We start from the raw sequence: 55,998 nt of genomic DNA, 5'->3' as shown, positions 1-55,998 counted from the left end.
GTGCTCGGGGTGGACTGCGGGGTGCTCTGCTTGCTCTGCGAGGGGGACGGGGAGTTTCCGCCTCCGCCGCCGCCGTTCCCGCCGTTGCCGGCCACGTTGTTGACGGCGTAGGCCACTCCGGCCGCGATCGCGACGACCGCGAGCACCGCGAACAGCCACATCTTCCAGCGGCTGCCGCCGCGGTCGTCGTAACCTTCGTAGCCGCCGCCGTGACCACCCTGACCGCCTCCGTGGCCACCGCCACCGGGGAAGGCCGAGCCGTCGTCCGGGTTCAGCGGGGGCACTATCGGCTGCTGGAACTGATTGGTCGTGGAGTGCGAGGGGTACTGCTGCTGACCGCCGGTCCCGCCCATCGGCATCGCGTGGGTCTGGGCGGCGCCACCGCGGCCGTGCGGAAGGGCCATGGTGACCGGGCCGGTGTTCCAGGTACCGGTGTTCGGCCCCTGGTCCTGGAGCATCTGGATCGCGTACTGGACCAGCCCGCGCATCTCCTCGGCGCTCTGGAACCGGTCGTCCGGGTCCTTGGCCAGCGACCGCATGACCAGGCCGTCGAGCTCCTGCGGGATGTGGTGGCCCTCCGGCAGCTGCGAGGGCGGCACCGGGATGTCCTGCACGTGCTGGTAGACCACCGACAGCGGGGTCTCGCCGGTGAACGGGGGCCGCAGCGCGAGGAGTTCGTAGAGCAGGCAGCCGGTCGCGTACAGGTCGCTGCGGTGGTCCACGGCCTTGCCGAGGGCCTGCTCGGGCGACAGGTACTGCGGAGTGCCCATGACCATGCCGGTCTGAGTCATCGTCGACTGCGCGCCGTGCAGGGCGCGGGCGATGCCGAAGTCCATCACCTTCACCGCGCCGGTGTCGGTGATGATGACGTTGGCGGGCTTGATGTCGCGGTGCACGATGCCGTGCTGGTGCGAGTACGCGAGGGCTTCCAGCACACCCGAGACGATGATGAGCGCCTGGTCCGGGCCCGGGGCCTCGGCGCTGAGCAGCAGTTCGCGGATGGTGCGGCCCTCGACCAGCTCCATCACGATGTACGGGACGACGGTCGGGCCGACGCGGTCCTCGCCCGAGTCGTACACGGCGACGACGGCGTGGTGGTTGAGCCCGGCGACCGACTGTGCCTCACGGGTGAAGCGGGCCTTGGACACCGGGTCCTCGGCGAGGTCGGCGCGCAGCAGCTTCACCGCGACGGTGCGGCCCAGCCGTACGTCCTCGGCTGCGAACACCTCGGCCATGCCGCCGCGGCCCAGGCGGTGGGTCAGCCGGTAACGGCCGTCTCCCACGAGGCCGCCCGCGCCCCAGTGCTCAGGACCGTCGGCCATCCCGGCGCCGTTTCCCTCGGGTTCGGGTGCCATCAGTCCTCGCCGTCGTCTCTCTCGTCCCGCACTAGCGGTGGGTCCTCTTCAAGGGCCTCTTCCAGGGTCCTCTTCGGAGGCCTCTTCAGGGTCCTGTTCCGGTTCTCCGGTGAACGCTACAGCCTCGCAACCGCTCACCGTTCGGACAATGGCGCGCGGTGGCCTTGTGGTCACGGAACGGGCACCTGGCTTGACGTGTGCTTGCCCTCCGGCAGACTGGGCGCGACATGCGCTCAGCCAGACGCGTAGGGACACAGCCCGAGGGGAAGCAACAGTCATGAGCCAGGACGGCACACAGGGCCGATACGCAGGCGGCTCCCTGGCCGGTGGCCGTTACCAGCTAAGGGACTTGCTGGGTGAGGGCGGCATGGCGTCCGTCTATCTCGCCTACGACTCCGCCCTCGACCGGCAGGTCGCCATCAAGACCCTGCACAGCGAACTCGGACGCGAGGCATCCTTCCGCGAACGCTTCCGCCGCGAGGCGCAGGCTGTAGCGAAACTGTCGCACACGAACATCGTCTCGGTATTCGATACGGGTGAAGGCGACCTCGACGGTGCGCTGATGCCGTACATCGTCATGGAGTACGTCGAGGGGCAGCCGCTCGGCTCCGCACTCCAGGCGGACATCAACCAGTACGGGGCGATGCCGGCCGACAAGGCCCTGAAGGTGACGGCCGATGTGCTGGCCGCGCTGGAGACCAGCCACGAGATGGGCCTGGTCCACCGCGACATCAAGCCCGGCAACGTGATGATGACCAAGCGCGGCGTGGTCAAGGTGATGGACTTCGGCATCGCCCGGGCGATGCAGTCCGGGGTCACCTCGATGACGCAGACCGGCATGGTCGTCGGCACCCCACAGTACCTGTCGCCCGAGCAGGCGCTGGGGCGCGCCGTGGACGCGCGCTCCGACCTGTACTCGGTCGGCATCATGCTCTTCCAGCTGCTGACCGGGCGGCTGCCCTTCGAGGCGGACTCGCCGCTGGCCATCGCCTACGCGCACGTGCAGGAGGAGCCGGTCACGCCGTCCTCCATCAACCGGTCGGTGACGCCGGCGATGGACGCGCTCGTGGCGCGGGCCCTGAAGAAGAACCCGAACGAGCGCTTCCCCACGGCAGCGGCCATGCGGGACGAGGTCGCGCGGGTCATGTCGGCCGGTCAGACCGGTGCGCCGATGATCATCCAGGGCCAGGGTCCGGTGAGCAGCGGGGCGGGCGTGGGCTCGGCGGTGTTCCCGCCGGTGGACTCCGGGTTCCAGTCGCAGCAGCAGCCGCACCAGCCGTACCAGGTGCCGCACACCCCGGCGCCGGGCCCGTACGCGCCGACGCCGCCTCCGCAGACGCACGCGCAGGGCGGGTACGCGTACCCGCCGCAGCAGCAGCACACGCCGCCGCCGGTGCCGCAGCAGCACCAGCCGCAGCAGTTCGGCGCGCGGACGCCGCCGCCGTACACGATCTCGCCGAGCACCCCGGCCTCGTCCGGCTCCTCCGGCGCGGCGGGCGGCGACAAGCGGAACATGCCGGTGATCGTGGGCGCGATCGCGGTGGCGCTGCTGGCCATCGGCGGCCTGATCTGGGCGGTCGGGAACAGCGGCGAGGACAAGGACAAGAACAACCAGGCCGACCCGGGCGCGTCCACGTCCAGTTCGGCCAAGGCCGGGCACAAGGGGCCGGACCGGTCGCGCACGATCGAACCGGAGAAGTGCAAGAACGCGTCGAAGCACTACAGCGACTCGACCAAGTACTCGGCGCCGGACTTCCGCTACAAGGACATCCGGTCGGTCAAGGAGTGCCTCCAGGCGGCGGGCTGGATCTACGAGATCGTGGAGCAGGACGAGGCGGTCTACGGCGAGGACATCGTCCTCGTGCAGAACCCGGAGTCCGGCGCCAAGATCGAAAAGGAAGGCACCCGGTTCACGCTGACCGTCTCCACCGGCAACCCCCAGTAGGAGCCGACAGGAGTCGGTAGGAGTCGGTAAGAGCCGTGAGGAGTCGCCGGAAGGAGCCGTTCGCGCGGTAATTCGACATTCCTTGCATCCCGGGCGGCCCTGGCAGACCGCCCGGGATGCCGGTTTTGCCCCACCATGTGAACCTGAGCGAAACATCGGTCGCTCGGGACGGGAGGGGCAGCCCGTGACTCAACGTCTCCGTGCGCGGCGCAGGCTCGCCGTCACGATGACCGCCGTCGCGCTGACCGCCGTGGCGCTGGGCGCTGCGGTGGGCGGGAGCGCCGTCGCGCTGGGCCCCGCGGTGAGCGGGAGCGCCGTCGCGCTGGGCCCCGCGGTGAGCGGGAGCGCCGTCGCGCTGGGCCCCGCGGTGAGCGGGAGCGCCGTCGCGCTGGGCCCCGCGGTGAGCGGGAGCGCCGTCGCGGCTGCCGCCGCGGGGCCGGCCGCGACCGCCTCCGCGTCCGCCGGGGTCGTGGGCGACGTACCCGAAGAGGCCTACGAGGAGCTCGCCGGCAGTGTCGCCGGGGTCGGCCGGGACCGCCCGGGGCGGCCGGCGGCCGAGCCCGCCAACCCCGAGACCATGCTGGCCTCCCGGCCGCTGCGGCTGCGCCCGCGCCCCGAGCCCCCCGAGCCCCCCGAGCCCCCCGAGCCCGTCGCACCGCCCCCGCCGGTCGCCCCGAAGCCGTCGGGCACACCCCGCGTGACCACCGCCCTCGGCACCGGGCCGAATGACCGCGCCGCCGATCTGGCCGCCCACATACTGCCGCTCGGCACCGGATTCGCCCTGATGGGGATCGGCTTCGGCTGCATCGGGATGAGGCTGCGCAAGGGCCTGTAGGCGCGAGGCCCCGGCACATACGGCCGAACCCCTCCAGGCGGACGGAATCCGCGCGTCCCCCTCCCGATGTACGCCCCAGGACGGTTGTGAGCCGTCGGCATACTCGGTATACATACTCGGTATGTCGATCCGCCACGGCCTTCTCGCCCTGCTGGAACGGGGTCCTCGGTACGGCTCCCAGCTGCGCACCGAGTTCGAATCCCGCACCGGCTCCACCTGGCCGCTCAACGTCGGGCAGGTGTACACCACCCTCGCCCGCCTGGAACGCGACGGGCTCGTCGCCCCCGGCGGCGAGGACTCCGCCGGGCACACCCTCTACGCCATCACCGACACCGGACGCGCCGAACTGCGCGCCTGGTACGAGCGTCCCGTCGACCGCACCAACCCGCCCCGCGACGAGCTGTCCATCAAGCTCGCCATGGCCGTGGGCGCCCCTGGCGTGGACATCCGCGCCGTCATCCAGTCCCAGCGGCACTCCACGATCAGGGCGATGCAGGACTACACCCGGCTCAAGGGGCAGGCCCTCGCCGCGATCGAGCGCGGGCAGTCCCGCGAACGCGACGACCTGGCCTGGCTGCTCGTCGTCGAGCAGCTGATCTTCCAGACGGAGGCCGAGGCCCGCTGGCTCGACCACTGCGAATCCCGGCTCGTACGGCTCTCCCTGCTGGCCGACCGGAGAGCCGAGCCCAAACCACCCCAGGCCGCCGCCCACCCGGCTGCCGTCGACCCGGCCGCCACCGACCCGGCCGCCACCAACCCGGCCGCCACCAACCCGGCCGCCACCAACCCCGTAGCAGCCGCCACCGCCACCGACCGGCCCCGCACCGCCCGCACGCGGCGGGGCTGAGGACCATCCCAGGGGGACCCCTCATGCCCGACCAGCAACCCGTACTCCAGCTGGACAGACTCACCCGCGTACACGGCAGCGGCGCCACCGAGGTGCACGCCCTGCGCGGTATCGACCTCACCGTCCACCCCGGTGAACTCGTCGCCGTCATGGGCCCCTCCGGCTCCGGCAAGTCCACCCTGCTCACCCTCGCCGGCGGCCTCGACACCCCCAGCAGCGGCCGGGTCGTCGTCGAAGGCACCGACATCACCGCCGCGAGCCGCAAGGAACTGGCCGCGCTGCGCCGCCGCAGCATCGGGTACGTCTTCCAGGACTACAACCTGATCCCGGCCCTCACCGCCGCCGAGAACGTGGCCCTGCCCCGCGAACTCGACGGGATATCCGCCCGCAAGGCCCGGGGCTCGGCCCTGGCGGCCCTGGAGGAGATGGGCCTCGCCCAGCTCGCCGACCGCTTCCCCGACGAGATGTCCGGCGGCCAGCAGCAGCGCGTGGCGATCGCCCGCGCCCTGGTCGGCGACCGCCGCCTGGTCCTCGCCGACGAACCCACCGGCGCCCTCGACTCCGAGACCGGCGATTCCGTCCTCGCCCTGCTGCGCGCCCGCTGCGACGCGGGCGCCGCCGGCATCCTCGTCACGCACGAGCCGCGCTTCGCCGCCTGGGCCGACCGCGTGGTCTTCCTGCGCGACGGCACCGTGGTCGACGAGACCCTGCGCAGCCATGCCGATTCGCTGCTCTCGGGGCAGGCGGCCGGCCAGTGACCTCCTCGCTCCAAGGCTGGTACCACTCCTGGATCGCGGCCATCCGGATCGCCCGCCGCGACGCCTGGCGCGCCAAGGGCCGCAGCGCCCTCGTCCTCGCGATGATCGCCCTGCCGATCGTCGGCGTCAGCGCCGCCGACCTCACCCTGCGCAGCGCGGAGCTCTCCACCGAACAGCGGACGGACCGGGTCCTCGGTGCGGCCGACGCCCGGCTGGCGGACTCCGGGATGGGCACGGCGATCCACCAGCGCCCCGACGGCCACGGTTACGCCCCGGCGCGCGGGTTCGATTCCTACGAGCCCTCCGAGGAGGAGGATCCGAACCTGCTCCCATCCGCGCTGCCGGCCGGGGCCAAGACCTTGAAGGACAGCGTCGGCCACGCCAAGGTGCGCACCACGCACGGGCTGCTCGACACCGAGCTGCGCGAACTCGACACGCACAGCCCGCTGGTCAAGGGCCTGTTCACGCTGGACCGCGGCAGGCTCCCCGAGGCCGCGGGCGAGGCCATCGCCACCAACGCCTTCCTGGAGGACTCCGGGTTCTTCGTCGGCTCCACCGTGACCCCGCGCGGCTCGCAGACCTCGTACAGGATCGTGGGTGCGTACGAACTGCCCGACGAGCTCAAGCAGAAGCAGCTCATCGCCCCGCCCGGGAGCCTGCTCACGCCGCTCGACCGTGCGTTGGAGGCCGCCGGGAACCCCGGGGTGCACGCCGAGGACAGCTACTTCGTCAGCGTCGGCGGCGATGGTTTCACGTGGAACATGGTCAAGGAGGCCAACACCAAGGGCGTGGTCGTCACCTCCCGCGCCGTGGCGCTCGACCCGCCCTCGGACTCGGAAGTTCCGCTGTACCAGCAGCACGGGCACATGGACACCTGGGGCAGCGGCCCGGTCCTGCAGGCCACCGAACTGGCCATCCTGGCCACGGTCGTCGGCCTCGCCATGCTGGAGATCTGCCTGCTGGCCGGACCGGCCTTCGCGGTCGGTGCCCGGCGCTCGCGCCGCCAACTCGGCCTGGTCGGCGCCAACGGCGGCGACCGGCGGCACATCCGGGCCATCGTCCTCTCCGGCGGCCTGGTCATCGGCGCCGCGTCCGCGGTCATCGGCACCGTCATCGGCGTGGCGCTCACCGTCGCGCTCCGGCCGGTGCTGGAGGAGCAGATCGGCAGCCGCTTCGGCGACTTCGACGTCCGCCCGCTGGAACTCCTCGGGATCGGGCTGCTCGCCGTGGTGACCGGCCTGCTGGCCGCCGTCGTCCCGGCGGTCACCGCCTCGCGGCAGACCGTGCTGGCCTCACTCACCGGCCGCCGCGGGGTCCGCCGGGCCAACCGGATCCTGCCCGTCGTCGGCCTCGCCGCCATCGGCGCGGGGGCCGCCATCGCCCTCTACGGCACGGTCTCCGAGCTGGGCTCCGTGGTCGTCGCGGCCGGCAGCTCCCTCGCCGAGCTGGGCATCGTCGCCCTAACCCCGGTGCTGGTCGGCCTGTTCGGCCGGGCCGGGCGGTGGCTGCCGCTGTCCCCGCGGCTCGCGCTGCGCGACGCCGTGCGCAACCGGGGGCGTACGGCCCCCGCCGTGGCCGCCGTACTGGCCGCCGTCGCCGGCACCGTCGCGGTGGCCACGTACCAGCACAGCAAGGACCTCCAGGACCGGCACGAGTACGTCTTCTCCCTGCCGCGCGGCAGCGGGCTGGCGGAGGTCACCGAGAACTCCGGCTACCGGGACGTCCCCGCCGTGCGCGAGGCCCTGGCCAAGGAGTTCCCGCTGGCCGTACGGGCCGACGTGGAGCGGCTCGTCGTGGGCAAGCCGGGCTGCGACACGTACTCCGACGAGCCGGGCTGCGGGCGGGCCGAGATCCTCGTCCCGAAGGACCAGCGCTGCCCGCTCTTCGAGGCGGCGGACGGCCCCAACTCCTTTCCGCTCGCCGAGCAGAAGGCGCTGCGCGACGACTGGCGGTGCAAGGAGGACCAGCGCGGCATCGGCAAACAGTTCGAGACGGTGGTCGCCGACGAGAAGCTGCTCACCGTGCTGGCCGTCACCGATCCGGGCGCGGTGTCCGCGCTGAAGGCGGGCAAGGCCGTCTCCCTCGACAGGCGGAACTGGAAGGACGGCAAGGTCACCGTCCGGGTGATCGCCGACGCGAAGGCCGCCAACGCCGTGTCGGCGCCGGGGCAGGACCCGCCCGGCGAGGACAAGGTCTTCGCCGCCTACCGGGCACCCGAGGGAACCGAGGCCTACGGCCTGAAGCTGGTGCTGCCAGCCGGGGCCGCCAAGTCGGCGGGGCTGGTCACCGCGCCGTTCGGCTCGTACTTCACCCTCGACGGGACGGCGAGCTCGCAGCAGCGGCAGAAGCTGGACGGGGCGCTCGACGGGATGGGCGTGGACGCCAACGTCCGCATCGAGGAGGGCTACCAGGGCGCCGGCGGCCTGGCCGTGCTCGCCCTGACCGTCTTCGCGGGCCTGGTCACCATCGGTGCGGCCGGCATCGCCACCGGGCTGGCCCAGGCCGATGCCGAGGCCGACCTGAAGACCCTCGCGGCGGTCGGGGCGGCCCCGCGGGTGCGGCGGACGCTGAGCGGCTTCCAGTGCGGGGTGGTGGCCCTGATGGGCGTCGTCCTGGGCTCTGCGGCCGGGGTGCTGCCCGCGGTGGGGCTGCGGCTCACGGAGCGGCGGGAGGTGACCTCGCTCTACCGGTCGGCCATCGGCTCCGGCTTCGGGGCGGAATCGGGCACCGCCCCCTACGTGCCGATCGCGGTGCCGTGGGAAACGCTGGGCGGACTGCTGATCGTGGTCCCGCTGGGCGCGGCCCTGCTGGCGGCCCTGGTGACGAGGTCGAGCGGCGCCCTGGCCCGCCGGGCGGCGGGGTAATCCCCGGGCCCCCGTACAGGGTGGATCACGCCTGTACGGGGGCACACCGTGTGAGGACGGAGGTGTGCGAGAGAATGGCGGCATGGAGATGCCGAGGAGTGAACGGTCGCAGGACAGTCCCCCGCACGTCCTGATCGTCGGACAGGACGGGTTGACGGTCGGCGGCGCCGATGACGAGTCGCGCGAGGTCCCGGTGACGGAGATGGTCGAACAGCCTGCCAAGGTCATGCGGATCGGCAGCATGATCAAGCAACTCCTGGAAGAGGTACGTGCCGCTCCTCTCGACGAGGCGAGCCGGGTCCGGCTCAAGGACATCCACGCCGCGTCGGTGAAGGAGCTGGAGGACGGCCTCGCCCCGGAGTTGGTCGAAGAACTGGAACGCCTTTCCCTGCCCTTCACCGAGGAGGCCATTCCCTCGGAGGCCGAACTGCGCATCGCGCAGGCCCAGTTGGTGGGCTGGCTGGAGGGACTCTTCCACGGCATCCAGACGGCCCTGTTCGCGCAGCAGATGGCGGCGCGGGCCCAACTGGAACAGATGCGCCGCGCCCTCCCCCCGGGCGCGCCCTCCGACGACGAAGACGGCGGCCACGGCGCGATCCGCTCCGGCCCGTACCTCTAACCCCGCCCCATCCCAGGGCCCGGACCGCACCCCGCGCTCCGGGCCCGCCGCGCACCCAGGTCCGCCCAAATCCAGCCTCGCCGGCGTTTGAGGCGCGGGTCCGGGCGGAGCCCGGGGAACGGTGGAAGGGCGGGGCGGGGAGCAAATCCGCCCGTCGCGGACAGCCGGAAACCACGTGCAGCACCCGGCACGGGATGCGGCAGCTAAGTGCAGCGTCCCGCACGGGACATGGCCCCCCATACTCGAAGGTATGAGCTACGACGCGATCGTCCTCGCCGGCGGCGCCGCGCGACGACTCGGCGGGGCCGACAAACCCGCCCTCCCCGTCGGCGGACGCCCCCTCCTCGACCGCGTCCTGGACGCCTGCGCCGACGCCCGCACGACCGTCGTGGTCGGCGGCCGCCGCCCCACCGCCCGCCCCGTCCGCTGGACCCGCGAGGACCCACCCGGCGGCGGCCCCGTGGCCGCGGTCGACGCCGGGCTGCGTCAGAGCACCGCCCCGCTGGTCCTCGTACTCTCCGCCGACCTGCCGTTCCTCGACCGCGACACCGTCCAGGCCCTGCTGACCGCCCCCGGCCCCGCCGACGACGGCGCCATGCTCCAGGACGCCGACGGCCGGGACCAGCCCCTCGTCGCCGCCTACCGCGCGGAGCCCCTCCGCAGGGAGATCGCCCTCCTCGCCACCGAGCACGGCACCCTCGGCGGCCTCCCGCTGCGCGCTCTCACCGCCGAGCTCGGCCTGGCCAGAGTCACCGGTGCTGCGGCACTCGCCTCCTTCGACTGCGACACCTGGGAGGACCTCGCAGCCGCCCGTGCCCGCATCAGGGAGCATGGGAGCGTGCTGGACGAATGGATCACCGCAGTCAAGAGCGAGCTCGGCATCGACCTCGCCGTCGACACCAAGGCCCTGCTCGACCTGGCCCGTGACGCCGCCCACGGTGTCGCCCGGCCCGCAGCCCCGCTGACCACCTTCCTCGTCGGCTACGCTGCCGCCCACGCCGAAGCCACCGGCGCCGACCCCGCCCAGGCCGTCGCCGAAGCCTCCCGCAAGGCCGCCGACCTGGCCCTGCGCTGGGCGGCCGAGGCCGAGGCCGCCGAGACCCAGGCCGCCGAGACCCGAGAGAACGGCTCCGGATGACCCCCACCGACGCCGACCACGCCCAGGCCCCGGCCTCCACACCGGAGGCCAAGGCCACCGCCGAGCAGGCCCTCGACGAGGCCCTCGCCCTGGTCAGCCGCGCCCCCCGAGCGGGCGCGCCCGGCGCCCACCGCGCCGCCCCCTGGCCCCGCGCCCGGGAGATCGCCGCCGGCGCGGGCTCCGGTGTCCGGGGCCGCACCCACCGGGTGCCCCTCTCCGAGGCCCTCGGCGAAGTACTGTCCGCGCCGCTCGACGCCCTCACCGATCTGCCGTCCTTCGACACCTCCGCCATGGACGGCTGGGCCGTCGCCGGCCCCGGCCCCTGGGCCGTCCGCCCCGGCGGCGGGGTACTCGCCGGCTCCGGCCGGCCCGAGCCGCTCGCGGACGGCGAGGCCGTACGGATCGCCACCGGCGCCCGGATCCCCGCCGACACCACCGCCGTGATCCGCAGTGAGCACTGCCACGAGACCGGTACCCAGCTGTTCGCCGACCGGCCCGTCACCACCGGCCAGGACATCCGCCCGCGCGGCCAGGAATGCCGCTCCGGCGACCTGCTGCTGCCCGCCGGCTCCCTCGTGACCCCGGCCGTACTCGGCCTGGCCGCGGCCGCCGGGTACGACGAGCTGACCACCCGGCCCCGCCCCCGCGTGGAGATCCTGGTGCTCGGCGACGAGCTGCTCACCGAAGGCCGCCCCCACGACGGCCTGATCCGGGACGCCCTCAGTCCCATGCTCGGCCCCTGGCTCACCCGCCTCGGCGCCGACGTCATCAGTACCCGGCGGCTCGGCGACGACCCCGCCGGGGCCGAGGCCCTGCTGGCCGCCGTCACGGGATCCACCGCCGACGTCGTCATCACCACCGGCGGCACCGCCTCCGGCCCCGTCGACCATGTCCACCCCGTACTGCGCCGGGCCGGCGCGGAGCTGCTCGTCGACGGGGTCGCCGTGCGCCCCGGGCACCCGATGCTGCTCGCCCGGATCGGCGACCGCGCCGACGGCCGCCACCTCGTGGGCCTGCCCGGCAACCCGCTCGCCGCCGTCTCCGGGCTGCTCACCCTCGCCGAACCGCTGCTGCGCGCCCTCGCCGGCCGGCGCCAGCGCCCCCGGTACACGGCGCCGGTGCAGGGCGACGTACCGGGCCACCCGTACGACACCCGGCTCGTCCCGGTCCTGCTGACCGACGAGCACGCCGTACCACTGCGCTTCCACGGCCCGGCGATGCTGCGCGGCGTGGCGGCCGCCGATGCGCTGGCCGTCGTACCGCCGAACGGCGCGCGGTCCGGGCAGGACCTGGAGATCCTCGATCTGCCTTGGGCCGCGGGGGGATGTTTCACGTGAAACTTCCCGGCTCGGACGCCATGGCGCGGGGGGCCGACGAGAAACTCGTGTCCCGGCGCATCAAGCTCCCCACTCGTGTCATCGAGCGGCCGCTGCGCCAGGTCACCCGGCGTCTGCTGATGGCCCTGTTCGTGCTGTTCCTGACGGTCCTGATCGTGTGGGCCGACCGCGAGGGCTACCACGACAACGCCAACGCCAACGGCACGGTCGACTTCCTCGACTGCGTCTACTACGCGACCGTCACGCTCTCCACGACCGGCTACGGCGACATCGTCCCGTACAGCGACAGCGCGCGGCTGATGAACGTCCTGCTGATCACGCCACTGCGCGTTTTGTTCCTCATCATCCTGGTCGGAACCATTTTGGAGGTTTTGACCGAGCGCACGCGTGAAGAGTGGCGGCTGAACCGCTGGAGGAAGAACTTGCGTGACCACACGGTCGTCATCGGCTTCGGCACCAAGGGCCGCTCGGCCCTGCAGACGCTCCTGGCCACCGGCCTCCACAAGGAGCAGGTCGTCATCGTGGACCCGAGCGCCGAGGTGATCGACACGGCCAACGCGGATGGCTTCACGGGTGTGGTCGGCGACGCCACCCGCTCCGAAGTGCTGCTCCGCGCCGAAGTGCAGAGGGCACGTCAGATCGTCATCGCCACGCAGCGGGACGACACGGCGGTGCTGGTCACGCTGACGGCGCGGCAGCTCAACCGGAACGCGAAGATCGTCGCGGCGGTCCGCGAGGAGGAGAACGCGCCGCTGCTGAAACAGTCCGGCGCGGACGCGGTCATCACGAGCGCGAGCGCGGCCGGCCGGCTGCTGGGCCTGTCGGTCCTCAGCCCCAGCGCGAGCACGGTGATGGAGGACCTGATTCATCAGGGCACCGGCCTCGACCTGATCGAACGCCCCATCAGCAAGGCCGAGGCCGGCAGGCCCGTCCGGGAAACCGCCGACCTGGTCGTCAGCGTTCTGCGCGGTCATCGGCTGCTCGCCTACGACGACCCGCAGGCGAGCCCGCTCCAGCTGACGGACCGCCTGATCGCCATCGTCCGCGCGGCCCCGCCGACGTCACCTCAGGTGAGACTGGGCCCGGCGGATTAGCGCCGGCCGCCGGATTTGCGCCCGGCGCCGGCCGCCAACACGGGCTCCTGCACGGCGGGTCCGGGTTCGCGTAGCCTCCGGGCCATGCATGCGATCACCATCGAGCAGCCCGGCGGCCCTGAGGCCCTCGTCTGGTCCGACGTACCCGATCCGGTGGCCGGCGAGGGCGAGGTGCTCGTCGAGGTCGCGGCGAGCGCCGTGAACCGCGCCGACATCCTTCAGCGCCAGGGCTTCTACGACCCGCCGCCCGGCGCCTCCCGCTACCCCGGCCTGGAGTGTTCCGGCCGAATCGCCGCGATCGGGCCCGGGGTGTCCGGCTGGGCGGTCGGCGACGAGGTGTGCGCGCTGCTGGCCGGCGGCGGGTACGCGGAACGGGTCACCGTCCCGGCGGGCCAGCTGCTGCCGGTCCCGGCGGGCGTGGACCTGGCGACGGCCGCCGCGCTGCCGGAGGTGGTGTGCACGGTGTGGTCGAACGTGTTCATGGTCGCCCATCTGCACCCGGGCGAGACGTTGTTGGTGCACGGCGGCTCCAGCGGCATCGGCACGATGGCGATCCAGCTGGCCAAGGCCGTCGGTGCGCGGGTGGCGGTGACGGCGGGCAGCCAGGAGAAGCTGGCGCGCTGCAAGGAGCTGGGCGCGGACATCCTCATCGACTACCGCGAGCAGGACTTCGTGGCGGAGCTGAAGGCCGCGACGGGCGGGGCGGGCGCGGACGTGATCCTGGACATCATGGGCGCGAAGTACCTCGCGCGGAACCTGGACGCCCTGGCCGTGAACGGCCGGCTCGCGGTGATCGGCCTCCAGGGCGGGGTCAAGGCCGAGCTGAACCTTGGCGCGCTGCTGGCCAAGCGGGCGGCGATCACGGCCACTTCGCTGCGGGCGCGGCCGTTGGAGGAGAAGGCGGCGATCGTGGCGAGTGTACGGGAGCACGTGTGGCCGCTGGTGGAAGCGGGGCTGATCCGGCCGGTGGTCCACGCCGCCTTCCCCCTGCGGGGCGCGGCGGAAGCCCACCGGGTGATGGAGTCGGGGACGCACGTGGGCAAGCTGCTGCTCACGTCGTCGTAGTGCCCCGGACTCCACCTGGACCTGCGCCTCAAACGCCGGCGGGGCTGAAAACCCAGCCCCGCCGGCGTTTGAGGCGCGGGGGTCCGGGGGCTGGCCCCCGGCGGCGGTGCCGCAGATGTACAGGGGTCCGGGGCGGAGCCCCGGTTTCGGGAAGGGGCGGGGCGGGGACGGCTCCGCGCAGCGGCGGACCCGCACCCGCACCCGCACCCGCACCCGCACCCGCACCCGCTACAGCGAACGCAACAGCACCGCCGGGGACTCGACGCAGTCGGCCACGTACCGCAGGAAGCCCCCGGCCGTGCCACCGTCACACACCCGGTGGTCGAAGGTCAGCGACAGCTGGACGACCTGGCGGACGGCCAGCTCCCCCTGGTGGACCCACGGCTTGGCGACGATCCGGCCCACGCCGAGCATGGCCGCCTCGGGGTGGTTGATGATCGGCGTGGAGCCGTCGACACCGAACACCCCGTAGTTGTTCAGGGTGAACGTCCCACCGGTCAGGTCCGCCGGCGCCAGCTTGCCGGTCCGGGCCAGCTCGGTGAGACGGGCGAACTCCGCCGACAGGGACTCCGGGTTGCGTGCCTGCGCGTCCCGGACCACCGGGACCATCAGGCCCCGCTCGGTCTGCGCGGCGAAGCCAAGGTGCACGGCCGGGAGCCGGACGATCTCGTTGGCCACCAGGTCCACCGTGGAGTTGAGCTCCGGGAACCGGGCGAGCGCGGCCGTGCAGATACGGGCCAGCAGCGCGAGCACCGAGATCTTGGGCCCGCCCACGGCGTTCATCGCGGCCCGCGCCGCCATCAGCTCGGTGGCGTCCGCGTCCACCCAGCAGGTGGCGTCCGGAATCTCCCGCCGGCTGCGCGACAGCTTCTCGGCCACGACTCCGCGCAGCCCCTTGAGCGGGACCCGCGTCGCGCCTTCCGGCGCCGCCACGGCAGGAGCACCCACGACCGGAGCACCCACGGCCGGAGCGGCCGCAGCCGGCTCCCGCAGCGCCGCCTCGACGTCCGCCCGCAGGATCAGGCCCTCCGGGCCGGACCCGCGCAGCGCGCGCAGGTCCACCCCGTGGTCCCGGGCCAGCTTCCGCACCAGAGGCGAGATCACCGGCACCGGCCCGGCCGCCGTAACGGTGACAGGGGCGGAGGTGGCTGCCGCGACGACCGCCGCCGCCCCCGGCCGGACCCGCTTGCGGCGGGCCGGCCGGGAGTGGTCGGTGCCGTAGCCGACCAGCACATTGCCCGACCCGGAAACCTCCGTATCCGGCTCCGGCGCCGTGTTCGACCCCACCGCCACGGTGATCAGCGGTGCGCCGACCGGGAGTTCCGTGCCCTCCTCCCCGAAACGGGCGGTGACCACACCGCCGTAGGGGCACGGGACCTCCACCATCGCCTTGGCCGTCTCGACCTCGACGACCGGCTGGTCGACCTCGACGACATCGCCCACCGCGACCAGCCAGCGGACGATCTCCGCCTCGGTCAGGCCCTCCCCGAGGTCGGGGAGCTTGAATTCCAGTACCTGCGGCATCAGTTCTCCCACTGCAGGCGGGCCACGGTGTCCAGGATCCGGTCGACGCCGGGCAGGTGGTGCTTCTCCAGCATCGGCGGCGGGTACGGGATGTCGAACCCGGTCACCCGCAGCACCGGCGCCTCCAGGTGGTGGAAGCACCGCTCCGTCACGCGAGCGGCGATCTCCGCGCCCGGCCCGCCGAACCCGCCGGCCTCGTGGACCACCACCGCGCGCCCGGTCCGGCGTACGGAGGCGACAACCGTCTCCTCGTCGAACGGGACCAGCGAGCGCAGGTCCACGACCTCCAGGTCCCAGCCCTCCTCGCGCGCCGCCTCGGCCGCCTCCAGGCACACCGGCAGCGAGGGCCCGTACGTGATCAGCGTCGCGCTCGTACCCGTCCGGCGGATCAGGGCCTTGCCGATGCCCGGGACCGCCGCCGGGGCCTCCGGCGACCAGTCCGCCTTCGACCAGTACAGCCGCTTCGGCTCCAGGAAGACCACCGGGTCGTCGCTCGCGATCGACGCGCGCAGCAGCCCGTACGCGTCCTCCACCGTCGCCGGGGTGACCACGGTCAGCCCGGGCGTGGCCACGTAGTACGCCTCGGAGGAGTCGCTGTGGTGCTCCACGCCGCCGATCCCGCCGCCGTACGGCACCCGGATGGTGATCGGCAGCGGCATCGCGCCTCGCGTCCGGTTCCGCATCTTCGCGACGTGCGAGATCAGCTGCTCGAACGCCGGGTAGGCGAACGCGTCGAACTGCATCTCCACCACCGGCCGCAGCCCGTACATGGCCATGCCCACCGCGGCGCCCAGGATTCCGGCCTCCGCGAGCGGGGTGTCCGTGCACCGGTCCTCGCCGAACTCCTTCGCCAGGCCGTCCGTGATCCGGAAGACCCCGCCGAGCGTGCCGACGTCCTCGCCCATGACGTGGACCGTGGGGTCCTCCGCCATGGCGTCGCGCATGGCCCGGCCCAGGGCCTGGGCCATGGTCGCCGGCTTCGCCGCCACCCTCGTCCCCTTCGTCGCCGTCGTCACGCCTGCTCCTCCGCATCCAGCTCGGCGCGCAGCATGGCCGCCTGCTCCCGCAACTGCCCGGTCTGCTGCTCGTAGACGTGCGCGAACAGGTCCATCGGATCCAGCACCGGATCGGCGTTCATCCGCTCGCGCAGCGCCGCCGCCATCACCTCGGCCGCGTCCTTGGCGGACTGGATGCCCGCCTCGTCCAGCAGGCCGCGCGCGGTGAGCTCGCGCTCCAGCAGATCCACCGGGTCGTGCGCCTTCCACGCCTCGACCTCGGCGTCACCGCGGTAGCGGGTCGCGTCGTCGGCGTTGGTGTGGGCCTCGATGCGGTACGTGATCGCCTCGATCAGGGTCGGGCCGCCGCCCGCGCGGGCCCGCTGGACCGCCTCGGTCAGCACCTCGTGCATGGCGGCCACGTCGTTGCCGTCGACCAGCCGGCCCGGCATCCCGTACCCCACGGCCTTGTGGGCCAGCGTCGGGGCGGCGGTCTGCTTGGCGAGCGGGACGGATATCGCGAAGCCGTTGTTCTGGACCAGGAAGACCACGGGGGCCTGCCAGACGGCGGCGAAGTTGAGCGCCTCGTGGAAGTCGCCCTCGCTGGTGCCGCCGTCGCCGACCATGGCCAGTGCGACCACGTCGTCGCCGCGCAGCCGGGCCGCGTGCGCCAGGCCCACCGCGTGCGGCAGCTGGGTGGCGAGCGGGGTGCACAGCGGGGCTATCCGGTGCTCCCGGGGGTCGTACCCGGTGTGCCAGTCGCCGCGCAGCAGGGTCAGGGCCTGTACGGGGTCCAGCCCGCGCGCCACGGCCGCCAGGGTGTCCCGGTAGGACGGGAAGAGCCAGTCCTGGTCCTCCAGGACCAGCGCGGCCGCGATCTCGCAGGCCTCCTGGCCGACCGTCGACGGGTAGACGGCGAGCCGCCCCTGCCGGGTCAGCGCGGTGGCCTGTGCGTTGTAGCGGCGGCCTCGGACGAGCTCCGCGTAGCACCGGCGCATCAGCTCGGGGTCGAGCTTCTCGGCCGCCGGAGTGCCCAGCACCCGGTACGGCTCGGGGTCCGGGAGCAGCGGCGCGGCGTCCATACGGGGCCTCCAGGCGGGCGGCGGGGTGGAGCGGTGGGACGCACCGGCACCGGGCAGCTCTTGGACCGTCATGGCGGCGTACACCTCCTCGTGGGAAGCGGGCAGGGCGGACCCCGGATGTGAGGCCCCTCACCAACCGATTGTTCGGTTGTCTGCGCAATTTGGCTACAGGCGGCTCCAGGCTGTGGACAAACTGGCGCCGGGGCCCTGGGATGGGTGCAGGACGTCCAGCAGAGGGAGGCAGTGGGCAATGCCGGATGAACAAATGGCCGGAGCGGGTTCCGCACCGGTCCCGCCGGGGGGTGCTCCCGGAGTGCCGCCTGGGTCGCCTGTGCCGCCCCGCCCGCTGGATCCGATCGACCGTTCCATCATGCGGCTGCTCCAGGCGGACGGCCGCGCGTCGATACGGTCGGTGGCCGAGCAGGTCCACGTGTCGCGGGCGAACGCGTACGCCCGCATCAACCGGCTGATCGACGACGGGGTGATCCGCGGGTTCACCGCCCGCGTCAACCACGAACGGGCGGGGCAGGGCGCCTCCGCCTACATCACCCTGAAGATCGTCCAGAACTCCTGGCGCACGGTCCGCGAAAAGCTCCGCGAGCTGCCGGGGGCCGCGCACATCGCGCTGGTCAGCGGGGACTTCGACGTACTGCTGCTGGTGCACACGCCGGACAACCGGACGCTGCGCGAGCTGGTGCTGACCCGGCTCCAGTCGATCCCCGAGGTGCTGTCCACGCGCACGCTGCTGGTCTTCGAGGAAACGGACCTCCTGGCCCCGGGACCGGGCAGCGGCCCGGCGATCACGGAGGACTAGGGCAGGGGGGTGACGGGCCGGGGGAGGACGGTCCTCGTGCACCCCCTCCCTCAGGCGCCTACGGCGAGGTCCGCAGCCCGTCGAACGCCATGTGGACGACCGCGTCCGCCAGCTGGGCATGGTCGGCCGCCGGGTACGGGCGGTACCACTCGACGAGGGAGTTCACCATGCCGAACAGCAAGCGGGTGGCCAGCCGTATGTCCACGTCCCCGCGCAGGTCCCCGTCGGCCGCGGCGGCCTTGAGGAGGTCCGCCACCTGGTGGTCGAACTCGCGGCGGCGTTCCAGCGCCCAGCGCTCGGTGCTGGTGTTGCCGCGTACGCGCAGCAGCAGCGTCACGTACGGCAGTTCGGCGAGCAGTACCTCGACGGTGCGGCGCGTGACGTACTCGACCCGCTCGACCGCCCGGCCGCGTACGGCGCCCGGTTCCTCCAGGACGGCGAAGAGGCCGTCGAGGGCGCGGCTGACGGCCCGCTGGAGCAGCTCCTCCTTGCCGGCCACGTGGTGGTAGATCGAGGACTTGGAGATGCCCGCGGCCTTGGAGAGGTGTTCCATCGAGGTGCCGTCGTAGCCACGCTCGTTGAAGACCTGGACCGCGACGTTGAGCAGCGTCTCCGGGGTGTACGTGTCGCGCCTCGCGGTCGTCATTCCGTTTCCTCCCCCTCGTCCCCGGCTCCCTCGGGCCCCTCCGCGTAGCCCAGCCGGAACAGCGCGAGCGAGGGCGCGTAACGGCCGCCGGGACAGCGTTCGTCCAGGTGGTGCAGCAGGTCGTACGCCCAGTCGCGGCCGAGCCGGTCGTGCCATTCGGCCGGCCCCAGCGGGTAGTTGACGCCGAGCCGCATCGCCGTGTCGATGTCCTCGGCGGCGGCCACGCCCCGCGCGACGGCGTCGGCGGTGAGGTCGATCAGCATCGCGACGGTCCGGGCGACGATCATGCCGGGGACGTCGCCGATGACGGAGACCTTCTTGCCGAGCTTCTGGAAGAGCCCGATGGCCTCGGCGAGGGTCCGCTCGCTGGTGTCCTCACCGGCGGAGAGCGCGATGCGGGTGGCGCCGCGGTAGTCGAGCGCGAGGTCGAAGTAGACGACGTCGGCGAACTCGATCGAGGTCTTGCCGTCGGCGAGCACCAGCTGGCCCTCGCCGGGCAGCTGGATGTACGGGCCCCCGTGCTCGGTGGCCGTCACGGCGATCCCGGCCTCCTCCAGCAGCTCGGCCAGGCCGGCGGCGGGACCGAGGTCGCCGACGACGGTGACCTTGGCCGGGGCCTCCTCGGGGCCGGCGGTGTGCGGGGCGGGCGCCTGCGCGTCCGGGCCGTAGGGGAACCAGCCGTGCCCCGACTTGCGGCCGAGACGGCCCGACTGGACCAGCCGGCGCTGCGCGAGGGAGGGGGTGAACTTGGGGCTCCGGAAGAAGGACTCCCAGACGGAGCGGGTGACGGCCTCGTTGACGTCCTGGCCGATCAGGTCGGTCAGCGCGAACGGCCCCATCTTGAAGCCGCCGCACTCGCGCAGCACGGCGTCGATGGTGGCCGGGTCGGCGCCCCGCTCCTCGTACACCGCGAAGGCCTCGGCGTAGAAGGGGCGGGCGATCCGGTTGACGATGAAGCCGGGGGTGTCGGCGCAGCGGACCGGCGTCTTCCCCCAGCCCAGGACGGTGCGGTACGCGAGCTCGGCGGCGGCCGGGTCGGTCGCGGAACCGCTGACCACCTCGACGAGGGGGAGCAGCGGGGCCGGGTTGAAGAAGTGCAGGCCGAGGAAGCGGCCGGGGTGCGTCAGGCCGGCGGCGAGCTCGGTGACGGAGAGGGAGGAGGTGTTGGTCGCCAGGAGCGCGTCCGGCGAAACCACCTCTTCGAGTGCCGCGAAGAGCGCCTGCTTGACGGTGACGTCCTCGACGACGGCCTCGATGACCAGGGCGGCTCCGGCAAGGTCGGCGAGAGCGCCCGTCGAATCGATCCGGCCGATCGCGTCCTCGGCCTCGGTGCGATCGATGCGGCCCTTCGCGGCCATCCGCTCGACGCGGTCCTGCACGAAGGAAACGCCGTCGGCGGCGAGGGCGTGGTTGATGTCGTAGATCAGCACGCGGTGACCTGCGAGAAGGGCTACCTGGGCGATGCCCTGCCCCATGGTGCCGGCGCCGACGACCGCCACAGTGCGGGACCGCTCGATTGCTGTCATGTCCTGATCCTCCCGCACCGAGTTATCCACAGGTCTGCCGGGCCCTCTTGTCCCGACCGATCGTTCGGTTACTCTAACTCCAGTCTGCTCTTCTTCACCCGCCCCTGCCTGATCTCAGCCTGACAATCCAGCTGATCTTGCCCGGCTCAACGAGGAGTTGGTCCCTGATGGCCGCCGCGCTCACCGTCCCCCAGCTGTCCGCCAAGCACCGGCTGACCCTCGACCAGGCACTGGCCGCCATCCGCAGCCGCGCCTACTGGTCCCCGCACCCCGAGCACCCCAAGGCCTACGGGGAGACCGCCCCGGCCGACGGCCTCGCCGCCTTCGAGGCCGTCCGCGGCACCCGGCTCGACCTCGGGCAGCCCGGCACCGACGGCTGGGCGGGCGGCGAGACGTCCCCGTTCGGCCTGGAGCTGGGCGTGGAGTACCCGCATGTCGACCCGGATGTGCTGCTGCCCGCGATGCGGGCCGGCATGGGCGCCTGGCGGGACGCCGGGCCCGAGGCGCGCGCCCTGGTCTGTATCGAGATCCTGGCCCGGATCGGCGCGCGGACCCACGAGTTCGCGCACGCCGTCATGCACACCAGCGGCCAGGCCTTCATGATGGCGTTCCAGGCGGGCGGCCCGCACGCGCAGGACCGCGGCCTGGAGGCGGTGGCCTACGCGTACGAGGAGCAGACCCGGGTCCCGGGGCAGGCCGACTGGTCCAAGCCGCAGGGCAAGAAGGACCCGCTGGATCTCGGCAAGACCTTCACGGCGGTCCCGCGCGGCATCTCCCTGATGATCGGCTGCAACACCTTCCCGACCTGGAACGGCTACCCCGGCCTGTTCGCGTCCCTCGCCACGGGCAACGCGGTGCTGGTCAAGCCCCACCCGCGCGCGATCCTCCCGCTCGCCCTGACCGTCCAGGTGGCCCGCGAGGTCCTCACCGAGGCCGGCTTCGACCCGAACCTGATGGCGCTGGCCGTCGAGCGCCCGGGCGAGGGCATCGCGAAGACCCTCGCGGTCCGCCCCGAGATCAAGCTGATCGACTACACCGGGTCCACGGAGTTCGGCGACTGGCTGGAGGCCAACGCGCGCCAGGCCCAGGTCTACACGGAGAAGGCGGGCGTCAACACCGTCGTCGTCGACTCCACCGACAACTACAAGGGCATGCTGTCCAACCTGGCCTTCTCGCTCTCCCTGTACAGCGGCCAGATGTGCACCACCCCGCAGAACCTGCTGATCCCGCGTGACGGGATCGAGACGGACGCCGGCCACAAGACGTACGACGAGGTGGTTGCCGACCTCGCGGCCTCGGTCGGCGGCCTGCTGGGCGACGACGCCCGGGCCAACGCCCTGCTGGGCGCGCTCGTCAACCCGGACGTCAAGGCCCGCCTGGAGGCGGCGGCCGGCCTCGGCGAGGTCGCCCTGCCCTCCCGCGAGGTGACGAACCCGGAGTTCCCGGGCGCCGTGGTCCGCACCCCGGTGATGGTGAAGCTGGACGCCTCCAAGCCCGATCCGGAAGCCCCCTACCTCTCGGAGTGCTTCGGCCCGGTGTCGTTCGCGGTGGCGGTCGACTCCACGGCGGACGCACTGGAGCTGCTGCGGCGCACGGTGCGGGACAAGGGCGCGATGACGGTGGGCGCGTACACCACCTCGGCGGACACCGAGCGTGCGATCGAGGAGGTCTGCTTGGAGGAGTCGGCCCAGCTGTCGTTGAACCTGACGGGCGGCGTCTACGTCAACCAGACCGCGGCCTTCTCCGACTTCCACGGCTCGGGCGGCAACCCGGCGGCCAATGCGGCCCTGTGTGACGGGGCGTTCGTCGCGAACCGCTTCCGCGTGGTGGAGGTCCGCCGCCAGGCCTGAGCCCGGCCCGACCGCTGTGTCACTGCTCCGAAGCGCCGCCGGGGGCCCCACGGGCCAGCCCCCGGCGGCGCTTCGCCGCGTGATCAGCAGGCGTGATCAGCAGGCCTTCGGCCCGCCCCAGTGGAAGAGGGTCATGGCCACGCTGGTGGCCAGGTTGTAGCTGGACACCTGTGGACGCATCGGCAGGGACACCAGGTGATCGGCGCGGGCGCGCAGCTCGGGCGAGATGCCGTGGCGTTCCGAGCCGAAGGCGAGCAGGGCGTCGTCCGGGAGGGTGAGGGCGCGGATGTCATCGCCCTCCGGGTCGAGCGCGTACAAGGGTCCGGCGGGCAGGGTCTCCAGGGTGATGTGCTCCACGGTGGTGGCGTAGTGCAGCCCGGCCCCGGCCCGGACCACGTTGGGGTGCCAGGGGTCGAGGTCGCCGCGGGTCACCACGCCGGTGGCGCCGAAGCCGGCGGCGAGGCGGACGACCGCGCCGACGTTGCCGAGGTTGCGGGGATTGTCGAGCGCGACGATCGGTGCGGTGCGCGGCATCCGCTCCAGCCTGGCCCGCCCTTCGGCCGGGTCGGGCCGGACGGCGAGGGCGGCGACCCCGGTGGGATGGACGCGGGTCAGCAGCGTACGGAGCTCCGCCTTGCGGACCAGCCGGCCGACGTCCCCCTCCACATCCGGAGCCAGCTCGGCGGCGAGCGCCCGTACGGAGGCGGGGTCGTCCGCGACGACGGCCTGGATGTCGGCGCCGAACCGCAGGGCGTGCTTCAGGGCGTGGAACCCGTCGAGGAGTACGAGATCCTCCCGCCCGGCGGCCTCCCGCCACTGGCGCGCGATGTCGTCGGGGCTCCCGTGCTCACTCATACCGCCGAGCCTACGGGCCGTGGCCTGGGGGTTCTCCCCCCTCCCCGCCGGGCGAGCCAGAGGAGGAAGCCCGTCGGGAGGAACACCGCGTCGGCGGCGATCATCGCCAGCGAGAAGAACGGCAACCCCAGCAGCACCGCGATCCCCGCGTGCTCCAGCATCATCACCGCCAGCAGCACGTTCTTGATCCGCCGGTTGAACAGCGTGAACGGGAACGCCACCTGGACGGCGACCGTGCCGTACGACAGCAGCATCACCACCGTGCCGCTGCTCGCCAGCAACGCCGACAGCCCGGGCCACGGGCTGAAGTAGTCCAGGCCCAGCGGGTAGTACAGCGCCGAGCCGTCCTGCCAGCGCGATCCCTGGATCTTGTACCACCCCGCCGTCGCGTAGATCAGGCAGACCTCCGCCATGATCACCAGCATCCCCGCGTTGTGCAGCAGGTTCGCGAGGACGTCCAGGACCACCCGTCCTTCCCCCTCCGGCTCGTACCGGTCGGCCATCCACCACAGCCCCAGCACCACCCACACCGCTGCGAAGGCCAGCAGCCAGCCCATGGTGAACCGCCCGGCGACCGCCCCGTACGCGAGCACCGCGCCCAGGACGGCCCAGAGCACGGGCCCCGACCTCCCGCCGGACGGGCCGGAGGGCCGCCTGGCGTCCAGGGACCACACCTGCGCGCACCGCGTCAGCACCAGGTACATCGCCATCAGGTGGATGACGTTGTCCCCGCCGTCCCCCATGAACACGCTGCGGTTCTGCAGCGACAGCACCCCGGCCATGAACACCACGGACATCGCCCGCGTCCGCCACCCGAGCATCAGCAGCGCGCTCGACAGCACCGCCACCGCGTAGACGATCTCGAACCACACCGCGGAGTCCGACCACATCAGCACGGTGAACGCGTCGTTCGAGGCGATCAGCCGCTCCGCCAGCTCCCAGCTCCACGGCCCGTCGGGCCCGTACAGCTCGTGTCTGTGGGGGAACTCCCACAGCAGGAAGAAGAGCCAGGTCGCGGAGAAGCCGATGCGGACGACCGCGCTCTGGTACGGGCCCAGCGCCTGCCCGGTGACCTTCGCCAGCGCCCCTCCGGCGACGCCACGCGCCCGTCCGGCGGCGCCACGCGCCCGTCCGGCGACGCCACGCGCCCGCCTCATACCGTCCACCACGGCAGCTCCCGGTAGTACGTCTCGGTGTCGGTCCGCTCCGTCGACCACTTCGGCGCGGGCACCGCCCTCGTCACCGAGCGCAGCTGAATGCGTACGATGCGGCCTTCCCCGCGGTGGAGGGGGGTCAGCCGGTTCACCGCGATCCGCCGCAGGTACCGCTCCGACAGCTCACCGCGCTCCCCGTTCGACTTGTTGTCCTCGTCGTGGGAGCCGGTGAAGAAGTCCCAGGCCCGCCGGAGCTCGTTCTGCTGCGTGTGACTCGGCAGCGGGTTGTGCCGGATGGCGGCCCCGTCGTCGGCGGACAGGTCACGCCAGTCGCCGGTGACCAGCTCGCCGGCGTCGGTGCGCAACTGCGCCCGCGCCTCGACCGCGATGTTCTGCTGGAGGGGGTTGGGGGCGAAGAGCTTCCAGTTCTGTTCGAACTCGGGGTAGATCCACTCGTCCACCGTCCGCGCGTGCTGCCTGCTCACCGTGTTGGTGGGGGCGACGTGCAGGAAGACGAGGGCCAGGTGCCAGCAGGCCGCGACGGCCACGCCCCCCAGCGCCAGGGCCGCGACGACCCGGTACGGGGCGGACAGGCCGGCGATCCCGGGCGCCCTGGGCGGCGGGGCGAGCGGCGGGCCGGTCAGCGGGGCGAGCGGCGGCGAAATCGGCAGGGGAACCGGCGGCGGAACGGCCCCGTCAGCCGGCTCGCGCTCGTTCGAATCCATCCCGCCCCGATCATCCGGCGTCCACAGGGTTGACCACAGAGGTTGACACCCTACGGGCCGTCGTCTCACCATTGAAGAGTACGAACCGAACGATCGGTCGGTCGGGTGGACGGACGGTCGACAAACTCTGACAAGGGGCCGGGATGGTGGCAGTGACCCCGGAGACGGGGCAGGACATGGCCCTCGGGACAGGCACGGGCACGACAGCGGAGCCCGGTGCGGCAGACGGCGCGGCCGACCTCGGCGCGGCCGACCTCGGCGCGGCTGACCTCGGCGCGCAGCTCGCGGCGGCGTTCGACGCGGCCGTGGCGGCCGACGAGCGCGTGGAGCCGCGCGACTGGATGCCCGACGAATACCGCGCCTCTCTGGTCCGCCAGATGGCCCAGCACGCCCATTCCGAGATCATCGGCATGCAGCCCGAAGCCAACTGGATCACCCGGGCGCCCTCGCTGCGCCGCAAGGCGATCCTGATGGCCAAGGTCCAGGATGAGGCCGGCCACGGCCTCTACCTGTACAGCGCCGCCGAAACCCTCGGCACCAGCCGCGACGAGCTGCTCGACAAGCTCCACTCCGGCAAGCAGAAGTACTCCTCGATCTTCAACTACCCCACCCTGACCTGGGCCGATGTCGGTGCGATCGGCTGGCTCGTGGACGGCGCGGCGATCACCAACCAGGTCCCGATCTGCCGCTGCTCGTACGGTCCGTACGCGCGCGCCATGGTCCGGATCTGCAAGGAGGAGTCCTTCCACCAGCGCCAGGGGTTCGAGCTGCTCATGGCCCTCTCGAAGGGCACCGAGGCGCAGCACGCGATGGCGCAGGACGCGGTCGACCGCTGGTGGTGGCCCTCGCTGATGATGTTCGGCCCGCCGGACGACGAGTCGGCGCACTCGGCGCAGTCCATGGCCTGGCGGATCAAGCGGCATTCGAACGACGAGCTGCGCCAGCGGTTCGTGGACATCGCCGTGCCGCAGGCCGAGTCGCTGGGTCTGACCCTGCCCGACCCGGACCTGAAGTGGAACGAGGAGCGCGGGCACCACGACTTCGGCGCCATCGACTGGGCGGAGTTCTGGGACGTGCTCAAGGGCAACGGCCCGTGCAACGAACAGCGCATCGGCCAGCGGCGCAGAGCCCATGAGGAAGGCGCCTGGGTCCGCGACGCGGCCGCGGCGTACGCCGACAAGCACGCAGGCAAGGCAAGCACGGAAAGCGAGGCACGGGTATGACGCAGAACTGGCCCCTGTGGGAGGTGTTCGTGCGTTCGCGGCGCGGCCTCTCGCACACGCACGCGGGAAGCCTGCACGCCCCGGATGCGGAGATGGCCCTGCGCAACGCCCGCGACCTCTACACCCGGCGCGGCGAGGGCATCTCCATCTGGGTGGTGCCCTCCACCGAGATCACCGCCTCCTCGCCGGACGAGCGGGATCCGTTCTTCGCCGCGTCCGCCGACAAGCCCTACCGGCACCCCACCTTCTACGAGATCCCCGAGGGGGTGCGCCACCTGTGACCAGCACCGACGCGAACAGCACCGAGGCCACCAGCACCGAGGCCACCAGCACCGACGTCGTCAACGCGGCCGCCCTCACCCTCGGGGACGATGCGCTGATCCTCTCCCACCGCCTCGGCGAGTGGGCCGGGCACGCGCCCGTCCTGGAGGAGGAGGTCGCCCTCGCCAACATCGCGCTGGACCTGCTCGGCCAGGCCCGCGTCCTGCTCTCCATGGCGGGCGACGAGGACGAGCTGGCGTTCCTGCGCGAGGAGCGCTCCTTCCACAACCTCCAGCTGGTCGAGCAGCCGAACGGCGACTTCGCCCACACCATCGCCCGGCAGCTCTACTTCTCCGTCTACCAGCACGAGCTCTACGGGGAACTCGCCGCCGGGGACGGCCCGTTCGGGCCGCTCGCCGCGAAGGCCGTCAAGGAGACCGCGTACCACCGCGACCACGCCGAGCAGTGGACCCTGCGGCTCGGCGACGGCACCGAGGAGAGCCGGGGCCGGATGCGCGCCGCCCTGGACGCCCTGTGGAAGTTCACCGGCGAGATGTTCCAGCCGGTCGACGGGATCGCCGTGGACTGGGCCGCCCTGGAGCAGCGCTGGCTGGCCGCGGTGGGCGACGTACTGGAGCGGGCCGGGCTCGCCCTGCCCGAGGGCCCGCGCACCGGGGCCTGGGCTGCCGGGGCCGGCCGCAAGGGTCTGCACACCGAGCCGTTCGGGCGGCTGCTCGCCGAGATGCAGCACCTGCACCGAAGCCATCCGGGGGCGTCATGGTGACCACCAGCCCGTCGGCGGGCCAGTCGTCCAGCACGTCGCCCGGCCCGTCCCCCAGCACCGGCACGACCCGCCTGGAGGCGGAGCTGGCCGAGCTCGCCGGCTCCGTCCCCGACCCGGAGCTGCCCGTGCTCACCCTCACCGAGCTCGGCGTCCTGCGCGGAGTGCGGATGCATGAGGACGGCCACGCCGAGGTCACCCTCACCCCCACCTACACCGGCTGCCCGGCCATCGAGGCCATGTCCGCCGACATCGAGCGGGTACTGACCGGCCACGGCATACCCGAGGTGACGGTCACCACCGTGCTGGCCCCCGCCTGGTCCACCGACGACATCACCGCCGAAGGCCGCCGCAAACTCGCCGAGTTCGGCATCGCCCCGCCCCGCCCGCACGCGGCGGGCGGACCGGTCCCGCTCACCCTGTCGGTCCGCTGCCCCAACTGCGGATCGACGGACACCGAGCTGCTCAGCCGGTTCTCCTCCACCGCTTGCAAGGCGCTGCGCCGCTGCACCGCCTGCCGCGAGCCGTTCGACCACTTCAAGGAGCTGTAAATGGCCGCGTCCCCGTCGACGCCCACGTTGGGCTCCTCGCGCCCGGTGCGCCACGGCGCGTTCCACCCGCTGACCGTGGCGGCGGTCGACCGGCTCACCGACGACTCGGTGGCGCTGACCCTGGAGGTCCCCGAGGCACTGCGGGCCGAGTACCGGCACGCCCCCGGCCAGCACCTCACGCTGCGCCGCAGCGCCCCCGGCGGCGCGGAGATCCGCCGTACGTACTCGATCTGCTCCCCCGCCCCGGACCCCGGCGGCCCCGGAGCGGCGCAGCTGCGGGTCGGAGTGCGGCTGGTGGAGGGCGGCGAGTTCTCCACGTTCGCGCACAAGGAGATCGCCGCCGGGGACGTGCTGGACGTGATGGTCCCGGCCGGCCGCTTCGTCCTGGAGCCCGCCTCCGCGCCGGCCACCGGGCACTACGCGGCCATCGTCGGCGGCAGCGGGATCACCCCGGTGCTCTCGATCGCCGCAACCCTGCTGAAGGCCCGGCCCGAGGCCCGGTTCTGCCTGGTCCGCAGCGACCGTACGGCGGCTTCGACGATGTTCCTGGAGGAGGTCGCCGACCTCAAGGACCGCTACCCGGACCGGTTCCAGCTGGTCACCGTCCTCTCCCGGGAGGAGCAGGAGGCCGGGCTGCCGTCCGGACGCCTCGACCAGGAGCGGCTGGCGGCCCTGCTGCCGGCGCTGCTCCCCGTCGCCGATGTGACGGGCTGGTTCCTGTGCGGGCCGTACGGCCTGGTGCAGGGGGCGGAGCGGGCGCTGGGCGCACTGGGCGTCGTCCGGTCCCGGGTGCACGAGGAGATTTTCCACGTCGAGGACACCGCGCCGCCCGCCCCCGCGCCTTCGGCCGCCGCTGCCCACGGGCGGGTCACCGCCCGGCTCGACGGCCGCTCCGGCACCTGGCCGGTGCGGGACGGGGAGTCCCTGCTGGATGCGGTGCTGCGCAACCGCGCGGATGCCCCGTACGCCTGCAAGGGCGGCGTGTGCGGCACCTGCCGGGCGTTCCTGGTGACGGGCGAGGTCCGGATGGACCGCAACTTCGCGCTGGAGGCGGAGGAGACGGAGGCCGGGTTCGTGCTGGCCTGCCAGTCGCACGCGGTGACGGAGGAAGTGGAGATCGACTTCGACCGCTGAGCACTTCGGCCGCTGAGCGCTTCGGCCGCTGAGCGCTTCGGCCGCTGAGCGACAGCGGCCGCTTGGCCCTCCCCCTGTGCATTTTTGAGAACCTGTTCTATCTTGACGCACCGTCAGACCTGAACGGGATCCGGTGCACGCGGGAGGACAGGCAGTGGACTTCACCTTCACCGAGGAGCAGCAGGCCGCCGTCGAGGCGGCGAAGGCCGTGTTCGCGGATGTCGCCCCCGACAGCGTGCCCAGCCCCGCGCTCACCCGGGGGGCCGTCGCCGACGCGTTCGACCGGCCCCTGTGGGCCAAGCTCGCCGGCTCCGGCCTCCTGAGCCTGGCCCTCGCCGAGGAGTACGGCGGGGCCGGGCTCGACACCATCGCCCTGTGCCTGGTGCTGCGCGAGGCGGCGAAGGTACTGGCCCGGGTGCCGCTGCTGGAGCACTGCGCCACCGCCATGGCCGTCCAGGCCCACGGCGGTCCCGAGCTGGCCGCCGCCCTGCTGCCGGGCGCCGGGCGCGGAACGCTCGTCCTCACCGCCGCCGCCCACGGCCGCACCGGCCACGATCCCGCCGAACTCGCCGTCACCGCCCGCCGGGACGGAACTCAGTGGACCCTGGACGGGGTGCAGACCTCCGTCCCCTGGGCTCACAGCGCCGACTGGATCGCCGTCCCCGCCCACACCGGCGAGGGCGAGGCCGTCCTCGCGCTGATCCCGCGCACCGCCGAGGGGCTCACGCTCGCGGACCAGTACTCCACCAGCGGGGAGCGGCTCGCCGAACTCGCCCTGGACGGCGTACGGGTGCCCGCGACGCACCTCATCGACAATCCGGCCGCCTGGGACCGGCTCCGCCAGCTCCTCGCCACCGGGACCTGCGCCCTCGCGCTCGGCCTCGGCACCGGCGTCCTCACCATGACCAGCCAATACACCAGCAAGCGCGAGCAGTTCGGCTTCCCGGTCGCCACCTTCCAGGCCGTCGCCGTCCAGGCCGCAGACCGCTACATCGACCTGCGCGCCATGGAAGTCACCCTCTGGCAGGCCGCCTGGCGCCTCGACGCGGCCACCGGCGGAGCGGGCGGCCCGCTGCCGAGCGCCGGCGATGTCGCGGTCGCGAAGATCTGGGCCTCGGAGGGCGTACGCCGGGTCGTGCAGACCGCGCAGCACCTCCACGGCGGCTTCGGCGCCGACACCGACTACCCGCTGCACCGCTACCACGCCTGGGCCAAGCAGCTGGAACTCCAGCTCGGCCCGGCCGCGGCGCACGAGGAGGCACTGGGCGACCTCCTGGCCGCCCACCCCCTCAGCTGACGAGGGACCCTACAGGCCCATACAACCCCTACAGCACAAAGGCCGGGTTCCCGCTGTCCGTCACCATCGGGCGCCCGGCGCCGTCCCACGCCTGCATCCCGCCGTCGACGTTGACGGCGTCGATCTCCTGGCGCACCAGGTACTGGGTGACCTGCGCGGAGCGCCCGCCCACCCGGCACATCACGTAGACGCGGCGGCCGTCCTCGATGGCCTCCGTCAGCTCACCGAAGCGGGCCACGAAGTCGCTCATCGGGATGTGCAGCGCACCCTCGACATGCCCGGCCGCCCATTCGTCGTCCTCGCGGACGTCCAGGACAAAGCCTTCGGAGGGCACCGCGGCGGCGTCCACCGAGGGAAGCGGTCCGAAGTTCATACGTTGCCTTCTCTCATCGCGAATCTCCATCCCAACCTATCCGAACCCGCCCAACCACCCGGGCCGACCAAACCCGGCCCGGCCAAACCCGGCCCGGCCAAACCCGGCCCGCCAAACCCGGCCCACCAAATCCAGCCTCGCCGGCGTTTGAGGCGCGGGGCTGGGGCGGAGCCCCAGAGAACCCGGGCGCAGCCCGGGGCCCGCTTGCGCGGCGGAGCCTCACCCCACAAGCGGCCCCGACGGAGTCACCCGGCGAAACCGGCGAGCTCGGCCTCACGCTCGGAAACCTGCGCCAGCAACTGCTCCGCGATGTCGTCCAGCAGCCGGTCCGGATCATCCGGCGCCATCCGCAGCATCGACCCGATCGCGCTGTCCTCCAGCTCCTTGGCCACCATCGCCAGCAGCTCCTTGCGCCGCGCCAGCCACTCCAGCCGGGCGTACAGCTCCTCGCTCTCGCTCGGCCGCGCCGCCTCCGGCGCCGGACCGGCCGCCCACTCCTCGGCCAGCTCCCGCAGGAGCTGCTCCTCGCCCCGCCCGTACGCCGCGTTGACCCGCGCGATGAACTCGTCGCGCCGCTCGCGCTCGGCCTCGTCCTGGGCGAGATCCGGGTGTGCCTGTCGGACCAGCTCACGGTAGAGCCGGCGTACCTCCTCCGAGGGCCGCACCCGCTCCGGCGGCCGCACCGGCCGCTCGGTGAGCATCGCCGCCGCGTCGTCGGAGATCCCGTCCGAGCCGAGCCAGTCGTGGAACAGCTCGTCCACCCCGGGCATCGGCATCACCAGCGAGCGTGCGTCGCGGGCCCGCCGCAGGTCCTCGGGATCGCCGGTACGGGCCGCCTTCGCCTCCGCGATCAGCGCGTCCAGCTCGTCGAGACGCGAGTACATCGGGCCGAGCTTCTGGTGGTGGAGCCGGGAGAAGTTCTCGACCTCCACACGGAAGGTCTCCACCGCGATCTCGAACTCGATCAGCGCTCGCTCCGCGGCCCGCACGGCCCGGTCCAGCCGCGCCTCGGGCCGCTCGTCACCGGGGTCGCCAGAGGTGCCGGTGCCGGAGGTGCCGGGCTCTTCAGGGACTGTCTGCTCGCTCACCCGGCCAGCCTAAGGCCCGACCGCGCGAGTGTTTCACGTGAAACATCGCACGGTTTCACGTGAAACAACCCCCTTGCCCGCGACCGGCCCGCTGCCTGGCCCTCTGGCCTGGGCTTCTCAGACGCCGGCCTCCGCCGCGATCCGCCCGGCCCGCACCGCCGCCACCAGATCCGCGTGGTCGGCCTCGCTGCGGTCGGCATAGGCCACCGCGAACGTGGCCATCGCCTCGTCCAGCTCGTCGTTCTTGCCGCAGTACCCGGCCAGCAGCCGCGGATCGGCACTGTGCGCGTGCGCCCGGGCCAGCAGCGCGCCCGTCATCCGCCCGTAGTCGTCGATCTGGTCGACGGCCAGCGCCGCCGGATCCACGCTGCCCTTGCGGTTGCGGAACTGCCGCACCTGGAAGGGCCGACCCTCCACCGTGGTCCAGCCCAGAAGGATGTCCGAGACCACCTGCATCCGCTTCTGCCCGGCCACCACCCGGCGGCCCTCGTGCTCCTCCGCCACGGACTCGAAGCCCAGTCCCGGCAGGTACGGCAACAGCACCGACGGCCGCGCCTCCTTCACCTGGAGGACCAGCGGCTCTCCCCGGTGGTCCAGCAGCAGCACCACGTACGAGCGGGTGCCCACGCTCCCGGTGCCCACCACGCGGAAGGCCACGTCGTGGATCGCGTACCGGGCCAGCAGCGGCAGCCGGTCCCCCGGCAAGGTCTTCAGGTACGGGCCCAGCGAGGCCGCCACGGCCGCCGCCTCCCCGTCGCCGACCCGGCGCAGCACCGGCAGCGCGTCGACGAAGCGCCGGGCACCGTCCGCGTCCGACTCGGTGGACTTGGAGGCGAAGCGCGCGGAGGTGTTGTTGCGGGCCTTCTCCGAGACCCGCTCCAGCGTGCCCAGCAGATCCCGGGCATCGGTGTGCGAGACCAGCTCCTCGTCCGCGATGGCGTTCCACGAGTCCAGCGCCGGGAGCTTGGCCAGCAGCCGCATGGTCCGCCGGTAGGCGCCCACCGCGTCCAGCGCCGCCGCCCGGCAGGTGTCCTCGTCCGCGCCGGCCACCCGGCCGGCCAGCACCAGCGAGGTCGCCAGCCGCTTCACGTCCCACTCCCACGGGCCGAACACGGTCTCGTCGAAGTCGTTCAGGTCGATGACGAGCCGGCCGCGGGCATCCCCGTACAGGCCGAAGTTCGCCGCGTGCGCGTCCCCGCAGATCTGCGCGCCTACGCCGGTCACCGGGCCGGCGGACAGGTCGTGCGCCATCAGTCCGGCCGCCCCGCGCAGGAACGCGAACGGGTTCGCGGCCATCCGGCCCACCCGTATGGGCGTCAGCTCGGCCACCCGGCCGACGTTGGACTCCTCCACCGCCCGGACGGCGTCCGGCCGCCCGGCCGGCGCCTCGAAGTGCGCGTGCGCCGAGCGCGGTACGCGGGCCCGCAGCGCCTTGCCCGCCGCCCGGGGCGAACCGGCCACGACCCGCGGCGCGAACCCCTCGACGGCGGGTATCCGCCCGCCGTGCGCCACATCCGGCTCCGCCGCACGCTGCTCCGGTACCGCCACCATCTGCGCCGCCCCCACCCGTACCTGTCGTACTCAATCGGCCAACATCAACTCGGCCGACCGTATCTACAGCCCGGCGTCCCTGGCCAGATCTACAGCCCGGCGTCCCTGGCCAGCAGGGCCGCCTGCACACGGTTCTCGCACCCCAGCTTCGCCAGGATCCGGCTCACGTACGTTTTCACCGTCGCCTCGCTCATGTGCAGCCGCCGCCCCGCGTCCGCGTTCGACAGCCCCTCGCCCAGCAGCGCCAACACCCCGCGCTCCCGCTCGCTCAGCTCCGCCACCCGGCGCCGGGCCGCCTCACCGCGCCCCGCGGCGCGTCCCGAGGCCAGCTGGTCCACCACGTGCCGGGTGGCCGCCGGCGAGAGGTAGGCGTCCCCGGCCGCGGCCGCCCGGACCGCGCCGATCAGCTCGCCCGGCGCGGAATCCTTCAGCAGGAACCCCGCACCGCCCTCGCCCAGGGCCCGCAGCACGTTCTCCCTCTCCCCGAAGGTGGTCAGGATGAGCGCCCGCACGTCCGGCACCGCCCGCCCCAGTTCGCCGAGCGCGGTCAGCCCGTCCATCACCGGCATCTGGATGTCCAGCAGCACCACATCCGGCGCGTGCGCCCGCGCGAGCTCCACCGCCTCCCGGCCGTTCGCCCCCTCCGCGACGACCTCGATGTCCGGGGCGGAAGTCAGGATCATCCTGATCCCGGCCCGGATCAGCGGCTCATCGTCAGCGATCACCACTCGGATCACCTTGGCTGTCACCCGCGCTCCTACTGCTTGACCTCGTACGCCTGCTTGTCGACGAGCTTGCCGTCCTTGAAGCAGAACCGGAAAACGAGGTCGTGTCCCAGCTCCGCCGGCTGGTCCGTCGCCAGCAGCGCCAGGCACTTCGAGCCCTGCGGCCGCGCCGGCCCCTTCGCGTCCAGCCCCATGGTCAGGATCGAGTCCCCGCTCGGCAGCCGGTCGCGGGCCTCCTTCTCGGAGGCCCCGACCTGCACCTCGTCGTAGTCGGCCCGGCTGATCATCGCGTCGTTCACCGTGCCCAGCAGGAGCACCGCGCCGGCCCCGATCACGATCACCAGCAGCACCACCGCCGCGAACGCGATCCCGCAGCCCATCGCGACGCCCCCGGTCCTGCTGCGGGTGGTCATCGCCAGCTCGCGGTCCACCGCGGCCCAGTCCATCGGCGGCGCACCGTTCAGCATGTGCGCCTGGAGCTGCTGCCCGAAGTCGTCGGCGGCGTCCGCCACGCCGGCCGGCTCCGCCCCGTAGGGCAGTACCCCGGCCACCCGGAAGCCGCCGCCCTCGGTCGTGCCCGCGTGCACCATCCCGCCGACCAGCCGGGCCCGCTCGCGCAGCCCCGTGAGCCCCTGGCCGCCCGACACCACCTCGCCGGCGCCCGGGCCGGCCGCCGGCCCGTTGGCGATCTCCACCACCAACGAGTCGTCCTCGTACCGCAGCTCCACCGTGATCCGCGCCCCGGGAGCATGCTTGTACGCGTTGGTGAGCGCCTCCTGCACGATCCGGTACGCCGCGTGATCGCAGGCCGCGGCCAGCGGCCGGGGCTGCCCCGCCGAGGTCAGCCGTACGTCCGTCCCCGCGCCCCGGGCCGCCTCCACGACCCCCGCGATCCCGGCCACCCCGCGAGCCGCGGGCTGCGCCGCCTCCTCCACGGGGACCGGCGCCTCCACCCCGTCCCGCAGGATCCCGACGACCTCGCGCAGCTCGTGCATCGCGGACACCGACGCCTGCCGCAGCACGCCCACCGCCTCGCGCTGGCGGTCGGTGAGCTTCGGGTCCACCTCCAGCGCGCCCGTGTGGACCGAGATCAGCGCCAGCTGGTGGCCGAGGCTGTCGTGCATGTCCTGGGCGATCCGCTGGCGTTCCCGCAGCCGGGCCTGTCCGGCCACCATCGCCCGCTCGCGCATCAGCTGGGCGTTGCGCTCCTGGAGGGCGCGCAGCAGCGTACGGCGCTGGGACCAGTACCGGCTGGCCAGGCCCGGCATCACCGTGGTCGCCAGGAACAGCAGCGTGGAGAAGACGATCACCAGCAGTGGCCGCATGTTCGACCACTCGCTGACCACACCGAGGCCGACCGTCGCGACGAACGCCAGGATGAAGGCGGTCAGCGCCCGGCCCACGCCCACGATCCGCCGCCCCGCCGACCAGCCGAGCAGGCACGTCACGAACAGCGCCCCCGGCAGGAACGCGGCCGCCGCCGAGGCCACCACGAGCGTGCCCGCCGGCAGCCGTCGCCGCAGCAGCGTCAGCACCACGACGAGCACGACACCGGCGATCATCCGCCGCCCGGAGCCCTTGTCGAGCTCCTCGATGCCGAGGCCCAGCACCGCCGCTACCGCCGCAAGCGCCAGATCCCCCGCCACCACCCGCCGCGTCCAGGGCTCGGGCCCCTTCAGCCAGTCCCAGCCCGCACGCGTCCCCGCCATCGCATCCACGCGCCCGACCCTAGACACCGGCCCACACCGCCCGCCGCCCTCTTTCGTCTCGCCCCGCACGACGAAAGTCGGACACCCGACGCCCCGTCAGCAGCCCTGGGCACCCCGGGCGTGGCCGGGATCACTCCCCAACCGGAGGAAAAACACGCCCACCCCGGCACCCCGCCCCCGGCAATACGACCACCCCGGCACCACAACCCCGGCCCCCGCCCGTCGGACTCGGTGCGCGCGTACCGCTCGCGAACTCAGAGGCAGGAAACACGAAACGGCCGCCACCACTTTCGTGGTGACGACCGTTTCGTCGATGTGGGCGAGGGGGGATTTGAACCCCCACGTCCCGAAGGACACTGGCACCTGAAGCCAGCGCGTCTGCCGTTCCGCCACTCGCCCGAGTAGCGTCCCAGTGGCTCTTCCCTTGCGGGCCGTTCCCCTGGCGACATCGGAACATTAGCACGTCGGACAGGGTGGAATCACATCGCTTTCGAAGCCCCCGCCACCCCGGCCCCGACGGGCCCCTCCCGTACTCCGCTCCCGGTGCGGGACACTGTCCCCAGGGCGCCCCTACGATCCCTTGTGAGGACCAACACTCCTCAGCACGGGACCGATGGGGAACCACCCGAATCCGCCACGCGTGGATACGATCAGTAAGCAGTACAGGGCGACAACGACGGAGGAGGTGCCCCATGGGAGTCCTGAAGCGGTTCGAGCAGCGACTCGAAGGTCTGGTGAACGGCACCTTCGCCAAGGTGTTCAAGTCCGAGGTCCAGCCGGTGGAGATCGCCGGCGCCCTCCAGCGGGAGTGCGACAACAACGCCACCATCTGGAACCGCGAGCGGACCGTCGTCCCCAACGACTTCATCGTGGAGCTCAGCGCCGGCGACTACGACCGCCTGAGCCCCTACTCCGGCCAGCTCGGCGACGAACTCGCGGGCCTCGTCCGCGACTACGCCAAGCAGCAGCGCTACAGCTTCATGGGCCCCATCAAGGTCAACCTGGAGAAGGCCGAGGACCTCGACACCGGCCTCTACCGGGTCCGCAGCCGTACGCTCGCCTCCAGCACCTCCCAGGCACAGCCGCAGGCCCCCCAGGGCCAGCAGCAGCCCGGCGGCTACGGCTACCCCCCGGCCGCCGTCCCCCCCATGCCCGCGGGTCCGCCCCCCGGCGGCGCCGCGCGCCGGCCCGCCCCCGGCGGACCGGCCCCCGTACCCTCCGGCGGCCCCGGCACCACGCGCCGCTGGATCGAGATCAACGGCACCCGCCACCAGATCTCAGGCCCCACGCTCGTACTCGGCCGAAGCACCGAAGCCGACGTGCGGATCGACGACCCCGGCGTATCCCGCCGGCACTGTGAGATCCGGACCGGAACGCCTCCGACGATCCAGGATCTCGGGTCCACAAACGGCATCGTGGTGGACGGGCAGCACACCACCCGCGCTACGCTCCGCGACGGCTCGCGGATCGTCGTGGGCAGCACGACCATCATTTACAGGCAAGCCGAAGGGTGAAGCGGGGGCAATGTCAGAGCTGACCCTGACGGTCATGCGGTTGGGTTTCCTGGCCGTTCTGTGGCTGTTCGTCATCGTGGCCGTCCAGGTCATCCGCAGCGACCTCTTCGGTACGCGAGTCACGCAGCGCGGCTCCCGCCGCGGCGGCGGCGCCACCAGCGCCCCGCAGCAGACGGGCGGCCGGCAGAGCGCGCCGCCGGCGCAGCGCCAGCGCCGCGGAGCGCCCACCAAGCTCGTCGTCTCCGAGGGCACCCTCACGGGTACCACCGTGGCCCTCGCGGGCCAGACGATCACGCTGGGCCGGGCGCACGACTCCACGATCGTGCTGGACGACGACTACGCGTCCAGCCGCCATGCCAGGATCTATCCCGACCGTGACGGCCAGTGGATCGTCGAGGATCTCGGGTCCACCAACGGCACGTATCTCGACCGGACCCGGCTGACCACCCCGACGCCCATTCCGCCGGGCGCCCCGATCCGCATCGGCAAGACCGTCATCGAGCTGCGGAAGTAGTACGAGAATGAGCGAGCGGAGCGAGCGAGCCGCGGCGGTCCGTCCCACCGGGGACACGGACCCGAGCGCGCTCCCGACCGGAGGGTGGGCAGTGTGGCTCGAGACCGGTTGTACCCGGAGGCATCGTCGACTGGGCAGGTGCGCATGAGTCTGTCCCTGCGGTTCGCCGCCGGATCGCACAAAGGCATGATCCGGGAGGGGAACGAGGACTCCGGCTACGCCGGTCCCCGTCTCCTCGCGGTCGCCGACGGCATGGGCGGCCAGGCCGCAGGCGAAGTCGCCAGCTCCGAGGTGATCTCCTCCCTCGTGCAGCTCGACGACGACGTCCCGGGCTCCGACATCCTCACCTCGCTCGCCACGGCCGTACAGCGCGCCAACGACCAGCTCCGTGTGATGGTCGAGGAGGACGCCCAGCTCGAAGGCATGGGCACCACCCTGACCGCCCTCCTGTGGACCGGCCAGCGCCTCGGCCTCGTCCACGTCGGCGACTCCCGCGCCTACCTGCTCCGTGACGGCCTCCTCACGCAGATCACCCAGGACCACACCTGGGTGCAGCGCCTCGTCGACGAGGGCCGCATCACCGAGGAGGAAGCCACCACGCACCCCCAGCGCTCCCTGCTGATGCGGGCGCTCGGCAGCGGCGACACCGTCGAACCCGACCTCTCCATCCGCGAGGTCCGGGCCGGCGACCGCTACCTCATCTGCTCCGACGGGCTCTCCGGCGTCGTCTCCCACCAGACCCTGGAAGAGACCCTCGCCGACTATCACGGTCCCCACGAGACCGTGCAGGCCCTCATCCAGCTCGCCCTGCGCGGCGGCGGTCCCGACAACATCACCTGCATCGTGGCCGACGTCCTCGACACGGACAGCGGCGACACCCTCGCCGCCCAGATCAACGACACCCCGGTCGTCGTCGGCGCGGTCGCCGAGAACCAGCACCAGCTCTTCGACGGCAACGTCATGCAGACCCCGGCCGGCCGCGCCTCGGGCCTGGGCCGCCAGGTCCCGCCGCCCGCGGGCGCCTTCGGCCCCCCCGGCAGCGGCGAGGGCCCCGGCTACGGATACCCCGACCAGGGCCAGGGCGGCGGCGGATACGGCAGCTTCGGCGACGCCGACGCCCATGCCTACGACGGGGACGGCGGCTACGACGACACGTACGACCACCCCCGCCGGCGGCGCGGCAAGGGGCGCAAGTGGATCACGCGCACGCTGCTTCTGCTGCTCGTGGCCGGCGCCCTCGGAGGCGGCCTGTACGCCGCCCACCGCTGGACGCAGACCCAGTACTACGTCGGCGTCAAGGGCGAACACGTGGCGCTCTACCAGGGCATCAGCCAGAACCTCGGCTGGATCCACCTCTCCAAGGTGCAGACCGACCGCCCTGACATCGAACTGAAATACCTGCCGCCCTTCAAGCGCAAGCAGGTCGAGGCCACCATCACCGAAAGCAGCCTCGACGGCGCCCGCCAGAAGATCGACGAGCTCGGCGTCCAGGTCTCCGCCTGCAAGAAGGACGAAGAACGCCGCAACGCCGAAGCGCAGAACGCCCAGACACCCGCCCCCAGCCTGACTCCCGAGGAGCAGCAGCTGGTCGGCCAGTGCGGCAAGCAGTAGACATACGCGGGCGCAGGGGGCCCGTCACATCATGAGCGTTGTCACCAACACGACCACCATCGGCGCCATCGAGCTGCCGAGCCGGCGGAACACCGAGCTCCTGCTGCTCGGCTTCGCCGTGGTCATCCCGATCTTCGCCTACGCCAACGTGGGCCTCGCGATCGACGGCAAGCTGCCGCCCGGCATGCTCCTCTACGGGCTCGGCCTCGGCGCGCTCGCGGGCATCGCCCACCTCGTCGTACGCCGGTACGCCAAGTACGCGGATCCGCTGCTGCTGCCGATCGGGACCCTGCTCAACGGGCTCGGCCTGGTGCTGATCTGGCGGCTCGACCAGTCCGAGCGGCTGCAGAACCTCGCGAAGCGCCAGTTCGGCGTCTTCTCCGAGTCCGCGCCCCGGCAGATGATGTACACGGCGCTCGCCATCGCCCTGTTCTCCGTGGTCCTGCTGGTCCTGAAGGACCACCGTGTGCTCCAGCGGTTCACGTACATCTCGATGGCCGCCGCGCTCGTCCTGCTGATCCTGCCCGTCGTCCCGGGTCTGGGCGCGGACGTCTTCGGCGCGAAGATCTGGATCAGCGTCGCCGGCTTCTCCATCCAGCCCGGTGAGTTCGCGAAGATCGTCATCGCCATCTTCTTCGCCGGCTACCTCATGGTGAAGCGCGACGCCCTGGCCCTGGCCAGCCGCCGCTTCATGGGTCTCTACCTGCCGCGCGGACGCGACCTCGGCCCGATCCTGATGATCTGGGCGATGAGCCTGCTCGTCCTCGTCTTCGAGAACGACCTCGGCACCTCGCTGCTCTTCTTCGGCATGTTCGTGATCATGCTGTACGTGGCCACCGAGCGGACCAGCTGGATCGTGATCGGCCTGCTCATGAGCGTGGGCGGCGCGGCCGTCGTCGGCGCCACCGCCAGCCACGTCAAGGTCCGCGTCACCGCCTGGCTCGACCCCTTCGACTGCTACACGAAGTCCGGCGCCTGCGAGCAGGTCGGCCAGTCGATCATGAGCTTCGGCTCCGGCGGGGTCCTCGGCACCGGCTGGGGACAGGGCAACTCGGACCTCATCGGGTTCGCCGCCAACTCCGACTTCATCTTCTCGACCGTCGGCGAGGAACTCGGCCTCTCCGGCGTCATGGCCTTCCTGCTGCTCTACGGCCTGATCATCGAGCGGGGCGTCCGCACCGCACTCGCCGCCCGCGACCCCTTCGGCAAGCTCTTCGCCATCGGGCTGTCCGGTGCCTTCGCCCTGCAGATCTTCGTCGTCGCCGGCGGAGTCATGGGCCTCATCCCCCTGACCGGCATGACCATGCCCTTCCTCGCGTCCGGCGGTTCCTCCGTCCTCGCGAACTGGGTGCTCATCGCCATCCTCATCCGGATCAGCGACACCGCACGCCGCCCCGCCCCGGCCCCCGCCCCGTCCCCCGACGCCGAGATGACCCAGGTGGTCCGCCCGTCATGAACAAGCCCCTGCGCCGCATCTCGCTGTTCTGCGGGCTGCTCATCCTCGCGCTGCTGATCCGGACCAACTGGCTGCAGTACGTCCAGGCCGAGGAACTCAGCACCCGCAAGGAGAACCGCCGGGTCCAGATCGCCCAGTACGCCACCGAACGCGGCAACATCATCGTCTCGGGCGACCCGATCACGGGCTCGGCGACCACCGACGGCAGCGACTACAAGTACAAGCGGACCTACGTGGACGGCCCGCTCTGGGCGCCCGTCACCGGTTACGCCTCGCAGGCCTTCGGCTCCACCCAGCTCGAGTCCCTCGAAGACGGCATCCTCACCGGCAACGACGACCGGCTGTTCTTCGACCGCACCGTGGGCATGTTCACCGGCGAGAAGAAGCAGGGCGGCAACGTCGTCACCACGCTCAACGCCGTCGCGCAGAAGGCCGCCTTCGACAAGCTCGGCGACAAGAAGGGCGCCGTCGCGGCCATCGACCCGCGCACCGGCGCCATCCTGGCCCTGGTCAGCACCCCCTCGTACGACCCCTCCAGCTTCGCGGGCAACTCCAAGAACGACGAGAAGGCCTGGGTCGAGCTGAAGGACAGCGAGGACAAGAAGCTCGTCAACCGCGCCCTGCGCGAGACCTACCCGCCCGGCTCCACCTTCAAGGTGGTCACCGCCGCGGCGGCCCTGGAACACGGCGTCGTCACCGACATCGACGCGCCGACCGACACCCCCGAGCCGTACATCCTGCCGGGCACCAAGACCCCGATGGTCAACCACGCCAGCGGGTGCGAGAAGGCCAGCCTGAACAACGCGCTGCGGGTCTCCTGTAACTCCGTCTTCGCCAACATGGGCGACAAGGTGGGGCGGGACAAGATGGTGCAGACCGCGCAGAAGTTCGGCTTCAACAACGACAAGATCGACACCCCGGTCCGCGCCTTCGCCAGCGTCTACGACAAGACCATGGGCAAGGACGGCAACGCCCAGAGCGCGATCGGCCAGTTCAACACCGCTGCCACTCCGCTCCAGATGGCCATGGTCACCGCCGCCATCGCCAACGACGGCAAGCTGATGAAGCCGTACATGGTCAGCCAGCTCACCGCTCCCAACCTCGACGTCATCGAGAAGCACGAGCCCGAGGAAATGAGCCGGCCCGTCTCCGCCGCCAACGCGCAGAAGGTCCAGCAGATGATGGTCAACGTCGTCGAGAACGGCACCGGCGGCAAGGCCAAGATCAACGGCGTCACCGTCGGCGGCAAGACCGGCACCGCCCAGCACGGCGAGAAGAACGCCAAGCGCCCGTACGCCTGGTTCATCTCCTACGCCGAGAACCCCGACGGCACCTCGCCGGTCGCCGTCGCCGTCGTCATCGAGGACAGCGACGCCAGCCGCGAGGACATCAGCGGTGGCGGCCTCGCCGCCCCCGTCGCCAAGGCCGTCATGGAAGCCGTACTCAAGAGCCAGAGCAAGGGCTGACAGGCGCAGCCGGCGTGATCCAGATCACTGAAGCCGCCCGGATACGAGCGTACGGTACCGGTCCTGTATCAGCCTGTGGCCACGAACCGATCACCGACGATCGGCCGGTAGCCTTTGCGCGAACAGCACACCGCCGGACCACACACGGGTGCGGTCGGGACTGACGGAGAGGGCTGCAACGTTATGGAAGAGCCGCGTCGCCTCGGCGGCCGGTACGAGCTGAGCCACGTGCTCGGCCGTGGTGGCATGGCCGAGGTCTACCTCGGTCACGACACCCGGCTCGGCCGTACCGTCGCCGTCAAGACCCTGCGCGCCGATCTCGCCCGCGACCCGTCCTTCCAGGCCCGGTTCCGGCGCGAGGCCCAGTCGGCCGCGTCGCTGAACCACCCGGCGATCGTCGCGGTCTACGACACCGGCGAGGACTACGTCGACAACATCTCCATCCCGTACATCGTGATGGAGTACGTCGACGGCTCCACCCTGCGCGAACTCCTGCACTCGGGGCGCAAGCTGCTGCCCGAGCGCACCCTGGAGATGTGCATCGGCATCCTCCAGGCGCTCGAGTACTCGCACCGCGCCGGCATCGTCCACCGTGACATCAAGCCCGCCAACGTCATGCTCACCCGCACCGGCCAGGTCAAGGTCATGGACTTCGGCATCGCCCGCGCCATGGGCGACTCCGGCATGACCATGACGCAGACGGCCGCCGTCATCGGCACCGCCCAGTACCTCTCCCCGGAGCAGGCCAAGGGCGAGCAGGTCGACGCGCGATCTGACCTCTACTCCGCCGGCTGCCTGCTCTACGAGCTGCTCAGCGTCCGTCCGCCGTTCGTCGGCGACTCCCCGGTGGCCGTCGCCTACCAGCACGTACGGGAAGAGCCTCAGCCCCCGTCGAACTTCGACCCCGAGATCACGCCCGAGATGGACGCGATCGTGTTGAAGGCGCTGGTCAAGGACCCCGACTACCGCTACCAGTCCGCCGACGAGATGCGCGCGGACATCGAGGCCTGCCTCGAAGGACAGCCCGTCGCGGCGACCGCCTCCATGGGCACCGCCGGCTACGGCTACCCCGACCAGGGCGGCTACGGTCACCAGGGCTACGACCAGCCCACCACCGCGCTGCGCGCCGCCGACGCCGGCCAGACCTCGATGCTCCCGCCGATGCCCCCGGGCGGCGGCGACGGCTACGGGTACGGCGACCAGGGCGGCTACGACCAGGGCCGCGGCCGCGGCCGGCAGAAGAAAAGCAGGGTCTCGACGATCCTGCTGGTCGTCGCCGGCGTCCTCGTGCTGGTCGGCGCCATCCTCATCGGCCGGTCCCTCTTCGGCAACGAGGCCGACAACCGGCCCATCGTGCCCAAGTTCATCGGCGAGACCTTCGAGAAGGCACAGCAGAGCGGCACCAACGTCGGCCTGAAGGTGGAGAAGGACGGCGAGGAACCCTGCGCCGGACAGCCCAAGGGCAACGTCTGCACGCAGAGCCCGGCGCCCGACACCAAGGTCGACCAGGACTCCGTCGTCAAGGTCAAGATCTCCTCGGGCGCGCCCAAGGTGCCGGTGCTCGACGTGCTGAACATGACGTACGAGAACGCGGAGAAGACGCTCAAGGACAAGGGCTTCCAGGTCGAGAAGAAGACCCAGGAGTCCGACCGCACCGCCGGGACGGTCCTGGACCAGAACCCGAAGAGCGGCACCGAGGCCGAAACGGGCTCCACGATCACGCTGACCGTGGCCAAGGAGCAGGCGAAGGCTGCGGTCCCGGACCTCAACGGAATGACGAAGGAAGCGGCCTCCAAGGCGCTCCAGGGCGCCAAGCTGAAGCTGGGCAGCGTCACCGAGGCCGACAACCCGGCGGTCCCGCCGAAGACGGTCTTCCAGCAGCAGTTCCCGGCCGGCCAGGAGCTCAAGCCGGGTGACTCGGTCAGCATCACGATCTCGAAGGCGGCCGCCCAGCCGACCCAGGTCCCGCAGCTGGCCGGTAAGACCGTCAAGGAAGCCAAGCAGGAGCTCCAGAAGGCGAACCTGACCTTCGGCGCGGTCCTCTCGGGCCCGACGGACGACAACGCCAGGGTGCTGGCCTCCGACCCGCCCGCGGGCAGCCCGGTCCCGGCCGGCACGGTGGTCAACCTCCAGACGATGGCCGGCCAGCAGGACGGCGGCAACGGGTTCTTCGGCGGTCTCAGCGGAGGACGTCGCTAGCCCGAGCGGCAGCAGTGACGAAGCCCGGTCCCTCTCACCGAGAGGGACCGGGCTTTTTCCGGCCTCTGCAGGCCCGTCTGCGGCTTCGTAAGCGGAACCTTGACCTCGCGGGCGCCCGGGTGGCCCGCAGCCGCCCACAGGGGCCTCTGGAGGCTCAGGAGGCACGGGGAGGGGCGGGAGGGGCGGAAGGGGCAGGAGGGCCGGGAGGCGCGGGAGGGGCCCGTCAGCGGAGCTCGGCCGGCCGGGTGCGCTTGTCGTCGACCTTCTCGGTGCGGACCAGCTCGCCCCACACGATGTACCGGTACTTCGACGTGTAGACCGGGGTGCAGGTCGTCAGGGTGATGTAGCGGCCCGGGGCGGTCCTGCCCGACTCCTTCGGGACCGCGGAGATCACGTCCACGTTGTACTTCGACGTCTGCCGCAGCTCCGCGAAGACCTTGTACACGTACCAGGTGTCCCGCGTCTCGAAGACGACCGCGTCGCCGTTCTTCAGCTTGTCGATGTTGTGGAACTTCGCCCCGTGCCCGTCCCGGTGCGCCGCCAGCGAGAAGTTCCCCGACTTGTCCCACGGCAGCGCCGACTTCACCGGTTCCGTGTAGTAGCCGGCGACACCGTCGTTCAGGACCTCCGGCGAGGAGCCCCGCTTGACCAGGACCTCGCCGTTCTTCATCGCCGGTACGTGCAGGAAGCCGATGCCGTCCTTCGTGTCCAGCGCCCCGGGCGCCGAGGGCGCCCCGGCACCGGGCACCGCCTGGACCCACTGCCGGCGGACCTCGTCGCCCCGCGCCGACGCCTGCCGGTCCGCCAGGACGTTCGTCCACCACAGGGAGTACGCCACGAACAGGCCGAGCACCAGGCCCACCGTGATCAGGAACTCGCCCAGCAGGCTCAGGAATCCCGCGAGCACGCCGCGGTTCACGTTCGGCGCGGCTGCGGCGGGGCGACGTCGGCGGGCACGTGACACTGCGGATCCTCTACGGGCTGGTCAGCGCGGGCGGAGCGCCCTGGCTGCGGGGGCGTTCATCGGTCATCCTGCCCCATACGATCATCCGGTAGGTGCTGGTGAACTCCGGGGTGCAGGTCGTCAGCGTGATGTAGCGGCCCGGAGCGGTGAAGCCCGACCCCACCGGCACCGGCTTGATCACCGACACGTTGGCCGGCGGCGTCTGCGGCAGCACCGAGGTCATCTCGTACGTGTAGTACGCGTCCCGCGTCTCGACCACGACCGGATCGCCCGGCGCGAGCCGGTTGATGTAGCGGAACGGTTCACCGTGCGTGTTCCGGTGCCCGGCCACGGCGAAGTTGCCCTGCTTGTCCGCCGGCATCGCCGACTTGAGCGCGCCCTCGCCGTAGTGCCCGACCATTCCCTTGTCGAGCACCTTCGGCTTGCTGATGCCCTCCGCCACCGGCACCTTCACGTCCAGCTTCGGGATGTACAGGATCGCGAAGCCCTGGCCCGGCTCGAACGCCGCTCCCGCCGAGCCGGCCGCCGCGCCGCTGTCGCCCGCGTCCCGATCCCAGTCCTTGCGCAGCGATCCCGCGGCCCCGTTCGCCGTCCGCTCCGCCAGCAGGTTCGTGTACCAGAGCTGGTAGGCCACGAACAGCAGCATCACCAGGCCCAGCGTGATGAACAGCTCTCCGGCCAGCCGGCTGGCGACGACGAGCGGGCCGCCCGACACCGGGCGCCTGCGCCGCCGCCCCCGCCTCCGCGTGCGTTTCGCGGCCTCCTGCGCTGCCCTGCGCCGCGCGGCCCGGCCCTCGGTGGGCGCGGGCTGCGCGACCGCGCTCACGCGACGGCCTTGCCCACCACCGGGGCCAGCCCCACCGAGCGCTCCACGGCACCCGCGTCACCGCACCGCACCAGCCAGTTCGCGAGCATCCGGTGGCCCCACTCGGTCAGCACCGACTCCGGGTGGAACTGCACACCCTCCACGTCGTGCTCACGGTGCCGCAGCCCCATGATGATCCCGTCCTCCGTGCGCGCCGTGACCTCCAGCGCGTCCGGCAGGGTGCCCGGCTCGGCCGCGAGGGAGTGGTAGCGGGTCGCGGTGAACGGTGACGGCAGCCCCTCGAAGACGCCCTGCCCCTCGTGGACGACCGGCGAGGTCTTGCCGTGCAGCAGCTCGGGGGCGCGGTCCACGACCCCTCCGTAGGCGACCGCCATCGACTGCATGCCCAGGCAGACGCCGAAGACCGGAACGCCCGTTTCCGCGCAGTGGCGGACCATGTCGACGCAGACGCCCGCCTCTTCCGGGGTGCCCGGCCCGGGCGACAGCAGTACGCCGTCGAAGCCGTCCTGCGCGTGCGCGAGCTCGACCTCGTCGTTGCGCAGCACCTCGCATTCCGCGCCGAGCTGGTACAGGTACTGGACCAGGTTGAAGACAAAGCTGTCGTAATTGTCGACAACCAGAATGCGCGCGCTCACGGAGTGGCTCCCGATCCCTCGTCCACCGTCACATCGTTGAACGGAAGGAGCGGCTCGGCCCACGGGAAGACGTACTGGAACAGCACGAACACCACCGCGAGGACCAGTACGAGGGAGATCATCGCGCGTACCCACGCGTTGCCCGGCAGATGCCGCCAGATCCAGCCGTACATGCCGTCTGCTTGCCTTTCCGTTCCACGCACCGCGGAGGCGGTACCGCAACAGACTAAAGGCAGCGGCCACGCGAGGGGGGTCACCCGCGCAATCCCTCCGGCCTGCCCTGGGAGACCGGCCTGGTACCGGTCAGTTCGGCCCAGACGACCAGCCGGTGGCTGTGGCCCCATTCGGGATCGCAGGTCGTCAGCGTCAGATACCGGCCGGGGCCCGTGAACGGCGACCTGCGCGGCACCGGGTCGACCACCCCGACCTCGGTCGGCAGGGTGCGCAGCGGTGCGTTGCGGACGGTGTACGTGTACCAGCCCGCCGCGTCCTTGAGGATCACGGCGTCCCCCGGGCGCAGCTCGGGGAAGTCCTTGAAGGGGTCCCCGTACGTCCGCCGGTGGCCGGCCACGGAGAAGTTCCCGGCGGCGCCGAGGCGGGCGGTGCCCTCGTAGTGGCCGAGGCCCTTCTTCAGCAGCTCGGTGCCCGTCCCCTCCAGCACCGGCTTGTTCCAGTCCGGGCCGAAGCGGGGGATGTACATCTCGGCGAAGGCCTGCCCCCCGGGGTAGCCGGGCGGGTCGGCGGGCGGGGCGGCGGGCGGGTCGGCGGGCTCGGCGGGCTGCTCCTGCGGCCGGCTCGAGGGCCTGGAGCTCGGCGCGGGCGCGGGGGCCGACGCCGCCCAGCGGTCGCGCAGCCGGGCCATCTCCCCGTCCATGGCCCGGTCGGCCTTGACCCCGGTCCACAGCAGGACGTACGCGACGAACAGCACGATCAGGGTGCCGACGGTCAGGCACACCTCGCTGAACGTCCGTACCACCAGGCGCAGTACGACGTCAGGGCGTATTCGTCGCGGACGCGGACGAGGGGGCCACGGGCTTCGCATAGTGGAGGTCCACTGTGCCGGAGTAGCCGGGCAGTGTCAGTGCCTTGTGTTCGTCCACTTTCCAGCCGAGCCCGTACGCGTTGACGTACAGCTGGTAGTTCTGCAGCGCCGGGGAGGCCGCGAGGGCCTTGCGCAGCGCCGCCGGGTCGCCGACCGCGGACACCTTGTAGGGGGGCGAGTAGACCCGGCCCTGGAGGATCAGGGTGTTGCCCACGCAGCGCACCGCGCTGGTGGAGATGAGGCGCTGGTCCATGACCTGGATGCCCTCGGCGCCGCCCTGCCAGAGGGCGTTGACCACGGCCTGGAGGTCCTGCTGGTGGATCACCAGGTCGTTGGGCTGCGGCTCGGGCACGTTGGGGATGCGGGCGGTGGCGTTGGGCGGGGCGTCGTTGAGGGTGACCGTGAGGCCCTTGCCGGCGAGCTCCTCGGTGCCGGACGCGGCGCGCAGGGCGGCCAGCCGGGCGTCCTCGGCGGCGGTGCTGCCGTCGTCCCGCTCGGCGAGGGTGTCCACCCGGCGGCGCGCGGCGCCCGCGGCCTCCTCCAGCGCGGCATTGCTCTGACTGCGTTCGTGGATGAGGTCGGACAGCCTCAGGAGCGAGGCGTCCGTGCGGATGTTCGTACCCTTGGAAGTGTTGAAGCTGGTGACGAAAATGAGCCCGGCCAGGGCGAATACCGTGGCCGTCAGCAACCGGACCGGTTTGAACCGGCGAGGGGGACCCGCGGAGGAGTCGTCGGAATCGCTCAACGTACCCTTCTCCTTCAACGCCACAGGTCCACTACGCTAACGGACGCCCGGGGCAGGCAAGGTCCCCAGCGCATCGACAGGAGAGCCCCTCGTGCCGAAGTCACGTATCCGCAAGAAGGACGACTACACGCCGCCGCCGGCGAAGCAGGCGCAGACCATCAGGCTGACCAACCGCAGCTGGGTCGCGCCGGTCATGCTGGCGTTCTTCCTGATCGGTCTCGCGTGGATTGTCGTCTTCTACGTGACCGACACCCAGCTGCCCATCGAATCGCTGGGCAATTGGAACATTGTGGTCGGTTTCGGATTCATCGCGGCGGGATTCGGCGTCTCCACGCAGTGGAAGTAAAGCGCCGCCCGTAGCGCAGTAGCACCGGCGAGGGAAGCTCTCCCCATGAGTTATCCACAGCGTCATCCACACCTGAGGAAAAGACAGAAGATCTGTGGATAACTCTGTGGAGAGTTGACGCCGGTGTGATCAGGTGAGTGCGGTCGTCCGGACCACGATCAGCGCTGCTGCCAGCAGGAACACCACCACACAGGTACCCCACTGGATGAGTGTGCGGTTCCTGCCGGCGGTGGGCAGGAGCAGGCCCGCCCCGACGAGCGCGCCGGTGACCAGCCCGCCGACATGGGCCTGCCAGGACACGCTCAGGCCGCCGCCGAACGGCACGAAGGTCAGCACCAGCATCAGCACGACCATGGTCACCACCGGCCGCATCTCGTAGCGCAGTCGGCGCACCAGCACGACGGTGGCGCCGAGCAGGCCGAAGACGGCGCCCGACGCGCCGAGGGTCGGGGTGTTCGGCGGGGTCAGCAGGTAGACGAGGGCGCTGCCGCCCAGGCCCGACAGCAGGTAGACGGCGAGATAGCGGGCCCGGCCGAGGGCCGCCTCCAGCGGGCCGCCGATGACCCACAGGCCGATCATGTTCCCGGCGATGTGCCACAGCTCCACATGCAGGAACACCGAGGTCAGCAGGCGGTAGTACTGGCCGGTGGAAATTCCCTCGACCGGGGCGCCGAGGAATTCGGCATAGCGGCCGAGCAGCTCCATCTGGACCACCAGCGGCGGCACGGCGAAGCCCAGCAGGAACACCGCGGCATTGATCCCGATCAGGATCTTGGTGACGAGGTGGGGATCGGCGGCGACCGTCCCGCCCACGACGGTGCGCGGCGCGTTCGCGGCCGGGCGGTGGCCCGTACCGGAACCCTCGCGGACGCATTCGGGGCACTGGAAGCCGACCGAGGCGCTGATCATGCACTCCGGGCAGATGGGGCGCTCGCAGCGGGTGCAGCGGATCCCCGTGTCGCGGTCCGGGTGGCGGTAGCAGCCCGGCAGACGGTCGGTGTCCATCGGTCCCCTCGATCAGCGGCGTGACAGAGGTGTGCCCCGCCGGTCCGGTATGTATCCAGTACGGACGGGCGGGGCGCAAAGGTTCCCGGGCGCCTCTCGGGCGGCCGCCGGGAGTCAGCGCTTCTCGACGGTGACCGACTTGATGATCACGTCTTCCTGGGGGCGGTCGGTGCGCGGGTTGGTCGGCAGGCCGGCGATCGTGTCCACGACCAGCCGGCTGGCCTTGTCGGTGACCTCGCCGAAGATGGTGTGCTTGCGCGTGAGCCAGGCGGTGGGGGCGACGGTGATGAAGAACTGCGAGCCGTTGGTGGCCGGGCCGGCGTTGGCCATGGCGAGCAGGTAGGGCTTGGTGAAGGCCAGGTCGGGGTGGAACTCGTCGGCGAACTGGTAGCCGGGACCGCCCGTGCCGTTGCCGAGGGGGTCGCCGCCCTGGATCATGAAACCGCTGATGACACGGTGGAAGACGGTGCCGTCGTACAGCGGATCCATGGTCTTCTGGCCGTCGGTCGGCCGGGTCCACTCGCGGGCGCCGGTGGCAAGCTCCACGAAGTTCCGCACGGTCTTCGGGGCGAAGTTCTCCAGCAGCTCGATCTCGATGTCGCCGTGGGTGGTCTTCAGGGTGGCGTAGAGCTTCTCGGCCACGAATCTGCCTTCCATAGTCATCACTGTCAGTGTCAGATCCTCGCACGGAGTGCATCCCTCCGCGGAAAATCCTCCACCCGTATGCCCTGTCACGCATGCCGTCCGGCGCTATGGCAGGCATGATCCGACAAAGGGTGGAAAGGTGAACTGTGTCCGCCACCGAGGAGGAGGATCCCGTGACCCGCAAGGACAGCGTGCGCCTGGCCGCCGAGAGCGCCAGGGATAGTGTCCGGCACGCAGCGGAAGTGGTGGCGCCGTACGCAGAAACCGCCAAGGACGCGGCTGTGCATTACGCGCACGAGGCGAATGAGCGGCTGGCGCCGAAGATGTCGTACGCGGCCCATGAGGCGGCGCGGCAGGCCCGTACCGCGTACGACTGCCATCTGCAGCCCCGGCTCCACTCGGCGCGCACGCACGTGCCGCCGAACGTGGACCGGGCGGCGACGAAGGCGGTGAAGCAGACGCGCCTGGCGGCGCGCCAGGCGGCCGAGTACACGCAGCCGCGGATCGGGACCGCGATCGCCGCGGCCCAGCCGATGGCCGAGGAAGCCGCGTCGCGGTCGGTGGCGGCACTGGCGGCGCTGCGCGGCCAGGTGACGGCCAAGGAGGTGCAGCGCCTGGTGCGGCGCCATGAGCGGCGGGCGCGCAGGGGCCGGGTGCTCAAGGGCGTGGCCGTCGTCGGCCTGCTGGCGGGCGGCGCCTTCCTGGCCTGGAGGTGGTGGGACCAGCAGTCGAACCCGGACTGGCTCGTCGAACCGCCGGCGGCGACGGAGCTCTCCTCGCGCGAGGGCGAGCCGGCGACCTTCGACGACGAACTGGCGGCGAAGGAGCGCGACGCGGCCTCGGACGAGTAGGTTCTGACGGCCGAGTACGGCCACGGCCAAGTACGGCCGAGTACGCGGAAGGGGCCCCCCTTCCGCGTACTCGGCCGGGGAGGGGCTCAGTTGGGGAGGGTGAGGACCATGCCCGGACGGATGAGGTCGGGGTTGGTGCCGACGACGCCCTTGTTCATGGCGTAGAGCTCGCGCCACCGGCCCTCGTTGCCGAGCTCGCGGCGGGCGATCGCGGAGAGCGAGTCGCCGGGCTTGACGGTGTACGTGCGCTTCTTGGCGGCGGGAGCGGGCTTGGGGGCCGGGGCCGCGGGGACCGCCTTGTGCGCGGCCGACCCGGGGGTCGGCGTGTGCGGGGGCGCCGCGGGTTTCGGCGGCGCGGCGGCGGACATGCGCTCGGCGGCCGCCCTGGTCGCCTCGGCGGCGTCGGTGTACTTCCCGCCCATGGAGGAGGGGGTGCCCGCCGCGGGTGGCGGCGAGCCGACGGGCCGCTGCTGCTCCACCTGCTCCCGCGCCTTCTTCTTGTCGGATTTCAGGAAGTCGAAGAGTCCCATGTGTGTACGCCTCCGGCGTGGTGGGGCCACCCTGGGCCGGGTGCCTTCCCCCACTGTCGGACACGGGGCGCCGGGCGGCCCCGTGACTGGGCCGAACGGCGGACCGGGCGGCTCACTGACGGGCGCGGCGGGCCGGGCTTTCGGACGGGGTCTCCAGGTCGCCTCCGGCGAGGAGGGTGAGACCGCGCAGCAGGGCTTCGCGATCGGCGGGGGCCAGCGAGGCAACGGCGTCGGCGTGGACCTGGTCGACGATGCGCTGGCTCTCGACGGCGACGGCCGCGCCCTTGTCGGTGACGGCGATGATCCGCGCCCGCCGGTCCTTGGTGGACGGGCGCCGCTCGGCCAGTCCGGCCTTCTCCAGGGCGTCGATGGTGACCACCATCGTCGTCTTGTCCATGTCGCCGATCTCGGCGAGCTGGATCTGGGTGCGCTCCTCGCCCACCGCGTGGACGAGGACGCAGTGCATGCGGGCGGTGAGGCCGATCTCTCCCAGGGCCGCTGCCATGCGGGTGCGCAGGACGTGGCTGGTGTGGTCCAGGAGGAAGGACAGGTCGGGCTGGGTCCGGGTGGGCGCCATGGCGGTCATGGCAGCAGTCTAACAATCCGGTCCGAAATAAATAGTCTGCAACGGAACCATCTGCTACGGTCATATCAATGGCCCTCACTGACTGGAGAGACCGATGCCTGCCTCCGCCCCCGTTGCCGCCCCCGTCGCCCCCGTCGCGCCCCTCGCCACCCCCGTCGCCGAAGGCCCGGCCGTCCCGCACGGGCTGCGTTCGCGCTGGACCGCCCTCGCCGTGCTCTCCACCGGCATGCTGGTGACGATCCTCGACGGCAGCATCGTCACCGTCGCCATGCCGGCCATCCAGGACGGCCTCGGCTTCACCCCCGCCGGCCTCAGCTGGGTCGTCAACGCCTACCTGATCGCCTTCGGCAGCCTGTTGCTCCTCGCCGGCCGGCTCGGCGACCTGCTCGGCCGCAAGCGGATGTTCCTGGCCGGCACCGCCGTCTTCACCGCCGCCTCGTTGCTCGCCGGGTTCGCCTCCTCCCCCGCGGTGCTGGTGGCCGCCCGCTTCCTCCAAGGCGTCGGCAGCGCGATGAGCTCCGCCGTCAGCCTCGGCATTCTGATCACCCTGTTCACCGAGGCCCGGGAGCGGAACAAGGCCATCGCCGTGTTCTCCTTCACCGGCGCCGTCGGAGCCTCCCTGGGCCAGGTGCTCGGCGGGGTCCTCACCGACGCCCTCGACTGGCACTGGATCTTCTTCATCAACCTGCCCATCGGGCTCGCCGCCCTGCTGCTGGCCCTGCCCGCGCTCCCCTCCGACGAGGGCCAGGGCCTGCGCTCCGGCGCCGACGTCCTCGGTGCCGTCCTGGTCACCGCCGGGCTGATGACGGGCATCTACAGCGTGGTCGAGGTGGAGGAGTACGGCTGGGTCTCCGCCCACACCCTGGGGCTCGGGGCGCTCTCGGCGGCCCTGCTCGCCGCCTTCCTGGTGCGCCAGGCCAAGGCCCGTACCCCGCTGATGCCGCTGCGGATCCTCCGTTCGCGCAGCGTGGTCGGCGCCAACCTGATCCAGATGCTGATCATGGGGGCCCTGTTCTCCTTCCAGATCCTCGTCGCCCTCCACATGCAGAAGGTCCTGGGCTACGGCGCCGCCGAGACCGGCCTCGCGATGCTCCCCGCCGCCGTGATGATCGGCGCGGTTTCCCTCGGCGTCTCGGCCCGGCTGAACTCCCGCTTCGGCGCCCGCAACGTCCTGCTGGCCGGCCTCGCCCTGCTCCTCCTGGCCCTGGCCCTGCTGGTCCGGCTGCCCGTGGACGCCGATTACGTGGGCGATCTGCTCCCGGTGATGCTCCTCATCTCCGGCGGCGGCCTGGTCCTTCCGGCCCTCACCGCGCTGGGCATGTCCGCCGCCGACGCGGAGGACGCGGGGCTCGCGTCGGGGCTGTTCAACACCACTCAGCAGATCGGCATGGCCCTCGGCGTGGCCGTCCTCTCCACCCTGGCGGCCTCCCGCACTGCGTCCCTGGCCTCGGCCGGCCGCGGCCGGGCCGAAGCACTCACCGGTGGCTACCACCTGGCCTTCGGCATCGGCGCCGGGCTGCTGCTGGCCGCGATCGCCCTCACCGCGGCCTTCCTGCGGAGCGACCGCAGTCGCGTGTGAGTGTCGCCGGAGCCCCGGTCGGTGCCTGACGCACCGGCCGGGGCTCCCCGCTGTACGCCGCGCGTGTGAAGTTCTCATGCCGGACGGGGCGTTGCTTCACGGCCAAGTGGTGTCGGCGTAACTGTCCCGCCGGTGGGTGCGGGTGGGAGCCTGATGCCGTCACCCGAAGGGAGAGTGGGCATGGAGCGGCTGGAGATCGGGCTGTTGGGGCCTCTCATCGTCACGGTCGGCGGCAGGTCCGTCGTACCCAGTGCGGCGAAACAGCGCAGGCTGCTGGCGCTGCTGGCCGTGAACCTGGGGCGCGAGGTCAGCATGGGGGCGATCGTCGAGGAGCTGTGGGGCGGGTGTCCGCCGAGCGGGCCGTCCGCCGCCGTGCAGACGTACGTGAAGCACCTGCGGCAACGGATCGCCCAGGTCTCCGCCGCCGACCCCAAGGAGATCGTGGCGCGGGGCTACGGCGGCTACCGGCTCGTTTCCGCGGCCGCCGGTGTCGACGCGCGGGACTTCGAGGCGACCGTGGCCGACGCCAACCGGGCCCTCGCGTCCGGGGACGACGAGCAGGGTGCGCGGCTGCTGGGGGCCGGGCTCGCCATGTGGCGGGGGCCAGCGCTGGACGACGTACAGCAGGGCGGGGTCCTGCGGGCCGAGGCGCTGCGGCTGGACGAGGTGCGGCTGGCGGCCCTGGAGGCCCGGATCGGGGCGGAGTTGCGGCTCGGCGCGCACACCCGGCTGGTGAGCGAGCTGATGGCGCTGACGACGCTGTACCCGTTGCAGGAGAACCTGCACGCCCAGTTGATCCTCGCGCTGTACCGCAGCGGGCGGGCCTCGCGCGCACTGGAGGTGTTCCGGGGGCTGAGGTCCACCTATGTACGGGAGTTGGGGATCGAGCCGTCGCGGCGGCTCCAGGAACTGCACCGGTCGGTGCTGGGCTGTGATCCGACGCTGGACGCGCCGGCCGCGGGGCCGGCCCTGGTCGCCCTGTAGTACCGACGGTGCGCGCACCGGACGTGAAAAGTTCATGGCCACTGTATGACTCAGTGGCTGTCGTGAGGCTCGGGCCCGGCCTCATACTCGACAAATCCCGCCGCCGGGCAAGAGAGGTGCGATATGCGGCGCACGACTGGGGATGCCCCAACCGTCCATCTCTGGTCGCTGTCCGAGGACGTGGTCGTCGACCAGCACGCGGGCAGCGACTCCTTGGTCCTCACCAGCCGCTGGGGGCAGGAACGGCTCGACCGGCCCGCCCCGGTGGTACGCGAGGTGCTGCGGCGGATGGAGCTGGGGCCGGTGCTGCTGGCCAACGCCCTGAACGGGTCAGAGGACCTGTACGTGGTCATGCTGCCGACCCTCAGCAAGCTGTCGCACCTCGTGGTGCGCACCCTCGGCGTGGACGACCTGATGGGGCCGCTGCTGTCGGTGCTCCCGCTGTCGCCGGCGGCGCCGTTCGTGCTGGTACGCCAGCCCCGCGAGCGGCGCGTACGGCTGCCCCGGCACGTGGCGCTCAGCGTCCCGGAGTCGGGCATCGGCTGCGTGCTGGAGTCGGTGGACTCCCCGCACCGGGTGGTGCTGCACCGCCCCGAGGCGGCCTGGGTGGCGACGATGCTGGCCTGGCCGACCACACCCGACGCGGCTTCGAAGGCGCTGCCGCTGCCGCCGCAGGTGACCGAGGACATCATCGGGTACCTGTGCGCCGCCGGGATGGTCACGACCGTGGACGACCCCGGCGGGGAACCGGGCGCGGAGGGCTAGTGCCGTGACCGGCA

52 protein-coding genes, 1 tRNA gene and 1 pseudogene (1 of these 54 cut by a window edge) are annotated in these 55,998 nt (G+C 72.0%); 29 read left to right on the top strand and 25 right to left on the bottom strand.

Translation table 11 applies throughout. The features are described 5' to 3' along the window. A protein-coding gene (locus tag J7I97_RS06200; protein ID WP_214931409.1) for a protein kinase crosses the window boundary here: on the bottom strand, positions 1-1,355 show its 5' portion. Its footprint begins 271 nt before the window's first position; the window shows 1,355 of its 1,626 coding nt (coding positions 1-1,355); the start codon lies at positions 1,353-1,355; its stop codon lies beyond the left edge, outside the window. A gap of 277 nt (positions 1,356-1,632) precedes the next feature. Between J7I97_RS06200 and J7I97_RS06195 the strand changes: the two genes are divergently transcribed. The 10 genes from J7I97_RS06195 to J7I97_RS06150 all read left to right on the top strand — a co-directional run bounded on the left by J7I97_RS06195 (position 1,633) and on the right by J7I97_RS06150 (position 13,857). Then, positions 1,633-3,300 (top strand): protein kinase, encoded by a 1,668-nt coding sequence (locus J7I97_RS06195; protein WP_214931407.1) that lies wholly within the window; start codon positions 1,633-1,635, stop codon positions 3,298-3,300. Between the two features lie 184 nt (positions 3,301-3,484). Next, positions 3,485-4,135, top strand: coding sequence for a hypothetical protein (locus J7I97_RS06190; RefSeq protein WP_214931405.1), 651 nt, complete (start codon positions 3,485-3,487; stop codon positions 4,133-4,135). A gap of 121 nt (positions 4,136-4,256) precedes the next feature. Next, a complete protein-coding gene (locus J7I97_RS06185) occupies positions 4,257-4,982 on the top strand; it encodes a PadR family transcriptional regulator (RefSeq protein ID WP_214931403.1) in 726 nt (241 codons plus the stop codon). A 23-nt stretch (positions 4,983-5,005) separates the two neighbouring features. Then, entirely contained in the window at positions 5,006-5,740 is a 735-nt protein-coding gene (locus J7I97_RS06180; protein WP_214931401.1) for an ABC transporter ATP-binding protein, read from the top strand. 101 nt (positions 5,741-5,841) lie between these two features. Further along, positions 5,842-8,604 (top strand): ABC transporter permease, encoded by a 2,763-nt coding sequence (locus J7I97_RS06175; protein ID WP_251058541.1) that lies wholly within the window; start codon positions 5,842-5,844, stop codon positions 8,602-8,604. Between the two features lie 82 nt (positions 8,605-8,686). Then, on the top strand, positions 8,687-9,223 hold the full coding sequence (locus J7I97_RS06170; RefSeq protein WP_214931397.1) for a bacterial proteasome activator family protein: 537 nt from the start codon (positions 8,687-8,689) through the stop codon (positions 9,221-9,223). 250 nt (positions 9,224-9,473) lie between these two features. After that, entirely contained in the window at positions 9,474-10,361 is an 888-nt protein-coding gene (locus tag J7I97_RS06165; RefSeq protein WP_214931396.1) for an NTP transferase domain-containing protein, read from the top strand. Beyond that, positions 10,358-11,698: a molybdopterin molybdotransferase MoeA gene (locus J7I97_RS06160; RefSeq protein WP_214931394.1), complete on the top strand. Its 1,341-nt coding sequence runs from the start codon at positions 10,358-10,360 to the stop codon at positions 11,696-11,698. The genes J7I97_RS06165 and J7I97_RS06160 overlap by 4 nt, the downstream gene beginning before the upstream one ends. After that, a complete protein-coding gene (locus J7I97_RS06155) occupies positions 11,686-12,792 on the top strand; it encodes a TrkA family potassium uptake protein (protein ID WP_214931392.1) in 1,107 nt (368 codons plus the stop codon). The genes J7I97_RS06160 and J7I97_RS06155 overlap by 13 nt, the downstream gene beginning before the upstream one ends. Before the next feature lie 84 nt (positions 12,793-12,876). After that, entirely contained in the window at positions 12,877-13,857 is a 981-nt protein-coding gene (locus J7I97_RS06150; protein WP_214931390.1) for an NAD(P)H-quinone oxidoreductase, read from the top strand. A 228-nt stretch (positions 13,858-14,085) separates the two neighbouring features. Here J7I97_RS06150 and J7I97_RS06145 read toward each other — a convergent pair whose 3' ends face one another. The 3 genes from J7I97_RS06145 to pdhA are packed head-to-tail and all read right to left on the bottom strand — an operon-like array spanning position 14,086 to position 17,530. Next, on the bottom strand, positions 14,086-15,381 hold the full coding sequence (locus J7I97_RS06145; RefSeq protein ID WP_214931388.1) for a dihydrolipoamide acetyltransferase family protein: 1,296 nt from the start codon (positions 15,379-15,381) through the stop codon (positions 14,086-14,088). Next, on the bottom strand, positions 15,381-16,349 hold the full coding sequence (locus J7I97_RS06140) for an alpha-ketoacid dehydrogenase subunit beta (RefSeq protein WP_214931518.1): 969 nt from the start codon (positions 16,347-16,349) through the stop codon (positions 15,381-15,383). The genes J7I97_RS06145 and J7I97_RS06140 overlap by 1 nt, the downstream gene beginning before the upstream one ends. A 44-nt stretch (positions 16,350-16,393) precedes the next feature. Beyond that, the gene (gene pdhA / locus J7I97_RS06135) at positions 16,394-17,530 is read right to left on the bottom strand and encodes a pyruvate dehydrogenase (acetyl-transferring) E1 component subunit alpha (RefSeq protein ID WP_214931386.1); all 1,137 of its coding nucleotides are present in this window, start codon (positions 17,528-17,530) and stop codon (positions 16,394-16,396) included. 178 nt (positions 17,531-17,708) lie between these two features. On the opposite strand from pdhA, the gene J7I97_RS06130 reads away from it, so the two are divergent. Next, entirely contained in the window at positions 17,709-18,272 is a 564-nt protein-coding gene (locus J7I97_RS06130) for an Lrp/AsnC family transcriptional regulator (protein ID WP_214931384.1), read from the top strand. A 58-nt stretch (positions 18,273-18,330) separates the two neighbouring features. Here J7I97_RS06130 and J7I97_RS06125 read toward each other — a convergent pair whose 3' ends face one another. Together J7I97_RS06125 and J7I97_RS06120 are read right to left on the bottom strand one after the other, a co-directional pair. Then, positions 18,331-18,918, bottom strand: coding sequence for a TetR/AcrR family transcriptional regulator (locus J7I97_RS06125; protein WP_214931382.1), 588 nt, complete (start codon positions 18,916-18,918; stop codon positions 18,331-18,333). Next, entirely contained in the window at positions 18,915-20,444 is a 1,530-nt protein-coding gene (locus J7I97_RS06120) for a 3-hydroxyacyl-CoA dehydrogenase (RefSeq protein WP_214931381.1), read from the bottom strand. The genes J7I97_RS06125 and J7I97_RS06120 overlap by 4 nt, the downstream gene beginning before the upstream one ends. A 167-nt stretch (positions 20,445-20,611) precedes the next feature. Here J7I97_RS06120 and paaN point away from each other — a divergent pair, with 167 nt between their 5' ends. Continuing rightward, positions 20,612-22,294 carry a phenylacetic acid degradation protein PaaN gene (paaN, locus tag J7I97_RS06115; protein WP_214931379.1) on the top strand — a complete coding sequence of 561 codons (1,683 nt, stop codon included), beginning with the start codon at positions 20,612-20,614 and terminating at the stop codon, positions 22,292-22,294. A 96-nt stretch (positions 22,295-22,390) separates the two neighbouring features. Here the strand turns inward: paaN and J7I97_RS06110 are convergent, their stop codons facing one another. The 3 genes from J7I97_RS06110 to J7I97_RS06100 are packed head-to-tail and all read right to left on the bottom strand — an operon-like array spanning position 22,391 to position 25,028. Further along, positions 22,391-23,149 (bottom strand): RNA methyltransferase, encoded by a 759-nt coding sequence (locus J7I97_RS06110; protein ID WP_214931377.1) that lies wholly within the window; start codon positions 23,147-23,149, stop codon positions 22,391-22,393. Then, positions 23,146-24,306: an HTTM domain-containing protein gene (locus J7I97_RS06105; protein ID WP_251058512.1), complete on the bottom strand. Its 1,161-nt coding sequence runs from the start codon at positions 24,304-24,306 to the stop codon at positions 23,146-23,148. The genes J7I97_RS06110 and J7I97_RS06105 overlap by 4 nt, the downstream gene beginning before the upstream one ends. Continuing rightward, positions 24,303-25,028, bottom strand: coding sequence for a DUF5819 family protein (locus J7I97_RS06100; RefSeq protein ID WP_374195442.1), 726 nt, complete (start codon positions 25,026-25,028; stop codon positions 24,303-24,305). The genes J7I97_RS06105 and J7I97_RS06100 overlap by 4 nt, the downstream gene beginning before the upstream one ends. A gap of 143 nt (positions 25,029-25,171) precedes the next feature. On the opposite strand from J7I97_RS06100, the gene paaA reads away from it, so the two are divergent. The 6 genes from paaA (at position 25,172) to J7I97_RS06070 (ending at position 30,275) form a co-directional block, all read left to right on the top strand. Beyond that, positions 25,172-26,251: a 1,2-phenylacetyl-CoA epoxidase subunit PaaA gene (gene paaA / locus J7I97_RS06095; protein ID WP_251058511.1), complete on the top strand. Its 1,080-nt coding sequence runs from the start codon at positions 25,172-25,174 to the stop codon at positions 26,249-26,251. Beyond that, positions 26,248-26,532, top strand: a complete 285-nt coding sequence (paaB, locus tag J7I97_RS06090; RefSeq protein ID WP_008739989.1) for a 1,2-phenylacetyl-CoA epoxidase subunit PaaB — start codon at positions 26,248-26,250, stop codon at positions 26,530-26,532. The genes paaA and paaB overlap by 4 nt, the downstream gene beginning before the upstream one ends. Continuing rightward, positions 26,529-27,296 (top strand): 1,2-phenylacetyl-CoA epoxidase subunit PaaC, encoded by a 768-nt coding sequence (gene paaC / locus J7I97_RS06085; protein WP_214931372.1) that lies wholly within the window; start codon positions 26,529-26,531, stop codon positions 27,294-27,296. The genes paaB and paaC overlap by 4 nt, the downstream gene beginning before the upstream one ends. Continuing rightward, positions 27,290-27,844 carry a 1,2-phenylacetyl-CoA epoxidase subunit PaaD gene (paaD, locus tag J7I97_RS06080; RefSeq protein ID WP_251058510.1) on the top strand — a complete coding sequence of 185 codons (555 nt, stop codon included), beginning with the start codon at positions 27,290-27,292 and terminating at the stop codon, positions 27,842-27,844. Before paaC ends, paaD begins: the two co-directional genes overlap by 7 nt. After that, positions 27,845-28,978, top strand: coding sequence for a 2Fe-2S iron-sulfur cluster-binding protein (locus J7I97_RS06075; protein ID WP_214931370.1), 1,134 nt, complete (start codon positions 27,845-27,847; stop codon positions 28,976-28,978). Positions 28,979-29,132: 154 nt separating this feature from the next. Further along, a complete protein-coding gene (locus J7I97_RS06070; protein ID WP_214931368.1) occupies positions 29,133-30,275 on the top strand; it encodes an acyl-CoA dehydrogenase family protein in 1,143 nt (380 codons plus the stop codon). Positions 30,276-30,303: 28 nt separating this feature from the next. Here the strand turns inward: J7I97_RS06070 and J7I97_RS06065 are convergent, their stop codons facing one another. From J7I97_RS06065 to J7I97_RS06040, 6 genes are all read right to left on the bottom strand, one after another. After that, positions 30,304-30,648 (bottom strand): rhodanese-like domain-containing protein, encoded by a 345-nt coding sequence (locus J7I97_RS06065; RefSeq protein ID WP_214931366.1) that lies wholly within the window; start codon positions 30,646-30,648, stop codon positions 30,304-30,306. Positions 30,649-30,893: 245 nt separating this feature from the next. Next, the gene (locus J7I97_RS06060; protein ID WP_214931364.1) at positions 30,894-31,736 is read right to left on the bottom strand and encodes a J domain-containing protein; all 843 of its coding nucleotides are present in this window, start codon (positions 31,734-31,736) and stop codon (positions 30,894-30,896) included. A 117-nt stretch (positions 31,737-31,853) separates the two neighbouring features. Further along, positions 31,854-33,287, bottom strand: coding sequence for a DUF2252 domain-containing protein (locus J7I97_RS06055; RefSeq protein WP_251058509.1), 1,434 nt, complete (start codon positions 33,285-33,287; stop codon positions 31,854-31,856). An 89-nt stretch (positions 33,288-33,376) separates the two neighbouring features. Then, positions 33,377-34,036, bottom strand: a complete 660-nt coding sequence (locus J7I97_RS06050; protein WP_308363499.1) for a response regulator transcription factor — start codon at positions 34,034-34,036, stop codon at positions 33,377-33,379. A gap of 8 nt (positions 34,037-34,044) precedes the next feature. Continuing rightward, the gene (locus J7I97_RS06045) at positions 34,045-35,721 is read right to left on the bottom strand and encodes a sensor histidine kinase (protein WP_214931509.1); all 1,677 of its coding nucleotides are present in this window, start codon (positions 35,719-35,721) and stop codon (positions 34,045-34,047) included. Between the two features lie 316 nt (positions 35,722-36,037). Then, positions 36,038-36,120, bottom strand: a tRNA-Leu gene (locus J7I97_RS06040). Positions 36,121-36,413: 293 nt separating this feature from the next. Between J7I97_RS06040 and J7I97_RS06035 the strand changes: the two genes are divergently transcribed. From J7I97_RS06035 to pknB, 6 genes are all read left to right on the top strand, one after another. Then, positions 36,414-37,235 carry a DUF3662 and FHA domain-containing protein gene (locus J7I97_RS06035; RefSeq protein WP_214931363.1) on the top strand — a complete coding sequence of 274 codons (822 nt, stop codon included), beginning with the start codon at positions 36,414-36,416 and terminating at the stop codon, positions 37,233-37,235. Between the two features lie 10 nt (positions 37,236-37,245). Then, positions 37,246-37,749 (top strand): FHA domain-containing protein, encoded by a 504-nt coding sequence (locus J7I97_RS06030; protein WP_214931361.1) that lies wholly within the window; start codon positions 37,246-37,248, stop codon positions 37,747-37,749. Positions 37,750-37,893: 144 nt separating this feature from the next. Then, positions 37,894-39,360 (top strand): PP2C family serine/threonine-protein phosphatase, encoded by a 1,467-nt coding sequence (locus J7I97_RS06025; protein WP_214931359.1) that lies wholly within the window; start codon positions 37,894-37,896, stop codon positions 39,358-39,360. A gap of 31 nt (positions 39,361-39,391) precedes the next feature. Beyond that, entirely contained in the window at positions 39,392-40,816 is a 1,425-nt protein-coding gene (locus tag J7I97_RS06020) for an FtsW/RodA/SpoVE family cell cycle protein (RefSeq protein WP_214931357.1), read from the top strand. Next, positions 40,813-42,282: a penicillin-binding protein 2 gene (locus J7I97_RS06015; RefSeq protein ID WP_214931355.1), complete on the top strand. Its 1,470-nt coding sequence runs from the start codon at positions 40,813-40,815 to the stop codon at positions 42,280-42,282. The genes J7I97_RS06020 and J7I97_RS06015 overlap by 4 nt, the downstream gene beginning before the upstream one ends. 183 nt (positions 42,283-42,465) lie before the next feature. Further along, complete coding sequence (gene pknB, locus J7I97_RS06010) at positions 42,466-44,481, top strand: Stk1 family PASTA domain-containing Ser/Thr kinase (protein WP_214931353.1); 2,016 nt, start codon at positions 42,466-42,468, stop codon at positions 44,479-44,481. Positions 44,482-44,704: 223 nt separating this feature from the next. On the opposite strand, the gene J7I97_RS06005 is transcribed toward pknB, so the two are convergent. The 6 genes and pseudogenes from J7I97_RS06005 to J7I97_RS05980 all read right to left on the bottom strand — a co-directional run bounded on the left by J7I97_RS06005 (position 44,705) and on the right by J7I97_RS05980 (position 48,693). After that, positions 44,705-45,445, bottom strand: coding sequence for a class E sortase (locus J7I97_RS06005; protein ID WP_214931351.1), 741 nt, complete (start codon positions 45,443-45,445; stop codon positions 44,705-44,707). Positions 45,446-45,455: 10 nt separating this feature from the next. Continuing rightward, a pseudogene (locus J7I97_RS06000) lies at positions 45,456-46,295 on the bottom strand (class E sortase); the annotation flags it as partial. Then, positions 46,268-46,906 carry an aminodeoxychorismate/anthranilate synthase component II gene (locus tag J7I97_RS05995; protein ID WP_214931347.1) on the bottom strand — a complete coding sequence of 213 codons (639 nt, stop codon included), beginning with the start codon at positions 46,904-46,906 and terminating at the stop codon, positions 46,268-46,270. The pseudogene J7I97_RS06000 and the gene J7I97_RS05995, both read right to left, overlap by 28 nt. Next, complete coding sequence (locus tag J7I97_RS05990) at positions 46,903-47,079, bottom strand: hypothetical protein (RefSeq protein WP_214931345.1); 177 nt, start codon at positions 47,077-47,079, stop codon at positions 46,903-46,905. The genes J7I97_RS05995 and J7I97_RS05990 overlap by 4 nt, the downstream gene beginning before the upstream one ends. A gap of 80 nt (positions 47,080-47,159) precedes the next feature. Further along, positions 47,160-47,948, bottom strand: coding sequence for a class E sortase (locus J7I97_RS05985; RefSeq protein WP_214931343.1), 789 nt, complete (start codon positions 47,946-47,948; stop codon positions 47,160-47,162). Next, complete coding sequence (locus J7I97_RS05980) at positions 47,899-48,693, bottom strand: DUF881 domain-containing protein (RefSeq protein ID WP_214931342.1); 795 nt, start codon at positions 48,691-48,693, stop codon at positions 47,899-47,901. Before J7I97_RS05980 ends, J7I97_RS05985 begins: the two co-directional genes overlap by 50 nt. 91 nt (positions 48,694-48,784) lie before the next feature. Between J7I97_RS05980 and crgA the strand changes: the two genes are divergently transcribed. Further along, positions 48,785-49,039 (top strand): cell division protein CrgA, encoded by a 255-nt coding sequence (gene crgA, locus J7I97_RS05975; protein WP_214931340.1) that lies wholly within the window; start codon positions 48,785-48,787, stop codon positions 49,037-49,039. 129 nt (positions 49,040-49,168) lie between these two features. Here the strand turns inward: crgA and J7I97_RS05970 are convergent, their stop codons facing one another. Together J7I97_RS05970 and J7I97_RS05965 are read right to left on the bottom strand one after the other, a co-directional pair. After that, complete coding sequence (locus J7I97_RS05970; protein ID WP_214931338.1) at positions 49,169-50,044, bottom strand: rhomboid family intramembrane serine protease; 876 nt, start codon at positions 50,042-50,044, stop codon at positions 49,169-49,171. A gap of 114 nt (positions 50,045-50,158) precedes the next feature. Then, entirely contained in the window at positions 50,159-50,686 is a 528-nt protein-coding gene (locus J7I97_RS05965; RefSeq protein ID WP_214931507.1) for a peptidylprolyl isomerase, read from the bottom strand. Between the two features lie 149 nt (positions 50,687-50,835). Here J7I97_RS05965 and J7I97_RS05960 point away from each other — a divergent pair, with 149 nt between their 5' ends. Next, positions 50,836-51,540: a DUF5324 family protein gene (locus J7I97_RS05960; RefSeq protein WP_374103560.1), complete on the top strand. Its 705-nt coding sequence runs from the start codon at positions 50,836-50,838 to the stop codon at positions 51,538-51,540. An 86-nt stretch (positions 51,541-51,626) separates the two neighbouring features. On the opposite strand, the gene J7I97_RS38160 is transcribed toward J7I97_RS05960, so the two are convergent. Further along, positions 51,627-52,070 (bottom strand): LysM peptidoglycan-binding domain-containing protein, encoded by a 444-nt coding sequence (locus J7I97_RS38160; RefSeq protein ID WP_251058508.1) that lies wholly within the window; start codon positions 52,068-52,070, stop codon positions 51,627-51,629. 112 nt (positions 52,071-52,182) lie between these two features. Beyond that, complete coding sequence (locus J7I97_RS05950; protein ID WP_214931336.1) at positions 52,183-52,656, bottom strand: MarR family winged helix-turn-helix transcriptional regulator; 474 nt, start codon at positions 52,654-52,656, stop codon at positions 52,183-52,185. A 226-nt stretch (positions 52,657-52,882) separates the two neighbouring features. Here J7I97_RS05950 and J7I97_RS05945 point away from each other — a divergent pair, with 226 nt between their 5' ends. The 3 genes from J7I97_RS05945 (at position 52,883) to J7I97_RS05935 (ending at position 55,984) form a co-directional block, all read left to right on the top strand. Then, positions 52,883-54,235: an MFS transporter gene (locus J7I97_RS05945; RefSeq protein WP_251049517.1), complete on the top strand. Its 1,353-nt coding sequence runs from the start codon at positions 52,883-52,885 to the stop codon at positions 54,233-54,235. A 180-nt stretch (positions 54,236-54,415) separates the two neighbouring features. Then, the gene (locus J7I97_RS05940) at positions 54,416-55,219 is read left to right on the top strand and encodes an AfsR/SARP family transcriptional regulator (protein ID WP_214931332.1); all 804 of its coding nucleotides are present in this window, start codon (positions 54,416-54,418) and stop codon (positions 55,217-55,219) included. Positions 55,220-55,342: 123 nt separating this feature from the next. Continuing rightward, positions 55,343-55,984: an NADH oxidase gene (locus J7I97_RS05935; protein ID WP_214931331.1), complete on the top strand. Its 642-nt coding sequence runs from the start codon at positions 55,343-55,345 to the stop codon at positions 55,982-55,984. Positions 55,985-55,998: the final 14 nt, after the last annotated feature.

Source organism: Streptomyces sp. ISL-87, from assembly GCF_018614095.1.
In the GTDB taxonomy this organism is placed as follows: Bacteria; Actinomycetota; Actinomycetes; order Streptomycetales; family Streptomycetaceae; genus Streptomyces.
The sequence above is the reverse complement of the archived record's forward strand: the minus strand, read 5'-3'. Positions and strand labels throughout refer to the sequence as shown.

Coding starts and splice junctions, on each gene's coding strand:
- pdhA (WP_214931386.1), bottom strand. CDS start 17,530: ATGACGGTCCAAGAGCTGCCCGGTGCCGGTGCGTCCCACCGCTCCACC.
- J7I97_RS06185 (WP_214931403.1), top strand. CDS start 4,257: ATGTCGATCCGCCACGGCCTTCTCGCCCTGCTGGAACGGGGTCCTCGG.
- J7I97_RS06140 (WP_214931518.1), bottom strand. CDS start 16,349: ATGGCCCAGGCCCTGGGCCGGGCCATGCGCGACGCCATGGCGGAGGAC.
- J7I97_RS06025 (WP_214931359.1), top strand. CDS start 37,894: ATGAGTCTGTCCCTGCGGTTCGCCGCCGGATCGCACAAAGGCATGATC.
- J7I97_RS06075 (WP_214931370.1), top strand. CDS start 27,845: ATGGCCGCGTCCCCGTCGACGCCCACGTTGGGCTCCTCGCGCCCGGTG.
- J7I97_RS05985 (WP_214931343.1), bottom strand. CDS start 47,948: ATGCGAAGCCCGTGGCCCCCTCGTCCGCGTCCGCGACGAATACGCCCT.
- J7I97_RS06030 (WP_214931361.1), top strand. CDS start 37,246: ATGTCAGAGCTGACCCTGACGGTCATGCGGTTGGGTTTCCTGGCCGTT.
- J7I97_RS06015 (WP_214931355.1), top strand. CDS start 40,813: ATGAACAAGCCCCTGCGCCGCATCTCGCTGTTCTGCGGGCTGCTCATC.
- J7I97_RS06120 (WP_214931381.1), bottom strand. CDS start 20,444: ATGACAGCAATCGAGCGGTCCCGCACTGTGGCGGTCGTCGGCGCCGGC.
- J7I97_RS05940 (WP_214931332.1), top strand. CDS start 54,416: ATGGAGCGGCTGGAGATCGGGCTGTTGGGGCCTCTCATCGTCACGGTC.
- J7I97_RS06055 (WP_251058509.1), bottom strand. CDS start 33,287: ATGGTGGCGGTACCGGAGCAGCGTGCGGCGGAGCCGGATGTGGCGCAC.
- J7I97_RS06125 (WP_214931382.1), bottom strand. CDS start 18,918: ATGACGACCGCGAGGCGCGACACGTACACCCCGGAGACGCTGCTCAAC.
- J7I97_RS06180 (WP_214931401.1), top strand. CDS start 5,006: ATGCCCGACCAGCAACCCGTACTCCAGCTGGACAGACTCACCCGCGTA.
- paaD (WP_251058510.1), top strand. CDS start 27,290: ATGGTGACCACCAGCCCGTCGGCGGGCCAGTCGTCCAGCACGTCGCCC.
- J7I97_RS06155 (WP_214931392.1), top strand. CDS start 11,686: ATGTTTCACGTGAAACTTCCCGGCTCGGACGCCATGGCGCGGGGGGCC.
- J7I97_RS06045 (WP_214931509.1), bottom strand. CDS start 35,721: ATGGCGGGGACGCGTGCGGGCTGGGACTGGCTGAAGGGGCCCGAGCCC.
- J7I97_RS06175 (WP_251058541.1), top strand. CDS start 5,842: ATGATCGCCCTGCCGATCGTCGGCGTCAGCGCCGCCGACCTCACCCTG.
- J7I97_RS06065 (WP_214931366.1), bottom strand. CDS start 30,648: ATGAACTTCGGACCGCTTCCCTCGGTGGACGCCGCCGCGGTGCCCTCC.
- J7I97_RS06035 (WP_214931363.1), top strand. CDS start 36,414: ATGGGAGTCCTGAAGCGGTTCGAGCAGCGACTCGAAGGTCTGGTGAAC.
- J7I97_RS06020 (WP_214931357.1), top strand. CDS start 39,392: ATGAGCGTTGTCACCAACACGACCACCATCGGCGCCATCGAGCTGCCG.
- pknB (WP_214931353.1), top strand. CDS start 42,466: ATGGAAGAGCCGCGTCGCCTCGGCGGCCGGTACGAGCTGAGCCACGTG.
- J7I97_RS06145 (WP_214931388.1), bottom strand. CDS start 15,381: ATGCCGCAGGTACTGGAATTCAAGCTCCCCGACCTCGGGGAGGGCCTG.
- J7I97_RS06105 (WP_251058512.1), bottom strand. CDS start 24,306: ATGAGGCGGGCGCGTGGCGTCGCCGGACGGGCGCGTGGCGCCGCCGGA.
- J7I97_RS05950 (WP_214931336.1), bottom strand. CDS start 52,656: ATGACCGCCATGGCGCCCACCCGGACCCAGCCCGACCTGTCCTTCCTC.
- J7I97_RS06165 (WP_214931396.1), top strand. CDS start 9,474: ATGAGCTACGACGCGATCGTCCTCGCCGGCGGCGCCGCGCGACGACTC.
- paaN (WP_214931379.1), top strand. CDS start 20,612: ATGGCCGCCGCGCTCACCGTCCCCCAGCTGTCCGCCAAGCACCGGCTG.
- J7I97_RS05970 (WP_214931338.1), bottom strand. CDS start 50,044: ATGGACACCGACCGTCTGCCGGGCTGCTACCGCCACCCGGACCGCGAC.
- J7I97_RS06150 (WP_214931390.1), top strand. CDS start 12,877: ATGCATGCGATCACCATCGAGCAGCCCGGCGGCCCTGAGGCCCTCGTC.
- J7I97_RS06195 (WP_214931407.1), top strand. CDS start 1,633: ATGAGCCAGGACGGCACACAGGGCCGATACGCAGGCGGCTCCCTGGCC.
- J7I97_RS05990 (WP_214931345.1), bottom strand. CDS start 47,079: ATGTACGGCTGGATCTGGCGGCATCTGCCGGGCAACGCGTGGGTACGC.
- J7I97_RS05935 (WP_214931331.1), top strand. CDS start 55,343: ATGCGGCGCACGACTGGGGATGCCCCAACCGTCCATCTCTGGTCGCTG.
- J7I97_RS06170 (WP_214931397.1), top strand. CDS start 8,687: ATGGAGATGCCGAGGAGTGAACGGTCGCAGGACAGTCCCCCGCACGTC.
- J7I97_RS06100 (WP_374195442.1), bottom strand. CDS start 25,028: ATGGATTCGAACGAGCGCGAGCCGGCTGACGGGGCCGTTCCGCCGCCG.
- J7I97_RS06160 (WP_214931394.1), top strand. CDS start 10,358: ATGACCCCCACCGACGCCGACCACGCCCAGGCCCCGGCCTCCACACCG.
- paaA (WP_251058511.1), top strand. CDS start 25,172: ATGGTGGCAGTGACCCCGGAGACGGGGCAGGACATGGCCCTCGGGACA.
- J7I97_RS06130 (WP_214931384.1), top strand. CDS start 17,709: ATGCCGGATGAACAAATGGCCGGAGCGGGTTCCGCACCGGTCCCGCCG.
- J7I97_RS38160 (WP_251058508.1), bottom strand. CDS start 52,070: ATGGGACTCTTCGACTTCCTGAAATCCGACAAGAAGAAGGCGCGGGAG.
- paaB (WP_008739989.1), top strand. CDS start 26,248: ATGACGCAGAACTGGCCCCTGTGGGAGGTGTTCGTGCGTTCGCGGCGC.
- J7I97_RS06110 (WP_214931377.1), bottom strand. CDS start 23,149: ATGAGTGAGCACGGGAGCCCCGACGACATCGCGCGCCAGTGGCGGGAG.
- J7I97_RS05945 (WP_251049517.1), top strand. CDS start 52,883: ATGCTGGTGACGATCCTCGACGGCAGCATCGTCACCGTCGCCATGCCG.